The organism is Serratia sp. CY27727 (assembly GCF_052169275.1).
Classification (GTDB): Bacteria; Pseudomonadota; Gammaproteobacteria; order Enterobacterales; family Enterobacteriaceae; genus Serratia; species Serratia sarumanii.
In genome coordinates this window covers 227895-281381 of the sequence record NZ_JBJNLB010000006.1, presented here as the reverse complement: position 1 = coordinate 281381, position 53487 = coordinate 227895, and the positions used below count along the sequence as shown (strand labels likewise).

Below are 53487 nucleotides of genomic sequence, written 5' to 3'. Positions count from 1 at the left end.
GTCCGGCTGACGGTGCGCGCTCGGGCCGCACCGGTCAAGACAAGGCGCGCGGCGGCAACGATCGCCGCGGCGCCGACTCCCGCCGCAGTGAAAGCGATCGTCCTCGCCGTCCGGCGCGCTCTGAAGATCGCGGCGGCAACGAGTCGCCGTGGAGAACCGTCTCGCGCGCGCCGAATGAAGAGCCGGCATTCGATCACGGCGGCATCAGCGGCAAAAGCTTTATCGATCCTGAGCAACTGCGCCGCCAGCGCGCGGAAGAAACCCGCGTTTACGGTGAAAACGCCTGTCAGGCGCTGTTCGCCAGCCGCCCGGAAGCGATCGTGCGCGCCTGGTTCGTGCAGTCGGTCACCCCGCGCTTCCGCGAAGCGCTGCGCTGGATGGCGGCCAACCGCAAGGCTTACCACGTGGTGGATGAGGAAGAGCTGGCCAAGGCTTCCGGCACCGAGCACCACGGCGGCGTGTGCTTCCTGATCAAAAAACGTCAGGGGCTGGACGCGCAGACCTACCTGAAAACCGCCCCGGCGACCGACTGCGTGCTGGCGCTGGAAGAAGTAGGCAACCCGCATAACCTGGGCGCCATCGTCCGTTCGTGCGCCCACTTCGGCGTCAACGGCGTGCTGCTGCAGGATCCGGCGCTGCTGGAGTCCGGCGCGGCGGTGCGTACCGCAGAAGGCGGCGCTGAGCACATCAAGGCGATCAACGCCGATGATTTCCTGTCGGTGCTGGATACCTTCCGCAAGGCGGGTTACACCATCGTTACCACCTCCAGCCATAAAGGCACCGCGCTGGCGCAGGCCAAGCTGCCGGCCAAGATGGTACTGGTGCTGGGCCAGGAACGTGACGGTCTGAGCGACAGTGCCTGGCAGCAGGGCGACATGAACGTGTCTATCGGCGGCACCGGCAAGGTGGAAAGCCTGAACGTTTCCGTGGCGACCGGCATTCTGCTGGCGGACTGGTGGCGTCAGAATCAGGCGTAATCTGTTCTACGTCGGATAAAAAACGGGCGCCCCAGGGCGCCCGTTTCGTTTATTGAAGCTTAGTGAGCGCCGCCGCCCCCACCGCCGCCGGAGCTGAATGGCGGTTTCGCCACCCACACCAGCACCAGCAGCACCAGGAACACCCCGGCCGACAGCCAGAAGATCTCGTTGGCGGAGATGATCAGGCCCTGCGCGGTGATCTCGTTGGCGATATATGCCGACGCCTGTTGTTTGCTCATGCCGAGCTGCTCCAGCTGCCGGTACATCTCCTGCGACTGCGGGTTGTACGGATTGACGAACTCCGTCAGCTGCGAATGGTGCTGTGATTCGCGCTGCGTCCACAGGGTGGTGGTGATCGAGGTACCGATCGAACCCGCCAGCGTTCGCGTAAAGTTCGACAGGCTCGACGCCGCCGCCATGCGTTCCGGCGGCAGGCCGGACAGCGTGATGGTGGTCAACGGCATGAAGAAGCAGGCGATGGCGAAACCCTGGACGAACTGCGGCCAGGCCGAAGCGCCGAAGTCCATGCCTGGCTCAAACGTATAGGCGCGCCAGTAGAAGCACACGGCATACATGATGAAGCTGAAGGTCACCAGCTTGCGCATGTCGAGCCGGTTGCCGAACTTACCGATGATCGGCGACAGCAGCACCGGGATCAGCCCGACCGGCGCCGACGCCAGCCCCGCCCAAGTGGCGGTATAGCCGTATACCTCTTGCAGCAGCTGCGGCAACAGCACGATGGCGCCGAAGTACAGCATGTAGGCCAGGCTGATGCACAGGCAGCCGATGGTGAAGTTGCGTGACTTGAACAGTGACAGATCCACCACCGGGTGGTCGTCCGTCAGCTCCCAGACCACCAGGAACAGCAACGCCACCACCGCCACGACGGTCAGGGTGATGATCTCGGTCGAGTTGAACCAGTCCAGCTCCTTGCCCTGATCGAGCATCACCTGCAGCGAACCGATGCCGACGATCAGCAGCACCAGGCCAACCGTATCGATCGGTTTGATCTCGGTTTTGGTTTCTCGCCCCTTCAGCGTCGCCATCGCCGCCATAATAACAAAGGCGCCGATCGGGATGTTGATGAAGAAGATCCAACCCCAATGATAGTTGTCGCTGATGTAACCGCCGAGGATCGGCCCGAAGATCGGCGCGACGATAACGGTCATCGACCAGAGCGCCAGGGCCATCGCTCGCTTGGCGGGCGGGTAGTTGTTCAGCAACAGGCTCTGCGACAGCGGGATCAGCGGCCCGGCCACCACACCCTGGATCACGCGGAAGAAGATCAGCATGCCGAGGCTGTTGGAGATGCCGCACAGCCAGGAGGCGAGGACGAACAGCGCGGTGGACCAGAGGAACAGCCGCACTTCGCCGATGCGCTTCGCCAGCCAGCCGGTGATCGGGATCGAGATGGCGTTCGCCACGCCGAACGAGGTGATCACCCAGGTGCCCTGGGAGTTGGAAGACCCGAGGTTACCGGCAATGGTGGGGATCGCCACGTTGGCGATGGTGGAGTCCAGCACCTGCATGAAGGTCGCCATGGCGAGCGCGACCGTCATCCAGGCGAGCTGGGCGCCTTCAAGCGGTTTCTGTGGCAAGATGGCCTCCCGCGCGCTTAGCCGGCGTTCGCATGGATCACGTCGGCGATCAGCTGATTAACCGGCGCCAAGTTCAAGGCCAGCGCGTCGCTCTGGTACAGCGGTTTGTCGCGCACCACGTCGGCCAGCACGCGGCCGTCCAGGTTGGCGGTGTCGACGGTCACCAGCGTAGAAAGACCGATGCGCAGCGGATGGTCGGCCACCTGCTTGGCGTCGAGCTCAATACGCACCGGCAGACGTTGCACCACTTTGATCCAGTTACCGGTCGCGTTCTGGGCCGGCAGCAGCGAGAAGGCGCTGCCGGTGCCCATGTCGATACCGGCCACTTTGCCCTGATACACCACGTCGTCGCCGTAGACGTCGCTGACCACCGTCGCCGGCTGGCCGATGCGCATGTTGGCGATCTGGGTTTCCTTGAAGTTGGCGTCAACCCAAATGTGATCGGCCGGCACCACCGCCATCAGCGGCGAACCGGCGGCGATCTGCGCGCCGACCTGCACGCTGCGGCGCGAGACATAGCCGGTAATGGGGCTGATCACTTTGGTACGCTGCAGCGCCAGCCAGGCGTCGCGCATTTGCGCAGCGGCCTGTTGGATCGCCGGCTGCTGTTCCAGCGGGGTGTTCAGCACCATCGCCTGATTGGCGTTGTATTGCTGCACCGCCACTTCCAGCGCGGCCTTGGCGCTGTCGACCGCATCGCGAGCGTGTTGCAGCTCTTCGCGGCCGATGGCGTCAACGCTGCCCAGCACCACGCGGCGCTTCAGATCGTTCTCGGCCTTGCTCAGATCGGTCTTGCGCAGGGCGATGTTGGCCTGATACTGCTTGCTGTTGATGATCAGCTGGTGGGTCTGGCGCACGCTGTTGGCCAGGCCGGTCTTGGCGCGTTCAAATGCCTGCTCGGCATCGGTCGGATCGAGCGTCAGCAGCACGTCGCCCTGCTTGACGTAGTCGGTGTTGTCGAAATTGACGCTGTTCACGCTGCCGGACACCTGGGCCATGATCTGCACCTGGTTGCCGGAGACGTAGGCGTCGTCGGTTTCCTGATGATGACGCAGCACCAGGAACCAATACACTAAGTAAGCCACCCCTATAACAATGAAAATAACCGTCAGCAACAGCAGCCAAAATTTACGCTGCTTCTTTTTGCCGCTCGGCTGCTGCGGGTTTTGGATTTCCGCGCTTGCGCTCATGGTGTTCTCCAAGCCTTATATTATTATGCTTTCGAATCCGCTGCGGCCGGGGCCTGATAGCCACCGCCCAGCGCACGGATCAGTCCTATCTTCGCCTGCAGTAAGTTGCTGCTGGCATTCAACTCCGCCTGTTGCTGCTGCAATAGCTGCGTCTGGCTGGTCAACAGATCGTCGCGCCCGATAATCCCTGCCTGGTAACGGGCGTTGGCGACCTGATACACCTGTTGCATCGACTGGGCCGCGGACGCCGCCTGCAGCTGCTGTTGCGCAGAACTCTGCTGGATGGTGATGGCGTCGGCGGTTTCCTGTACCGCATTCAGGATGGTTTGGTTGTAGGATTCCACCGCTTCGTCATACAGCGCGGATTCCTCGCCCAGCTTGCTGCGCAGCGCCCCGGCGTGGAAGATCGGCAGCGAAATCGCCGGCATCACGTTCCAGGCCTGGCTGGCCGCTTCAAACAGATTCGGGCTGGTGCCACTGGTATTGGTGGTCATCAGGCCGGCGAAGGCTGAAATGGTCAGGCTGGGGTAAAACTCTTTACGTGCGGCGCTGACGCGCTGGCTGTAAGACTCCACCAGCTGGCGTTGCGCGGCGATGTCCGGGCGTTTGCCCAGCAGATCCGCCGTCAGCTCGCCCTGCGGCGCCATCAGGTTGTCTGCAGGCAAAGGCACCTGACGCAGGTGCTGCATGGCGTTCGGCCCCTGGCCCGCCAGCGCGGCGAGTTGGTGCCGGAGCTGCTCGATCTGCGACTGCAGCTGCAGGATCTGCTGCTTGGCGACGTCGGACTGCGCCTGGGTTTGTTGCGGCACGTCGACGCCGGTCAGGCCGGCCTGATAGCGCTGTTGGCGCAGCGCGGTCAGGCGCTCATTGTTGTTCACTTCCTGTTGCAGCAGCTTCTCGAGCGCCAGATTGCTCTGCAGCTGATAGTAGGCGGACGCCACCGAGCTGGTCAGCGTCAGCGCCGCCTGTTCCTGCTCGGCGCGCGCGGCGTTGACCTGCGCTTTGGCGGCGTTCACCTGGTTGCGGTATTTGCCCCACCAGTCGAACTCGTACGCCAGGTTCAACCCCAGCGAGTTGGAGCTTGAATAGATCGGCTTATGCGGATACCCCAACCCCATATTGACGTTTTGCGGCACGCGCTGGCGCTGGGTGCTGGCGTTCAGATCCAGGTTCGGCCCGTTGGCGGCGCTGGCTTCGCCCACCACGCTTTGCGCTTCGCGCACGCGGGCGGCGGCCTGCCGCAGGGTCGGCGAGCTTTGCAGCGTTTGCGTCATCAGGGTATCCAACTGCGGATCCTTGAGGGCGCGCCACCACTGCGGGCTGACGGCCAGCGAACTGACTTTTGGCTGAGCCAACTGCAGGCTCTGCGGATCCATCAGCGTGGATTGCGGGGCAATATTATCGGTCGAAGCACACCCGGCCAGCAGCAACACGGCGAACAGCGGGGTGAATCTCCAGTTAAATGGGGATCGCATAATAGGTACCTGAACAGAAATTGTGAATTAGGGTAACTGTTCTGTGATTTCCATTTGATCCAGACGTGCCAGCAATTTGCGCGTCAGCTGTTCCAGCTGTTTTTGCTCATCGTCGGTCAACGTGGACCACAGGAAATGCAGACATTGGTGCTGCGGCGGCAGCAGTTGACTGAGAAACTCTTCCCCCTGCGGTGTCAGATGCAGATGCAGGCAGCGGCGATCGTTGTCGCTTTCCCGGCGCTCGATCCAGCCGCGTTTCTCCAGCTCATCGGCGATGCGGGTCGCATTGGTGCGCGAGGAGCCCAAGGCAGAGCTTAGCTCAGAAGGTTGGATGCTGTGGCTCTCCTGCGCATCCAGGGTAATCAGCGCCATAAACAGTGTTTCGTTAATCCCCTGCGCCTTGAGCATCTTATTGCGGTTTTCCAGCAGCTTGCCTTGCATGTGCATGCACAGGCGGGTCAGCAGGATTTCCTGATAAGGGAAATCTTTCTGCCGCGTGGCGCGGAAATTCAGCATTTGTTCTATGGGGGCAAACGAGCTTTCCATAATTTAGGGCCTCATTAATTTCGTTCGAGATAGTAACGACGGTGACTAATAATGTAAATGTTCAGCCGTGCGGATAATTTAGCAATTCGTGTCATTTGTCAGTGTTTGTAAAGATGTGGCGCCTGAAAACGCCAAAGTGAAGCCAAACGATCGGAGCGGCGTCAGCCCGGACCGAAAAGCATTAACAGCTTTAATGTGACGCCAAAGGCCGTCGCGCCGAGCAGCGTCGACAGAATGATGCTTTTGCTGCGGTAGAAGCACAGCGCCAGCGCGGCGAACCCCACCAACGTCGGCAGCAGCTTGTCCGGTTCGCGCATCACCACCGGCGTGCTGGAGACCACCAGCAGGGCGCAGATCGAGGCGATGCCGATGCTGTCGAGCAGCAGGGCGGCTTTACCGCGTTTGAGGCCGGGCTGGGCGCGCGCCGGCGCCAGCCGCAGCGGCAGATAACGGAACAGGTAATTGGCGCAGCCCACCACCAGACCGATCGCCAGCACATCAGTGTTCATGGGGGGCCTCCGCAGGGGCTGGCTGGAACAGGGCGGCGATGCAGCCGGCGCCGATGCCGGCCAAAATGGCAACCGGAATGGAGAACAGCACTACGCCGAGCAGCGCGCCGGCCAGCGCGGCGGCGATAGTCAGGCTCTGCGGGCGGCGGAAGGCGGCCAGCAGGAAGCTGAGAAACAGCGCCGGCAGCATGAAGGCCAGCGAGGCTTCGATCACCGGGAACTGCTCCAGCGGGCCGTTGCCGAACAGCGCGCCGAGCGCGGTGCCGGCGACCCAGGAGAGCCAGGAACAGAGCGCGATGCCCAGCATCCAGCTTTCGCTCCAGCTGCGGTTATTGCGCATCAGCCTGGCGGTCGCGGCGGCGAAAACTTCATCGGTCAGGCCAAAGGCCCACATCGCCGTTTTGCCGGGCGACATGCGCGAGACGATGCGGTGACGCAGCGCCGGGCCGTACAGCAGGTGGCGCACGTCCATCGCCATCACCGTCAACGCGGAGACCCACAGCGACATTCCGGCGCTCAGCAGGGCGGTGATCACGAACTGGCTGGCGCCGGCGTAGATGATGCAGGAGAAGAAAATGCTTTCCAGCGGGGAAAAGCCCAGTTTGACGGCGCTGAGGCCGAAGGCGAACGCCACCGGGACATACCCGATGACGATCGGCAAACTGTCGACGACGCCGTTGGCGAAGGTGGCGCTGACGGCGGGCGGATTGAGGCTGTCTGCAGCTTGGCTTTGCATGGTTGTGGGTCGCAGGGTAGATAGGACTTCAATAGTTTATGGCCAGAACATTACCAGAGAGTAAGTAATGTTTATACCCTGCACCGCTAATAAATTTCTCAAGTTACTATTTGCACGATAATCAGATTGCCGCCGGCCCCTGCGGATCGTGGTGCTTGCCGAGCCACCAGGTCAGCAGGTTGAGCAGGCATAACACCCCGCCGGCGGCGGCCACGCCGTACCAGCCGGCATGCTGATACGCCGAGGCGGAGAGCAGTGAACCGAGGGCGCCGCCGATAAAGTAGCTGGTCATGTAGCCGGCGGTCAGGCGGTTGCGCGCGTCCGGCATGATGCGGTACAACACGCTCTGGTTGGTGACATGTACTGCCTGCACCGCCAGATCGAGGATCAGGATGCCGGCGATCAGCGCCCACAGCGATTGTTTAGCCAACGCAATGGGTATCCAGGACAGCAGCAACAACACCAGGCCGACGGTGGTGGTCAGCCCGGCCTTGCCCTTGTCCGCCAGATGCCCGGCGCGCGAAGCGGCCAGCGCCCCGGCGGCGCCCACCAGGCCGAACAGCCCGATTACCCCCTCGGAGTAGTTGAACGGCGGCGCGGCGAGCAGAAAGGCCATGGAGGTCCAGAGCACGCTGAAGTTGGCGAACGACAGGGCGCCGAGGATGGCGCGGGTGCGCAGCAGCGGCGTGCGGCAGAACAGGCTGAAGATCGAGGCCAGCAGCTGCGGGTAGTTCAGCCCGGAGTGCTGCTTATAGCGCGGCAGCGCGCGCCACAGGATCAGCGCCATCAGGATCATCAGCACGCTGGCGACCCAGTAGATGGTGCGCCAGCCGCCGAACGACGCCAGTGCGCCCGCGACGGTGCGCGCCAGCAGGATGCCGAGCAGCAGGCCGCTCATGATGATGCCGACGGTCTTGCCGCGCTTTTCCGGGTGAGCCAGCGTGGCGGCCAGCGGCACCAGGATCTGTGCCACCACCGAGAACAGCCCGGTGAGCGCGGTGCCGAGAATCATCATCGGCAGCGTGGCGGAGGTGGCAGTGATCAGCATGCCCCCGGCGGCCAGCAGCGTCATGAAAACGATCAGCCCGCGGCGCTCGAACATATCGCCGAGCGGCACCAGCAGCAGCAGGCCGGTGGCGTAACCGAGCTGCGCAGCGGTGACGATAAAGCCGGCCTGGTTGACCGACAGATTGAAGCCGGTGGCGATGGTTTCCAGCAGCGGCTGCGCGTAATAGTTGCTGGCGACCGCCAGGCCGGTAGCGATGGCGATCAGCACGGTCAGCGCCGGGCTGAGGCCCGGGTGGACGTTTTGTTGGTTCATGATTTTTTCATCACGGGAAGAAGATAGCGCGCAGTATCCGGCAATGCGTCTGCGGAAACCAATGTATAATTTTCATTTGATTTATCTCATTTCAAGATAGATGCCATGAACCTGAAACAGATCCGCTATGCGCTGGCGGTGGCGGAGGAACAGAGCTTCACCCGGGCGGCGCAGCGCTGCCATACGGTGCAGTCGGCGCTCAGCCACCAGATCGCCAAACTGGAAGAAGAGCTGGGCTGTACGCTGTTTGAGCGCACCTCGCGTCGGGTACGATTGACCCCCGCCGGCCAGGCTTTCATTCCCTCGGCGCAGCGGCTGCTGGCGGCGCAGCAGGCGCTGGTGGAAGAGGTGACTGCCGCCGGGGATGCGGTGTCCGGCACCTTGACCATCGGCACCATTTCAACCATAAACGCGATTGATCTGACCGAAAAGCTCGACAAGTTTCATCGCCACTATCCGGCGGTGAACATCCGCCTGTACGTCGGCATGAGCGAAGCCCTGCTGGAGGACGTGCGTCAGCAGAAGTGCGATATGGCGTTCGTCGGCATCTGGCCCGGCGACGTCGATTTGCTGCCGATGTCGCACCGGCAGTTGACCGATGAGCCGCTGGTGGCGTTGGTGGCGCCGCAGCATCCGCTGGCCAACCGCGAGCGGGTGAACCTGCAGGCGCTGGCGGAAGTGCCGCTGGTGGATTTCTACAGCGGCACCGGCGCGCGGCGCCAAACCGATCGCGCCTTCCAGGCGGCGGGCATCCGCCGGCACGTCAGTTTTGAAATCGATCATATCGAATGGTTGGAGAATCTGGTGCGGCGCGGATTGGCGGCGGGCATCGTACCGATCTCGACCGCGCAACGCCTAAGCACGCTGGTGTCGATTCCGATTGAAGACGGGCCGCGACGCCAGGTGTATTGCATCTGGCCGCAGCCCTTGTCAAACGCCGCCGCACGTTTTTTACAGTTCAGCGGCATCGATATGGCGGGGTAGGGGGCGGCGGATGCGGCGCCCCCGATCGGTTACGGCTTCGCCGCCTCGGCGGCGGTTTTCACCCAGCCGTCGAAGGTCGCCTGGTGCGCCTTGATCCAGCCGTTGACGTGGTTCTGGATGTCGGCTTCCGAAGCCTGGCCTTCATGCATACGCAGGTTTTGCGCGTTGATGTCGGCGATCGGCAGCTTCATGATGGCGAACAGCTTGGCGGCCGCCGGATTGGCTTCGGCCCACTGCTTGTTGGCGGCGATGCGCATGGTGTTGACCGGGAAGCCGTAGTTGGCGCCGTTAGGCAGCTTGGTGTCGACGTTCTTCTGCTCGCCCGGCAGGGAGGAGAACGGCACCTGCAGCCAGACCACGTCGCGGCCCGGCACCATCACATCGCTGACCCAGTACGGCGTCCAGGTGTAATACAGCACCGGTTTGCCCTCTTTGTAGCGGGTGATGGTGTCGGCGATCATCGCCGCGTAGTTGCCCTGGTTGTGCTCGACGGTGTTGCTCAGGCCGTAGGCCTTGATGTGGTGGTTGATCACCGCTTCGCAGCCCCAGCCCGGGGTGCAGCCGGTCAGATCGGCCTTGCCGTCGCCGTTGGTGTCGAACAGCTTGGCGATCTTGGGATCCTTGAGCTGCTCGACGTTGGTGATGTGATATTGCTCGGCGGTCTTCTTGTCGATCAGGTAGCCCTGCGCGGCGCCGTTGACGTAGACGCCTTCGCGGTAGAACTTGGCGTCGCCGCCGGCGGCCTTGTACTGATCGGCGTGCAGCGGATCCCAGTTGACCGCGATAAAGGTCGCGTCGCCGGAGGCGATCGAGGTGTAGGCGACGTTGTAATCCACTTCACGCGGTTCTTTCACGTCGTAACCCAGTTTTTCCAGCGCCTTGCTGACCAGCAGCGTCTGGAAGGTCTCTTCGGAAATGGTGCTTTGCACCGGCTGTACCGCGATCCCCTTGCCGGGTAAATCTGCCGCGCTCACGCTCTGTGAGCCAATCAGCGTCGTCAGGGCGAGAGCCCAGATGCCCGTAGTGCGCATAGTGTTTCCCCTTTTTTCGATGTGGTGGTGTCATAGCCCGCCGGGGCCGCAGCCGCCGGCGGGAAAAGCGTCAGGCTTGTTTGATGAACGGGCGAGTCAGCAGCCCGATGGGGCCGCGGCGATACCAGCGGCCGATGCCTTTGCTGCGGCGATCGCGCCCCAGCGATTGGGTGAGGCGATCGAGAATGATCGCCAGGATCACGATGCCGACCCCGCCGACGGCGGCCAGACCCATGTCCAGCCGGCCGATGCCGCGCAGCACCATCTGGCCCAGACCGCCGACGGCGATCATCGAGGCGATGACCACCATCGACAGCGCCAACATCAGCGTCTGGTTCACGCCGGCCATGATGGTCGGCATCGCCAGCGGCAGCTGCACCTTGAACAGCAGCTGGCGCGGGCTGGCGCCGAAGGACTCGGCGGCCTCGATCAGATCTTCCGGCACCTGCTTGATGCCGAGAATGGTCAGGCGCACGATCGGCGGCAGCGCGAAGATAATGGTCACGACCACGCCCGGCACGTTGCCGATGCCGAACAGCATGACGATCGGCACCAGATAGACGAAGGCCGGGGTGGTCTGCATTGCGTCGAGCAGCGGTCTAATCACCTTGGCGGCGTGCTTGCTGCGCGCCAGCCAGATGCCGAGCGGCAGGCCGATAAGGATGCAGAAGAACAGTGCGGTCAGCACCAGCGCCAGCGTGACCATCGCCTGCGACCAGGCGCCGATGGCGCCGATGGCGACCAGGGAGAGCAGCGTCGCGGCGCCCATGCCGAGGCCCGAGACCTGCCAGGCGAGCAGCGAGAACACCAGAATGGCGATCGGCGCCGGCATGCCCAGCAGCAGTTGCTGGAAGCCGCTCAGGATCATGTCGACCGGCACGCGGATGCCCTGGAACAGCGGGCGGAAGTGCAGCACCAGCCAGTCGATGCCCTGCGTGACCCAGGTATCGAACGGCACCCAGGCCTTGTGGAACGGATCGAGCAGGCTGAAGTGTTCCGGCTGCGCCGGGGCGCTGCTGAGCCAATCGGCACCTGACGCGGCGGCGTCATGGGTGGCCGGCGGCGGCGCGCTGGACCAGGCGTCGCCGGCGTTGGCGGCGGCATCGTTTGCGGGTGCGGCGCCGGTATCGGCCGGTGCGGTAGCCCAGGGATCTTGGGTTTGCGTAGTGTCACTCATTGGCGGAGCCCTCCTTGTCCAACGCCTGCAGCAGCATGGCCTTGGAGATGATGCCGAGATAGTTATGTTCTTCGCACACTACCGGCACCGCGCACGGTGCCTGGGCGACCAGGGAAATCAGATCGCTGAGCGGCGTGTCGGCCGGCACGGCGGCAGGGGCCTCGAGCAGGGCATCGTCCAGCGTTTGATTGGCGGACAGCGCCTTTTTCAGCGACTCTATCGACACTACGCCGATAAATTTCTTTCCGCGTTCAACAACATAACCATAATCACGGTCCTCATCGCGCAGCAGCTGCAGCGCCGATCGGGGGCCAAAGCCGGGGGTTTTGCGGATCAGCGTCACCGGGCGCCGTTGGGCGATATCCTTGGCGCTGAATACATGACTGATGTCCACGCCGCGGAAGAAGGTGCGCACATAGTCGTTGGCCGGGTTGTTCAGGATCTCGTCCGGCGTGCCGACCTGGATCACCTCACCGCCCTGCATGATGGCGATGCGATCGCCGATGCGCATCGCTTCATCCAGATCGTGGGAAATAAACACGATGGTGCGCTGATGCTGGGCCTGTAATTTCACCAGCTCATCCTGCATTTCGGTACGAATTAACGGATCGAGCGCCGAGAAGGCTTCGTCCATCAATAATATATCCGGGTTATTGGCCAGGGCGCGGGCTAATCCCACGCGCTGGCGCATGCCGCCGGATAATTCATCTGGATAAGATAGCGCATAATTCTCCAGCCCGACCTGGCGCAGGGCATCCAGCGCTTTTTCCTGGCGTTCCTGCAGCGGTATGCCGGCTAATTCCATACCGAATGCAGTATTATTCAGGACATTCATGTGCGGCATCAGCGCGAATGACTGAAATACCATGCTGATCTTATTTCGCCGCACGGTGCGCAGCGCGGTGTCGGATATTTTGGCGATGTCCTCACCGTCGATCAGCACCTGGCCGCGGGTGGGTTCTATCAGACGATTGAGAAGGCGTACCAGGGTGGACTTGCCGGAACCGGAGAGCCCCATGATGACAAATATCTCGCCTTCTTCAATGGCCAGAGTGGCGTCTTTTACGCCGAGCGATAAGCCGGTTTTTTCAAACAGCCGATCTTTTGTCAGACCTTTATCCAGCAGTTTGAATGCGCGTTCCGGGTGTTCGCCAAATATCTTATACAGGTTCTTTACTTCGAGTTTAATTGCCATGCAATTTGCTGTTTCCTCTGGTTTAATTAACGCGTTATGGGCTGTCCTTAGCAAAATAAAAGAGCTTTTTACCCTAACACAGTGAATATCTGAGACAACCCTCAATGTCATTTAAATGGGATATTAGTGGTTTACATCAAGGTTTTAATTAGTTATGGTAATTTTGCCCATGACTCGAAATTGACGGCCGCTATTCGCCATAATGGTTTGGTTTTTAGGGAAATAACGCGGCGTGAAGCAATGGGATATTTCGCTTTTGCGCCAGCCGTTTCGGATAATAAAAAACCCGACCAGAGGCCGGGTAAAAGTCATCAGTATTTCATCAGTTTTAACGACAGGTGCCGATATCGAGGGGGATATCGTCGAGCGCTATGTTATCGCCGTAATATGACAGCCAGATGGCAGCCTCAGGCCTTGCGATACAGCCGCCGCGGATGGCCGATATTGCCGTACAGCATCTCCACCCGCACGAACTGGGTGGCGACGCAATATTCCAGATAACGGCGGGCGGTAGTCTTGCTGATGCCGACCTGCTCCACCACGTCTTCCACCGCATGCGCCACCGCCGGCTGGGCGATAAACAGCGCCTGCACCAGCTCGAGGGTATTGGTTTCGATGCCTTTGGCGCTTGGCTCGCTGGAGAACTGCTTCGACTGCAGGTTGTACAGCGCATCGACGTTGTCCTGATCGATGATCTTGAAGGTGCGCTGGGTTTGCACGAACTGCATGAAGCGTTCGAGCGAATTGCGCAGCCGCTTGTAGGATACCGGCTTGATGATGTAGTCGAAGGCGCCGTTGCGGATCGCCTGGCTGCAGGTGTGCATGTCGCTAGCGGCGGTGATGAAGATCACCGAACAGGCGGGGTTCTTCACCGCCGGCTCTTCCATCAGCTCGATGCCTTGGCCGTCCGGCAGAAAGTTATCCAGCAGGATCAGCCGCGGCTGATGCGCATTGGCTTTGGCCCGCGCTTCGGCCAGCGTGGCGGCGTAAGCCACCACCCGCAGGTTGAAATTTTTCTCGATGAACTCCGCGTGCAGCGTCGCCAGTTGCGGCTCGTCTTCCACGATCAGAACGTCCAGTGTTTGGTGTGACATAATCGGGTGCTCAAAAAATCGGGTTATGGGTTTTATTTAGGGATAAATATAGAGAATATCGCGCCGTGCGGCTCGTTGTCCGACACTTCTATGCTGCCGTGCGCCTGCGCCACGTGGCTGGCGACCAGATGCAGGCCGATGCCGTGGTCGCTTTTATCCGCTTTGGTGGTGACGCCCTGTTCAAACAGCGTATCACGAATCTCCTCGGCGATGCCGGTGCCGCGATCCGCCACCTCGATCACCAGCTCGTCGCTGCCGTCGCTGATATAAAGCTCGATCGCGTCGTGCGGGGCCGGGCAGTGCAGCGTCGCCTCCACCGCATTATCCAGCAGGTTGCCGACGATCGACATCAGTTCGGTCTCATTCAGCGCCGCCGGGATCTGCCGCAGCTGGCAGGCCGGATCGAAGCGCAGCTCGATGCCTTTTTCTCTGGCGCTGGAGTATTTGCCCAGCAGCAGGCCGCACAGCGCCGCCGAACTGAAGCGCTGCGAGATGAAATCGAGGATTTCCTGCGCCCCCTCCGACTGGGCTTCCACATAGCGAATGGCCTCGTCGTAGCGCTGCATATGCAGCAGCCCGGCCAGCGTGGCGGTCCAGTTCAGCTGTTCGTGGCGCATGATGCGCAGGTTATCGGCATAGCGTTTCACCTGGCTAAGCTGGCTGCTCAGGGTATTGATGTCGTTCTTGTCGCGGAAGCTGATCACCCAGCCTTGCAGCTCCTGCTCCTGCATGATGCGCACCCGGCTGGCGATCACCCGCACGTGATTGAAGCGGCACACCTCATCGTGCGTATCCTGGCCCAGCTGCGCGGCGGCGAAGAAGTTCGGCTGCGCCTGAATGACGTCGCCGATCGGCCGGCCCAGCAAACCGGCGGCGGGCTGGTGCAGATCCAATAGCTCGCGCGCCGCATGGTTGATGGTGATGATCCGCATCTGCGGATCGATGGCGATCACCCCTTCATAGATGGCTTCCAGCAGCGCTTTTTGCTGGCGCACCAGCAGCGCGATCTCTTTCGGCTCCAGCCAGAACATCTGGCGCTTGAGGTTTTTCGACAGCAGCCAGGAAAAGACGAACAGGGCGATCAGCAGCAGGACGATGGAGCCGATAATTTGCGTCAGCGTCCTGGCATTTAAATTATCGATGTGCGATTTCAAATAGCCGACAGAAACGATGCCGATCACGTGATTATTTTCATCCAGGATCGGCGCCTTGCTGCGCAATGAAACGCCGATGCCGCCCTTGCGAATGGAAATAATGCTTTTCCCTTCCAGCACCTCTTTATTATCGCCGCCGATCATCGGCGTGCCCAGGCGGCCTTCATATTCGGAATGATAAAGATGGCGGGCGTGATTATCGCCGATGACGATATAACTGGCGTCGCTGCTGGCGCGGATTTTTTTCATCAGCGCAGTGATTCGGGCGGCGTCGTTGTTTTCCACCGCGTCGACCAGCGAAGGAATGAGGGCGATTTCCCGCGCCTGCACCTGCGCGCGGGCGCCGAGATCGCGGTGCAGCTGCGCATCCAGCTGGTAATAGGTGTAGGCGCCGATGCAGGTCAACAGCAGGCAGGAGAAGGCCACCAGGCACAGAAACAGCTTGATTTGAAATGAGAGTTTGAGCCGCATGGCGGAGCTCCACCGTAAAGAGATCCTGAAGCCTTACCCTATCACGAGAAGCGGGGTCTGTAATATTGCGCCCGATCAACTTGTGATCCCTCACACGGGATTAGAGTGAACCGGACGAGAATTGTTCGTCTGCGATAAAGTTGATAAGCTTTAAAATAAAAACGGCATTAACACCATTAAAACCACGCCGGTTTTTACATAATCTTAATTAACCCCATAGAAACCATAACCACCATTAAAAACCCTTTTTAACTTTGAACATAATCACAGCAGATAATCCGTGCGCTTCTCTATGATGGCTGAACAAACTAATAAGAGGCCAGATTATGAGCACAACAGATGATTCTTACCTCGTAGCCAAAGACAAGGCCGCCGATATTCCTCTGCGCGAGAAATGGTGGCGAATACTGGATAATTATAAAGTAGGGATTATTCCGTTACCGTTCTTTATTCTGGCCGGCGTGTTGATTCTGCTCGACTGCCTGGAAGGCAAGCTGCCGAGCGATATCGTGGTGATGGTGGCCACCCTGGCGTTCTTCGGCTTCGCCTGCGGCGAATTCGGCAAGCGCCTGCCGCTGATCGGCAAAATGGGTGCGGCGGCGATCTGCGCCACCTTCATTCCTTCCGCACTGGTGCACTACGGCCTGCTGCCGGACGTGGTGGTGGAGTCGACCACCAAGTTCTACAAATCGACCAACATTCTTTATCTCTACATCTGTTGCATCATCGTCGGCAGCATCATGAGCATGAACCGCCAGGTGCTGATCCAGGGCTTCCTGCGCATCTTCATTCCGATGCTGTGCGGCGAGATCGTCGGCATGCTGGTGGGGATGGGCGTCGGCATGGCGCTGGGCCTGGAGCCGTTCCAGATCTTCTTCTTCCTGATCCTGCCGATCATGGCCGGCGGCGTGGGTGAAGGGGCGATCCCGCTGTCGATGGGCTACGCGGCGATCCTGCACATGGAGCAGGGCGTGGCGTTGGGGCGCATTCTGCCGATCGTGATGCTCGGCAGCCTGACCGCCATCGTCATCGCCGGCCTGCTCAACCAGTTGGGCAAGCGTTATCCGCACCTGACCGGCGAAGGCAGCCTGATGCCGAGCAAGCAGGGCGACAGCGACATGAACGCGGTGGAAAAAATCAGCGGCAAGGTGGACGTCAGCACCATCGCCTGCGGCGCGCTGCTGGCCATCCTGCTGTATATGGTGGGCATGTTGCTGCACCGCCTGATCGGCCTGCCGGCGCCGGTGGGCATGCTGTTCGCCGCCGTGGCGGTGAAGCTGGCGCACGGGGTGTCGCCGCGCATTCAGGAAGGCTCGCAGGTGGTGTACAAATTCTTCCGCACCGCCGTGACCTATCCGATCCTGTTTGCGGTCGGGGTGGCCATCACGCCGTGGCAGGAGCTGGTGGACGCGTTCACCGTACAGAATCTGATCGTGATCGTCACGACCGTCAGCGCGCTGGTGGCGACCGGTTTCTTCGTCGGCAAGAAAATCGGCATGCATCCTATCGATGTGGCGATTGTCTCCTGCTGCCAGAGCGGGCAGGGCGGCACCGGCGACGTCGCGATCCTCACCGCCGGCAACCGCATGTCGCTGATGCCGTTCGCGCAGATCGCCACCCGGATTGGGGGCGCGATCAACGTCTCGCTGTCGCTGCTGGTGTTGGCCAAATTCTTCGTATAACTCCTAGAAATCCTTAGCGTTACTTTGCCTTTCCCCGCCCCCGCGGGGATTTTTTTGCCCGCGCGCCGGCCGTACGCGCGGGCGGGGTGGATGGGGGTTATGCCGCCTGTTTCATGGCGGCGTCGTACCAGGCGAAGTAGCGCTCTACGCCGCGGCGGCCGGATTCGATCAGCGCGCGTTTCTTCTCCTCGCTGATGCCGAACTCCAGCGTGCCGACGTCAAGCGTGTCGACATACACGGTGCGTTTCCAGTCGTCGCTGTCCAGGTGCACCTTGGTTTGGATGTCCAGCATCACGTTGGCCACCGCCAGGGTGAAATCAAATAGGTTGTTGACCTGCGTGCGCGGACCTGCCTGCCCGGCTGCCTGGGCGATTTCGCCGGCGGAGTCCAGGCGAAGGCCCAGCGTGCGGGTGTTGATGTGCTGGCTTGAAGCGTCGATGTAAGGCGGCGTGGCGGAGAAGTCATAGTCGAACAGCCGCACCGGGTAGTTGTCGATCATGCCGCCGTCGATGCACAGGTCGCCCAGGGTGTTGTTCTTCGCCACGAAGGCGAACGGGAATGACATCGAAATGCGCAGGCCGTCCGCCACTTTCATGCGCGGCGTAGTGCGATGCGAATAGACCTCGCGCTGGCCGCTGTTGAGGTTGGCGCCGATAAAGTAAATCGATTTGAACCCTTTCGCCGCTTTCATCGCTTCGAACTGCTCGAAGGTAATATCCGGCTTGCCGGTATATTGCTTGATAATATCGCGCGACCATTGATAGAAATAATCGCCGGGCGCGATGCCGTATTGATTGAACAGGCGATAGGCATCGTGGAGCGTACCGAAAAAGCCGCCGTTATAATCGAGGAATTTTTTAAAATCCATCGCCGACAGAATTTTGGTTACGTCCGCCGAGCTGCAGCCCAAGCCGACCAGCAGCGCGGCGATAGCGCCCGCCGAGGCGCCGGAGGTTTGCTTGATCTGTGGCATGATGCCTTTGGCTTCCAGCAATTCCAGCGCGCCGCCATAGGCGATGCCTTTTACGCCGCCGCCTTCAAAGACCAGATTTTCGAATTGATAGTTCATGATATTTCCTCACTCTTGGTTTAGGGAGTAAGAAAAATAACCAAGTGGCGAGCGAGAAAATATTGATTGGGGTTGTGTGAGTCGGCAAACAAAACTATTCATAATAAATATATTATTTATATATTTATTAAAGGAATTTATTAAACAGGCGCATCGGGATTTTTGCGTCAATACTTAGCGCTGTTCAATTCTCGCAAGGAGTCATCATGTTCTGGAAACGTTGTCTGCTGGGCGCGGCGCTGGCCGTTATGTCATTACAGGCCGGCGCCGCCGCGCCGCAGGCCAAAACCCCGACGCCGGGAGTTTACCGCATCATGCTGGGCAGTTTTGAAGTGACCGCGTTGTCCGACGGCGTCATTCGCCTGCCGGCGGACAAACTGCTGCTCAACACCACGCCGCAGCAGATCGCCGCCGGGTTGGCCGAGCGGCATCAAAGCCTGCCGGTGGTCACCTCGGTCAATGCCTATCTGATCAATACCGGCGACAAGCTGGTGATGATCGACAGCGGCGCCGGCCAGCTGCTGGGCGACGGCCTGGGCAAGCTGGTGGATAATCTGCGCGCGGCGGGCTATCAGCCTGAGCAGGTGGATGAGATCTACCTGACTCATATGCACCCGGATCACCTCGGCGGCCTGACGCACGACGGCAAGGCGGTATTCCCCAATGCGGTGGTGCGCGCCGCCAGCCAGGATGCGGACTTCTGGCTGAGCGCCGACCGGTTGAAACAGGCCAAGGCGCAGAACAAAGGCAATTTCGAAAAGGCCATGGCGGCGATCAAGCCTTACCAGGCGGCGGGGCACTTTAAGCCGTTCAACGGCGACGGTGAGCTTTCGCCGGGCATCGCCGCCTTTGCCGCTCACGGCCATACGCCAGGCCACAGTGTCTATCAGGTGACCAGCCAGGGCAAAAAGCTGCTGTTGCTGGGGGATCTGATCCACGTGGCGGCGGTGCAGATGCCGCATCCGAAGGTGGCTATCAGCTTTGACAGCGACGCCAAGGCGGCGGTCGCTCAACGGCTGCGGATGTTCAGCGACAGCGCGCGGCAGAACGAGCTGGTGGGCGGCGCGCACCTGTCGTTCCCAGGGTTGGGCTACCTGAACCGCCAGGGAGAAGGGTACAGCTGGGTGCCGCTGAATTACGGCGCGTTGTAACGGGGATGGCCGCCCGTTGGGCGACCATCGAACGAGTCCAGACGCATTGTTCGATAATTTGGGATGATGATGCCAGAGAATCGGGGCTTATTCGCCGCGATAAAGAGTGCATGATTAACGTTACCCTCGTCGTTTTCTTTAAGGATCTCCGATGCACCAGAAAACTCCCCCCGTCGCCATCGTCACCGGCGCATCGCGCGGCATCGGCGCCGCCATCGCCGAGCGTCTGGCCGCCGACGGCTTTACCGTCATCATTAACTATTCAGGCAACCCGGCGCCGGCCGATGAGCTGGTGCGCAAGATAGAACAGCGCGGCGGCCGCGCGCTCGGCGCCAAAGCCGACGTCAGCGATGCAGCCGCGGTCGCCCGGCTGTTCGACAGCGCCGAACAGGCATTTGGCGGCATCGACGTGCTGGTCAATAACGCGGGGGTAATTGCGTTGGCGCCGGTGGCGGACATGCGCGATGAAGACGCGGATCGCCTGATCGACATCAACCTGAAAGGCAGCTTCAACACGATGCGTGAAGCGGCGAAGCGCCTGCGTGACAACGGCCGCATCATCAACTTCTCCTCCAGCGTGGTGGGGCTGCTGCAGCCGGGGTACGGCATGTATGCCGCCAGCAAGGCGGCGATCGAGGCGCTGACCAGCGTGCTGGCGAAAGAGCTGCGCGGCCGCAATATCACGGTAAACGCCGTCGCGCCGGGGCCGACCGCCACCGGCTTGTTCCTCGACGGCAAAACGCCGGAGCTTATCGATCGGCTGGCGAAGATGGCGCCGCTGGAGCGGCTGGGCACGCCGGAAGATATCGCCGCGGCGGTGGCCTTCCTGGCCGGCGCCGACGGCGGCTGGATCAACGGCCAAACCCTGCGCGCCAACGGCGGCATCATCTGATTGACGACGCGCCGCCGCCGGATCGGGTATCCTGTGGCGGCACACATCACATCAAGGGCGGTTTATGGCGGGCGACAATCAGCAATCCCAGCACGGCGTAAGATCGCCCTGCGTCAGCCTGTGCCGCATCGACGACGAAACCCAGCAGTGCCGGGGATGTCGGCGCACGCGGGCGGAGATCGCTGCCTGGCCGACCGCCGGCGACGCGGAGAAACGCGCCATCTGGCGGCGGCTTGAGCTGCGTGCGGCCTTCAAGCAAAACACATAGTCGCGGGAGCACGACACGTCGCACTCCCGCGAAAGCCTTTTCCTGATACGGCCAGCCAGTCCTCAGAAATCCCAGTCCTCATCTTCGGTGTTGACCGCCTTGCCGATAACGTAAGACGAACCGGAGCCGGAGAAGAAGTCGTGGTTTTCATCGGCGTTTGGCGACAATGCCGACAGGATAGCCGGGTTGACCTCCGCCATCGCCGGCGGGAACAGCGCCTCATACCCGAGGTTCATCAACGCCTTGTTGGCGTTGTAGTGCAGGAAGGTTTTCACGTCTTCCGTCCAGCCGACGCCGTCGTACAGCTCCTCGGTGTAACGCACCTCGTTGTCGTACAGATCCTGCAGCAGATCGAAGGCAAAGTTTTTCACCTGCCGGCGCCGTGCGGCGTCCACTTTCTCCAGCCCTTTCTGGAATTTATAGCCGATATAGTAGCCATGCACCGCCTCGTCGCGAATGATCAGGCGGATCAGATCGGCGGTGTTGGTCAGCTTGGCGCGGCTTGACCAGTACATCGGCAGGTAAAAGCCCGAATAGAACAGGAACGACTCGAGGAACACGCTGGCAACCTTCTTCAGCAGCGGATCGTCGCTGCGATAGTGCGCCAGAATGATGCTGGCCTTCTTCTGCAGCGCGCGGTTTTCCTCGCTCCAGCGGTAGGCGTCATCCACGTCCGGCGTTTGGCACAGGGTGGAGAAGATTGAGCTGTACGAGCGGGCGTGCACCGCCTCCATAAAGCTGATGTTGGAGTACACCGCCTCTTCGTGCGGCGTTAGCGCATCGGCGATCAGGGCCGGCGCGCCGACGGTGTTCTGGATGGTGTCCAGCAACGTCAGCCCGGTGAACACCCGAATGGTCAGCTGCTGCTCCTTCGGCGTCAGCGTGGCCCAGGAGGGGATATCGTTGGACAGCGGCACCTTCTCCGGCAGCCAGAAGTTGGAGGTCAGGCGGTTCCACACCTCCAGATCCTTGTCGTCTTCGATGATGTTCCAGTTGATGGCGCGCACCAGCGGCGCCGATGTTACGGTCGTCATAAGTTGCCTCACAGCGCGCAGGACACGCAGCCCTGCACCTCGGTGCCTTCCAGCGCCATTTGGCGCAGGCGGATGTAGTAAATGGTCTTGATGCCTTTGCGCCAGGCGTAGATCTGCGCGCGGTTGATATCGCGGGTGGTGGCGGTATCGCGGAAGAACAGCGTCAGCGACAGCCCCTGATCGACGTGTTGCGTGGCGGCGGCGTAGGTATCGATGATCTTTTCCGGGCCAATCTCATAGGCATCCTGGTAATACGCCAGGTTGTCGTTGGTCATGTAGGGCGCCGGATAGTAAACGCGGCCGATCTTGCCTTCCTTGCGGATCTCGATGCGCGAAACGATCGGGTGGATGCTGGAGGTGGCGTTATTGATGTACGAGATGGAACCGGTCGGCGGCACCGCCTGCAGGTTCTGGTTGTACAGCCCGTGCAGCATCACCGACTGGCGCAGCGCGCGCCAGTCGTCGCGGTTCGGAATGGCGATGCCGGCGGCGGCGAACAGCTCGCGCACCCGCTCGGTCTGCGGCAGCCAGTCGCGCTCGGTGTACTTATCGAAGTACTCGCCGCTGGCATAGCGGGAATGCTCAAAGCCGTCGAAGGCGCCGCCGCGCTCGATCGCCAGCCGGTTAGAGGCGCGGATGGCGTGATAGGCCACGGTATAGAAATAGAGGTTGGTGAAGTCGATGCCTTCTTCCGAGCCGTAGAAAATGCGCTCGCGCGCCAGGTAGCCGTGCAGGTTCATCTGGCCCAAACCGATGGCGCGGGCGCTGCGGTTGCCTTCGGCGATCGACGGCACCGAGCGGATATCGCTCATGTCGGCCACCGCGGTCAGCGCGCGGATCGCGGTCTCGATCGCCTTGCCGAAGTCCGGCGCGTCCATGGTTTTGGCGATGTTCAGCGAGCCGAGGTTGCAGGAGATGTCCTTGCCGATGCGATCGTAGCTCAGATCCTCGTGATACGTGCTGGCGCGGTTGACCTGCAGGATCTCCGAACACAGGTTGCTCATGTTGATCCGCCCGGCGATCGGGTTCTCCCGGTTAACCGTGTCCTCGAACATCACATAGGGGTAGCCGGATTCGAACTGGATCTCCGCCAGCACCTGGAAGAACTCGCGCGCGTTGATGCGCGACTTGCGGATGCGCTTGTCGTCCACCATCTCGCGGTACTTCTCGCTGACGGCAATCTCCGAAAACGGCACGCCATACACCCGTTCGACGTCGTAGGGCGAAAACAGGTACATCTCTTCGTTGTTCTTCGCCAGCTCGAAGGTGATATCCGGGATCACCACCCCCAGCGACAGCGTTTTGATGCGGATCTTCTCGTCGGCGTTTTCGCGCTTGGTGTCGAGAAAACGCAGAATGTCCGGGTGGTGGGCGTTGAGGTAAACCGCGCCGGCCCCCTGGCGCGCGCCGAGCTGGTTAGCGTAGGAGAAGGCGTCTTCGAGCATTTTCATGATCGGAATGACGCCGGAGGACTGGTTCTCGATGCGCTTGATCGGCGCGCCCACCTCGCGAATATTGCTCAGCAGGAAGGCCACGCCGCCGCCGCGTTTCGACAGCTGCAGCGCGGAGTTCACCGCCCGCCCGATCGATTCCATATTGTCTTCGATGCGCAGCAGGAAGCAGGAGACCAGCTCGCCGCGCTGGCGTTTACCGCAGTTGAGGAAGGTCGGGGTGGCCGGCTGGAAGCGGCCGGAAATCATCTCCTCCACCAAATCCTGCGCCAGTCCGGTGTCGCCCGCCGCCAGCGTCAACGCCACCATGCACACCCGATCTTCGTAGCGCTCCAGATAGCGTTTGCCGTCGAAGGTTTTCAGCGTATAGCTGGTGTAGTACTTGAAGGCGCCGAGGAAGGTCTCGAAGCGGAATTTTTTGGCGTAGGCCTGCTGGAACAGCTGCTTGATAAACGGGAATTCGTACTGCGCCAGCACCTGCGGCTCGTAGTAGCCTTCCTCCACCAGATAGCGCAGCTTTTCCTCCAGGTTGTGGAAAAACACGGTGTTTTGGTTGACGTGCTGCAGGAAGTAGTGCCGCGCCGCCAGCCGATCTTTATCGAACTGGATCCGGCCTTCCGCATCGTAAAGATTGAGCATCGCGTTGAGCGAATGGTAATCCAGCGCGCCCGTTTCGGGCCTGGTCAGTTCTGTCGTTGCCAAAATGCGGTTACTCCCTGTCTAACGTTTTCAACGTCTTGCGTAGTGCCGAGCAGCTCAAAGCGGTATAAAAAAGGCACCTGGCATTTTTTGGCGATGATGTCGCCGGCGATGCCGTACGCCGCGCCGAAGTTGGTGTTCCCGGCGGCGATGACGCCGCGCAGGTATGAACGGTTTTGCGGAACGTTGAGAAAGCGGATCACCTGGATCGGCACCGCGCCGACGGCGCTGCCGCCGCCATAGCTGGGCACGATCAAGATAAAGGGGTGTTCCATCAGCAGCTTGCTGCGGGCGCCGGCGATCGGAATGCGGATCGCCGGCAGGCCCAGTTTCTCAACGAACCGATGGGTGTTCTCCGAGCTGCTGGAGAAATAAACCAGCGGATTCATCGGCGGGCCTCAGCAGGTGAGCGCCAGCGCGCCGATCTTGTCCGGCCGGAATCCGGACCAGTGATCGTCTCCGGCGATAATTACCGGAACTTGCTGATAACCTAAGGATTTAACGTGGTTCAGCGCCTGCTGATCCTGGGTGAGATCGACCACCTGATAATCAATCCCCTGTTTATCAAATGCGCGATAGGTGGCGTTGCACTGGACACAGTCCGGCTTACTGTAAATAATAATGCTCATGATTCGCATTTACCTTTAGACTGAAGGAAAGGCGGACAAGTCAGATAACGGAGCATTGTTCCTGGCGTTTCTGACGGCGTTATCAACCGAACGACATTCCCTGCGGCTGACCTATAAAATACTATATGTTGATATTTATTTTATCAACCACGCCATATATGGTGTTTTGTCAGGTTGGGTGCGCAGACCGCGCCGGGGCTGGAAAAGGCGAGGGAAAAAATTTTTGCGGGCGAGAAATTCCCCCTCTCAGTGCAGAGGGGGGAAGCGAACGCATTACTGGCGCATGCTGACCGCCAGCCGGTTGAAGGCGTTCATGATGCTGATGGCGAAGGTCAGATCGGCGATCTCGGCATCGCTGAAGTGCGCCTTCAGCGCCTCGAAAGCGCTGTCCGGCGCGCCGGTGGCGGCGATCAGCGTCACCGACTCGGCCCATTCCAGCGCGGCGCGCTCGCGCTCGTTGAACTCATGGCTGACGCGCCAGCCTGCCAGCGTATCCAGCTTGGCATGGCTGAAGCCGCTTTCGCGCAGCGCTTTGCCGTGCATATCCAGGCAGTAGGCGCAGCCGTTGATCTGCGAAACGCGCATAAACATCAACTCGATGGTCGCCTTGTCCAGGGCGCCTTTCTCCAGCGCCATCAGCGCGCTCAGCATATTTTTGTACGGGGCGGGCGCCAGCTCGGCATAGTTCAAACGTTGCTTAATCATGGTCAACCTCAATCGGTAGTAACGAAATCATGGCGCTACTTTAGCGGCCTTATGGTCTATGCTATAGGGCCATAAAATGATTATTTAACCGGGCCATAATGCCATCTTTCCTGACCTCGCTGCGGCTGGACAACCGGCTCACCGAGCCGCTGTACCGGCAGATTTACCTGCGGATTAAAGACGCCATCGCCCAGGGCAGCCTGGCGGCGGGCAGCCGGTTGCCCTCGGTGCGCGGGTTGGCGAGCGATCTGGGCGTGGCGCGCGCCACGGTGGAAAGCGCCTACGCGCAACTTATTGCCGAAGGTTTCTTGCAGAGCCGCGGGCAGGCGGGCACCTATGTTTCACCGCAGCTGCCGCACGTGCCGCCGGGCGCGGTATCCGCCGCGCCGCCGCTGGCGGCGATAGCGCCGGATCCGCTGCAGCCGCAGGGCATGCTGCAGCCTTTCCAGCTGGGCGTGCCGGCGCTGGATGCGTTTCCGCGGGCGCTGTGGCAGCGCATTGTCGCCCGCCGGCTGCGCGCTTCCACGGTGGCTTCCCTGGCGCTGCCGCCGGCCGGCGGCCTGCCTGAACTGCGTGAGGCGATCGCCCATTATCTGCATTTGTCGCGCGGCATCAGCTGTCGGCCGGAGCAAATTTTCCTCTGCGCCGGTTATCCGGCGCTGTTGGACTGGGTGGTGGAGACGCTGTTGCACGCCGGCGACGCGGTATGGATAGAAGATCCCGGCTATCCGGTTACGCGCCCGCTGCTGCGGGCCGCCGGCGTCAGGCCGGTCGCCGTGCCGGTGGATGAACAAGGCATGGACGTGGCCGCCGGTATGCTCACGGCGCCTGAGGCGCGGCTGGCGGTGGTGACGCCGACCCATCAAAGCCCGCTCGGCGTCTCGCTCAGCCTGGCGCGGCGGATGGCGCTGCTCGACTGGGCGCAGCAGCGCGGGGCCTGGATCCTGGAAGATGACTACGACAGCGAGTTTCGCTATCACGGGCGGCCACTGCCGCCGCTGAAGAGCCTCGATGTTCAGGGGCGGGTGCTGTACGCCGGCACCTTCAGCAAAACGCTGTTCCCGGCGCTGCGCATGGCTTATCTGGTGGTGCCCGTCGGTCTGACGGAGACATTCGCGCGCAGCAGTCGGCTGCGTGGCTGCGGTTGCCCGCCGCTGCTGCAGGCCGGCGTGGCGGATTTTATCCGGCAAGGGCATTTCTACCGCCACCTGAAACGCATGCGGCCGCTGTACCGCCAGCGGCGCGAGTGGCTGACGCAGGCGTTGGAGCGGCAGCTGGGGGCGTGGCTGACGGCGGTGCCGCAACAGGGCGGCATTCAGCTGTTGGCCCGGCTGCGCGACGGCTTGGCGGATGCGCCGTTGGCGGCGCAAGCCTGGCAGCAGGGGCTGGCGGTACAGGCGTTGTCGGACTGGCGAATCGACCATCCGGCGGGGCAGGGGTTACTGCTGGGGTTCGCCAATTTCACCCGGCGAGAGGAGGCGGAGCGGGCGGTGCAGGGGCTGGCGCAGCTGTTTCGCGCAAATTAAACGGCCCGCGATTTCCGCGGGCCAGACGCACATCTGTTTTATCTTTATGACTGCAGGGGTGTTAACGCCGGGCCAGCAGCACGCCGAGCACGATGCCGACGGCGGCACCGATCCCTACGCCCTGCCAAGGTTTGTCACGCACATAGCTATCGGCTTGATCAACCGCATCGCGCGCATGCTGTGTCAGACTGGTGGAGCCATTGAACCGCGCTCGCGCGTCGCGCAGCACGCCTTTCGCCTTGCTGTGCAGCTCTTTCAGTTCCTCTTTGGTCTTGTCACCGGACTCGCGCAACACTTCATCCAGCGTATCGGCCAACAGAGTGACGTCCTGATCGATATCGCGTTCTGTTCTTTCCGCTTTCTTAAACATTCAGCTCTCCATTTCGACACATGTCTCTTAAGTGTAGACCATGGCGCGATTTGCGTGGCCGATCACGGAAAAAAACCGCCGTCGCCCGCGTGTTTATCGGCGCCTGGGCTTTGTACATTTGGTTACTCGGCGAAACCAATCACTCACGGAAGCGGCAGTTTGATTCCACTAGTATCTGTTTCAACGGCTCCACCGGAGCTTACCGAAACAACACTCTGAGGATGTAAAGATGAAAAAAGTATTAGCGCTGATCGTTGCTGCCACTATGGGTCTGTCTTCTGTTGCTTTCGCTGCTGATACCGCAGCTTCTGCTCCGGCTACCACCACCGCGCCAGCTGCGACCACCACTACCGCTGCGCCAGCGGCTGCTGCTGAAAAAGCGCCAGCTAAAGCAACGCACCACAAGAAAGCCAAGCATCACAAAAAAGCGCCAGCCCAGAAAGCGCAGGCCGCTAAAAAGCACCACAAAAAAGCGCCGGCTCAGAAAGCCCAGGCAGCTAAAAAACACCACAAAAAAGCGCCAGTGCAGAAAGCTCAGGCCGCTAAAAAACACCACAAAAAAGCCGGTAAAAAAGCTTAATTAAGTGATGTTTGCGGAACCGAAAGGTTCCGCACTCTCCAGCCCGTACTCCAGACACCCGGTTATCCCGGGTGTCTTCTTTTGAGGCGACGAACGATGATCAATCGCTATCTGTTTGAAGTCATTTTCAGCGCGGTAACCCTGTGCGGAGCGATCGTCGGTTGGGAACTGTTTTTGGCCGGCAGCTTTCTGTAATTATTGCGCCGCGGCGGTTTCGTGCAAATGCCGCCAGCCGAGCGCGTTGGGCTGACGTTCAAAGACCACCGTGGAATAGCGCAGCGTGGCGCTTTGCCCCGGCAGGCTTTGCTTTTCCCGGTAGCTGACTACCGCGCCCGTCGGCCATTCGGCCACCAGCTTCATCTCTTCTATCTCGATTTCCAATCCCGGTTTGGCGGCGCGATGCGCGCGGAAAAAGGCGCACAGCGCGGCAAAATCCAGCGGAGCGCCGCTCAGCGCGATCATGCTGAAATCCGGCGTAAAGCGCGCCAGCAGCGCCTGCTCTTCTCCAGCCCCTTTGCCCAGCCAGCGTTCAATGGCGATGTGGGCGTCGATCACTTCGGTAAAATACGGGTTCATAAAGCATCCTGTTGAGCGTTGAGTTGGCGCACGATGGCGCGGTTGGCGAGGCGCAGGCACAGCAGCAGCGGGATAAATACGCTGGCGCCCGCCAGAATGAAGCAGGTTCGGTAGGCCGCTGCGGGCGGCAACACGGTCAGCAGCAGATTCAGCAGCAGGCTGAGCAGCGCCACGCCGAGGCAAAAACTGAGCTGGCGATTGATGTTCCACAGCGCGCTGGCGTCCGCCAGCTGAGCGTCGGGGATCTGCAGGAACGCGCTGCTCTGCGCGGTGCTGCTGCACAGGCTGCCGCCAAATCCCATCAGGGCGAAGGCGGCGATCTGCAACGCGTGTTGCCCGGCCTGGTCGATCTGCGCCAGCGTCAGCATGCCGGCGCCTTGCAACAGGCAGCCGGCGATCAGCAGCGGCCGCGGGCCGAGGCGGTTAAAGGTTTTGCCGGTCAGCGTGATGGCCAGGAACGACGCCAGCGCCCAGGGCAGCATCAGGCCGCCGACCTGTGCGGCGGGCATCCCCAGCTGGTTTTGCAGATACAGCATCGCCACCAGGCTGACGCCGATGAACAGGCCGGGAATGCACAAATAAACCGCCATGGCGTTGCGCAGCAGCGGATCGCCGACCAGCCGCAGGTTCAGCAACGGTTGCGGGGTGCGCAGGCTATGGCGCAGATAGTACGCCAGCACTAGCAGGCCAGCGGCCAACAGCGCCGCACCGGAAACCTGATGGCCGGCCTCGCTCAGCCGGGTCAGGCCGAGCAGCAGCAGCGTCAGCGCCGCGCAGGCGCTCAGCAATCCTTTGCCGTCGAGCGGTTTGCGCGCCGTCGCCGACGTTTCCGCGCGCAGCCACAGCGCCGCCAGCGCCAGGGCCAGGGCCGCCAGCGGCAGGTTGGCGAAAAACACCCAGCGCCAGTCCAGCCGATCGACGAGCCAGCCGCCCAGCGCCGGTGACAGCGCCGGCGCCAGCAGCCCCACCAACATGATGGCCGCCGACAGCCCGGCGCGTTCATGGCTGCGGTACAGCTGGTAGGTCAGCGTTTGGCCGATGGGGATCAGCAAGCCGCCGCCCATGCCCTGCAGGGTGCGCCAGCCGATCAGCGCGCCGATGCTGTCGGCGTTGCCGGCGCCGAGGGTAGCCAGCATGAACAGCGCCAGCGACAGCAGGAACACCCGCCGCCCGCCGATGCGCTGCGCCAGCCAGGCGCTGAGCGGGATCACCAGCGTCAGGCCGAGAATATAGCCGTTGCTGACCCACGCCAGTTGGCTGACCGACGCCCGCATCGCCTGGCCGATGGCGGGGTAGGCGACGTTGGCGATAAACATATTGATCAGATCGACGAAAAAGCCGAGCAGATAGACGATTGCCACTTTGCTGCGATAAGACATGGTGCCTCCGGTTGAAGGCGAGCAGTGTATCGGGGGGAAAAGTGCGGATAAATCGGCGGCGGGCGATTACACTGTCAAAATAATTTTGACAATAAGGGCGGCGAAATGCTGAATTTGCAGCGCCTGGCGATCTTTGCGGCGGTAGTGGAAGCGGGCAGCTTTACCGCGGCGGCGGCGGCGCTGGGGCAAACCAAGGCGGTGGTGAGCTTTAACGTCAAGCAGTTGGAGAACGAGCTGGGGGTGTCACTGCTGGCGCGCAGCACCCGGCGGCTGTCGCTGACCGACGCCGGCGAACGCTTTTACCAACGCAGCCTGCAACTGCTGCAGGAGGCGGAAAACGTGCTGGACGACGTGCGCCGCGATCACCACGGGTTGAGCGGCGTGCTGCGCATCACCAGTACGCCGGAGTACGGCGCGCAGGTGGTGGTGCCGGCGCTGGCGGCGTTTTCGCGGCAGCATCCGCGGCTGCGCATCCAGCATGTGTCTTCTTCTTATCATGCCGATCTGATCTCGGAGCGCTTTGACGTGGCGATCCGCCTGGGCCAGCTGGCGGATTCCAGCCACCGCGCGGCGCTGATCGACAGTTTCGCCATTTTTCCGGTGGCGTCGCCGGGTTACCTGGCCGAGCGGCCGATTCATTCGCTGACGGATCTGGCGCAGGCGCAGTGGATCGCCCACAGCCGACTCAGTTCGCCGCTCAGCTGGCAGGTGGCCACGCCGCAGCGCGAAGCGGTGCTGTTCAAGGTGGCGGACGCCGCGACGCTCACCGGCGACAGCGCCGCGGCATTGCTGGCATTCGCCCTGCATGGCGCCGGGGTGGCGCTGCTGCCGGCGTGGCTGGCGCAGCCCGAAATCGACGCCGGCCGGCTGCAGCGGTTGCTGCCGGATCACCGTTTCCCCGAGCAGAGCATCTACGCGCTCTACCCGAATACCCGCCACGTGCCGGAAAAGGTGCGGGCGTTTATCGATTTTCTGCGCGCGCGGGTGGCGGCCAACCGTTAGCGAAATAATAATTCGTTATAACTCTCTCATTTATCATCAGATCCCATCGGGGTATGCTGGCAATCTCTGTCTACCCCGTCCGATGCGAGCCACCTTCGATGACCGCAGAAAATAACCTCCAGCTGAACCGACGCATTCTGTCCGTGGTGATGTTCACCTTCGTCTGCTACCTGACCATCGGCCTGCCGCTGGCGGTGCTGCCGGGATTTGTGCATGACCACCTGGGTTACAATTCGGTGCTTGCGGGCCTTATCATCAGCGCGCAGTACTTCGCCACGCTGTTCAGCCGCCCGCACGCCGGGCGCTATGCCGATCAGCTGGGGCCGAAAAAGGTGGTGCTGTTCGGCCTGGCGTGCTGCGGCGCCAGCGGCCTGTTTTATGCGCTGGCGTTCGGCGTTGACGGTTACCCGTGGCTCAGCCTGCTGTTGCTGTGCGTGGGGCGGGTGTTTCTCGGCGTCGGCGAAAGCTTCGCCAGCACCGGTTCCACGCTGTGGGGCATCGGCCGGGTCGGAGCGATGCACACCGCGCGGGTGATTTCCTGGAACGGCGTCGCCACCTACGGGGCGATGGCGGCCGGGGCGCCGCTCGGCGTGTACCTGAATCAGCAGTGGGGATTGGCCGGGGTGGCGGCGCTGATCGTGCTGGCGGTCGCGGTGGCGCTGCTGTTGGCGAGCGGCAAGCCGGACGTCTCGATCGCCGCCGGGCAGCGCATCGCTTTCCGCGCGGTATTCGGCCGCATCTGGGCCTATGGCCTCGGGCTGGCGATGGGCACCGTCGGCTTCGGCGTGATCGCCACGTTCATCACCCTTTACTACGCCGACAAAGGTTGGAGCGGCGCGGCGTTTTCGCTGACGCTGTTCAGCTGCGCCTTCGTCGGCATCCGTCTGATCTTCAGCAACGTCATCAACCGCCACGGCGGTCTGAAGGTGACGCTGGCGTCGTTTCTGGTCGAGATCGTCGGGCTGCTGTTGATCTGGCAGGCCGGCGAACCCTGGATGGTGCAAACCGGCGCGTTGCTGGCCGGCGCCGGGTTCTCGCTGGTGTTCCCGGCGCTGGGCGTTGAGGCGGTGAAACAGGTGCCGCCGCAGAATCAGGGCACGGCGCTCGGCACCTATTCGGCATTCCTCGACCTGGCGCTGGGCATCACCGGGCCGTTGGCCGGGCTGCTGATTGGGCAAGCGGGCGTGCCGTCGATCTATCTGGCGGCGGCGCTGCTGGTGGCGCTCGGGGTGCTGCTCACCCTTCGTCTGCTGCAGCGCAGCCGAGCCATTCAGGAATAGTCTGAAACCCGGATTCCTCCCCAGAAAATCATTGTTTCGGTGAATGATTACGGTAAGGTCGCTCAGCGGTCCAGAATGAGAGGAGGAATCGATGTATTTACGGCCGGATGAAGTGGCTAAAGTGTTGGAGAATACCGGCTTTGAGCGTGATTATGTCACCGACCAGGCCTATGGCTACCGCAAGGGTACACACTACGTGTATGTGAATCGCGAAGCGCGGATGGGCAGAACCGCATTGGTGATCCACCCGGCTCTGAAAGAGAGAAGCGTGCATTTCGCCACGCCGACCTCTCCGGTGCGCACCAGCGAGCAGTATCTGGAGTTTCCCCTGGATTTAAGCAGCGACGCCCCGAACCAGCGTTACGGCATCGCACACGGCTTCAGCTCGCGCGAAGCGCTGTCGCGCTACCTCTACAGCATGTTCCTGTAATCGGTCCCCCGCCCGGGGGACGCGATCAGCCGTGGGCCAACGCTTCGCGGTTGAAACGCTCATTGTAGGCGCGGCGGAACTGCGCCAGTTCAAACGCATCGATATCCAGCTCGGCGAAGTAAAACAGCGCCGCTTCGGTGTGCTCAGCGTGCAGCTCCGGCGACAGCCCGGCGCGCAGCAGCACGTCGCGCCACAGGGCAATCTGCTCGTCGTCCGCCTGTTTGATGAACGTCAGGTAGATGAACAGCAGATAAGCCGCCTGGTGCATCTCTTCGGTGTAGCCGTTGTTCAGCATGCGGATAAAGGTCTGGCTTTGGCGGCCGCCCATCTCCTGGATCATCGATTCAATCAGCATCGGCTTGACCCTCAGCAGATGGGCCAGCGAATCGATGGCTTTGCGGGTGTCGGACGTCAGGATGCGGTAACCGATGATAAATACGACGATCAGGGCGGCGAGGATGATCCAGGTCATTTAGGCTTTATTACACTCTCAATACGCCAGAAGAGGGGCGGGAGGCGCTGTGCGACAGCGCCCGCTATCAATGCTGTTCGCCGCTGAAATTACCGACCGCGCCCTGTTGGCGCAGGTGGTGATTGAAGGTGGCCGCGTCTTTGGCCAGCGCGTCCAGATGGGCGCCGAGCATTTTGATCTGCTTCACCAGCGCATGCTGCTCCGGCACCGAACTGGCGGTGCTCAGTTTGCGCGCCAGTTGTTCATTCTGCGCCCGCAGCGCGGCTTCGCGCTGTTTGGCTTCTTCCAGCAGTTGCTGCAGCGCCTGGTAGCTCTGCTGCCATTCGCGGTGTTGCCGTTCGAAGCTGCTCTGCAACTCATTCATCGCATTTTGAAACTGGATTTCCAGCTCGCGCATTGTCATGGGCTCGATCCTTTGCGGCACTCAATGATGGCTTAGCAGTATAGCGAAAACTGTTCGCAAGCTCACCCGTTGACGACAAATGAGACAAATGCCGCTGACAATTCCCGGCTTGCAACCATGGCAAGGCGTCTTACAATCGACCCCATTCCCGGCCGTAAAGGCTGCCGTTCAAGAGAGGTGGAAGATGAGCGAGCAGGAAAAAGACTTTTTTGAACAGGCGATGGCGGACGTGGTGCCGCTGGCGAGCGGGCGGCAGACGCTGTACCTCAAGCCGCAGGAGACGCTGGACAAAAGCGCGCGGCGCGAAGCGCAGCGGCTGCGGCAGGAAAACTTCCTCAGCACCGATTTCCTCGAGGTGGTCCCCTGTGAACAGCCGCTGGAATTCAAAGGGGAAGGCATTCAGCAGGGCGTGCTGGACAAGCTGCGCAACGGGCGTTACCCGCCGCAGGCGTCGCTGAACCTGTTGCGCCAGTCGGTCGAAGCCAGCCGGCAGGCGCTGTTTCGCTTCATCTTGCAGGCGGAGGCGCAAAACCTGCGTTCGCTGCTGATCGTGCACGGCCGCGGGCGGCAGAACGAAAGCCATCCGAATATCGTGCGCAGTTACGTCGCCAAATGGCTGGCGCAGTTTGAACAGGTGCAGGCGTTTTGCCGCGCCTTACCGCGCGACGGCGGCGAGGGCGCCTGCTACGTCACGCTGCGTAAATCGGCGCAGGCCAGGGCGGAAAACTTTGAGCGCCACGCCAAGCGCAGCCGTTGAAAGGATAGCGGAAATAAAATGGCCGGCGAGAGTCGCCGGCCATCGATGAATTATTTATTAAATATTTTATAGTCCAGCGAATAACGGCCGGCGCCGGTTACCGCCAGCAACAGCAAGCCGCCAATGATGCTGATGTTTTTAAAGAAGTTGATTTCGTTGCCCATCATTTCCATGCCGGTCATTTTCCAGAACGGATGGCCGATAAACGCGGTGCCCAAAACATACAGGGCGAAAATGACCGCGATAGGGCGAGTAAACAGACCGAGAATAAGCGCGATGCCGAAAATAAACTCCACCAGCACGGCAACGATCGCCGCCAAATAAGGCATCGGTGTGCCATAGCCTTCCATCGCCGTGACGGTCGCACCGAAGTTGACCAATTTCATCCAGCCGAAAATGATAAACAGAATCATCAGTAATATGCGGGACAGCAGAATGACGCCGTCTTTTGAGCTATCACCCATTTCGAACTCCTTAGCCACTGTCGGAATTATGTTGTCTTACTGAATAAAGATTAGAACAATTTACGTTTTTTTCTAGCGGCGACGGGCGGTTGCGCCACTTTTTTCGGTGTGCGAGACGCGTGGTGAAGCCGGCGGCATTGCCTATACTTGAACCCGGAGCAAAAACAATAAAACAGGCAATGTGAGGCCAAGATGGATGAGGAATTGACCGCCGCCGGTTACCGCCGTTATTCCGGTGATAAGATTGACGTTTATTTTAACCGTGCAGTTTGCCGCCATTCCGCCAACTGCGTGCGTGGCAACGCGGCTATTTTTAACCTGAACCGCCGCCCGTGGATTATGCCGGACCATGCCGAGCCGGCCGAAGTGAAACGCGTCATCGACACCTGCCCCAGCGGCGCACTGAAATATAGGGAGAAATAATATGGATCATAAAATACTGGCAGACGAGAAGCGTTTTTATATCAATGACGAACAAGGCAAGCTGATCGCCGAGATCTCTTTCGTGCCGAGCGGCGACAAGCTGACCATTATTGATCACACTTGGGTGGATGAGTCATTGAAGGGGCAGGGCGTCGGTAAAAAGCTGGTGGCGCTGGTGGTGGAGAAAATGCGCGCGGAGCAGCGTAAAATCATTCCGCTATGCCCGTTCGCCAAGCATGAGTTTGATACCACGCCGGCCTATCAGGACATTCGCGCCTGAAGCGATAACGGGGCGCGGCGCGCCCCGGTTATTCAGCAGACGCCGAAATCGCCGTCTTCGTGGTACAGCGCCACGTCGCTGGCCTGCACCTCCGTGCGCTGCTCTTTGCCCAGCTCATTCCAGCTGCAAATCAGGGTTTCGCCGTCGATCGCCACCACGGTCATCTTTGGGCCGCCGGTGGTGCGTTGAACAAAATCACCGATATTGAATGCCATGCGTTCCTCCACAACAGATTAAACCTCACCTATTGATAACACAGAATGGCGCCGCTGTTGGCACGAGTTTCGTTGTGTATTATTTTATATAGCGATTATCACCAAGGAGAGCAGACTAACATGCCGGGATTATTGATGTTTTATGTGGGCGGTACGGCGCCGGGCGCCAATATTGAGTTGCACGACGTGCAGTTCGCGGCGGCGGATCGGCCGGAAGAGGCGTATCCGCTGCTGCGTGAAAAGTGGTTCGGCGATAAGCGCAAGGTGCATGTCGACGGCTATGCGCGCATCGACTGGGCGGACGGTTACGACGTGAGCCTGGAGCCTGCGCCGTTCGCCGGTGAAGAGAAGCTGTTTTTCGTCAACGTGGGCGGCTACCGCAGCGATGAGCTGGCGGAATTGCACCAGTTCGGCCTGTTTGTGGCGCGCTCTGCCGACGAGGCGAAGGGCAAAGCCAAACGGGCGCTGCTGACGGACAGCGCGCAGCAGCACAAGGATGACCTGGCTGAGGTGGACGACTGCCTGCTGCTGCAGGCGCTGCAGGGCTACCACGTGCATCTGCGGGCCAACCCGCACGGCAAACCGGCCCGGCCGCTGTGGCAGGGGTATCTGCCGATCGGCGAACCCGCGTTATAGCGCCGCCAGCGCCTGCAGCTGTTGCTGCAACCAGCGGCAGGCCTCCGGCCGGCCGTTCTTGCGGTGCAGATAGATTTTGATCTGATACGGCGGCACCGGAAACGGCAGGGGATGGATAGCCAGCGCCGCCGCCTGCCGCAATTTTTGCGCGGCGTAGCGCGGCATGCTCATCACCAGTTCGCTGTCGGCGACGATGAACGGCGCTCCCAGCAGCGAAGGCGTGCGGATGGCGATATCGCGCTGCAGCCCCAGCTTATCGAGCTGATAGTCAATGACGCCGCGCTGTTCGTTCCACGGCGTCACCACCAGATGGCGCGCCCGCAGGTAGTTTTCCAGCGTCAGTTCGCCGTATTTGACGCTGAAGGCGGGTGAACAAATCGCCACATACTCATCCTCCAGCCAGCTCACTTCGTCGATCTCCGGGTAGCTTTCGCCGTCGGTTTCGGTAAAGCCCAGCGCGAAGTCGATGCGCCCCGCCAGCAGATCGTTCAGCGCCACTTTGCGCTCGGAATAGCGCAGCTGGAACGACAGCCCTGGCGCCAGGCGCTGCATCTGCGCCATCAGCGCGGGAAATACCGCGAAGGCGGTGTAATCGGTAATGGCGAAGGTGAAGCTCTCCCGGCTTTCGGCGGGAACGAAGCGCGGGCGCGGATGCAGCCCTTTGGCCAGCAGCGCCAGACTTTCGCTGACGGTTGGGGCCAGGCTGTCGGCATACACCGTCGGGTGCATGTCGTTGCCGACCCGGTAAAACAGCTCGTCCGCCAGCGCCTTGCGCAGCCGGATCAGCGCGTGGCTCAGCGCCGACGCGCTGAGAGCCAGCTCCGCCGCGGCGCGCGTTACAGACCGCAGCCGATACACCGCTTCGAACACCAGCAGCAGATTGAGATCGAGGCGTTTCAAATCCAGATGCATGATATTCATTACCTGTTGATGAAAATGCAGTTCATACAGTATTTGAGGCGCGATATGCTGGCAAGCACAGCCATCAACACACTCAGGATTTGCCATGACCATTGAGATTTACCCGGCGCAAAAAAGCGACGCCAAACTGATTCTGGATATGATTATCGAGCTGGCGGTGTACGAAAAGGCGCGCGAGCAGGTGCTGGCCAGCGTGGAAGATATCGAACGCAGCCTGTTTGGGCCGGGCGCCTGTTCCGAAGCGCTGATTTGTACGGTAAACGGCGAGCCGGCGGGTTATGCGGTGTTCTTTATGAGTTACTCCACCTGGCTGGGTAAAAACGGCATCTATCTGGAAGACCTGTACGTGGCGCCGAAGCATCGCGGCGCGGGCGCCGGTAAAAAGCTGCTGCGGCACATCGCCCAGCTGGCGTGCGAACGGCAGTGCGGCCGCCTGGAGTGGAGCGTGCTGGACTGGAACCAACCGGCCATCGATTTCTACCTCAGCATCGGCGCGCAGCCGCAGGGCGAGTGGGTGCGCTATCGTATGGAAGGCGAGGCGCTGACGCACTTCGCGGCGCACGGGGCGGCGCTGCCGGCATGATAGCCGTTGGGGGGAGGCGGCCTCCCCAACTGTGGTGATGTGAACGGTTTACTGCGGATCAATCAGGCGGGTTTGCGGGCGGCGAGAATGAAGATCATCGGGCGCTCCTGCTCTTCGTCCAGCGCCGGGTTAGCGGCAATTTGCTGCGCGCTGGGGCCCCATTCGTTCAAATGCTGGATGATAAAGCCTTGCTGCGCCAGCGGGTTGATATAGCCGCCGAGCGTGCGGTGCTGCTTGATGACACCTTCCGCCAGCCAGTTGGAAACGCGCCGGCCTTCTTGCTGGTAGCCGTTCACCGGCCAGGATTTCTGTCCGTTGCCGTCGGTCAGCCAGCCCTGCTGCGCCGGGGCGGTGTAGATCGGGTGCTCGGCGGTGAAGATGAACTGCCCGCCGGGTTTCAGCGCGGCGTAAACCGTGGCGAACAGCGCGGCCAGATCCTCGAGGTAGTGCAGCGTCAGCGAGCTGTAGACCAGATCGTAACTTTCCGGCGGCAGCTGCAGCTGCGCCAAATCCTGCCGACGATACGCGATGCCCGCGTCGGCGGTCATCTCCCGCGCTTTGGCCAGCATTTTTTCCGAGACGTCCAGCCCCAGCACGCTGGCTGCGCCCTGTTCGCGCGTGCTGCGGCAGAACCAGCCGTAGCCGCAGCCGAGATCGACCACGCTTTTGCCCTGCAAATCCGGCAGGATGCGGCGGATGGCGGGCCATTCCGGCGCGCCGTCCAGGCCGTGCTGCGAGCGGCTGAGCTGCGCATAGCCGTCGAAAAAGGCCTGATTGTCATAGATGTTTTGCGTCATGATGACTCCTTAGTGAATGACGGCGGCGGAATGCCGCTGCCATACCGTGCATATTGCTGCATAATTCTACGCTGACAACATGGATAACAGGAATGACGATGGACATGATTTCGGTGCGGCAAGCGCCCGAGCTGGCGCCGCGCGCCATTGCGTATTTTCAGCGGCACTGGGCCACGGCAGAGACGCTGATGATGTATGAAGACGCCATCAACCGCAGCCTCGGCGCCGCCAACCCGCTGCCGCAGTGGTACCTGCTGATGGAAAATGACCAGATCCTCGGCTGCGCGGGGCTCATCACCAACGACTTTATCAGCCGTGGCGAGCTGTATCCCTGGCTGTGTGCGCTCTACGTAGAGGAAACGCAGCGCGGCCGGGGCTACGGCGCCAAACTGATTGAGCATGTGGCGGCGGAAAGCCGCCGGTTGGGCTTCCCGCAGCTGCACCTGTGCACCGATCTGGAGGGCTACTACGAGCGCAGCGGCTTTGTTTATAACGGGCTCGGCTATCACCCCTGGGGCGAAGCCTCGCGGGTCTATTCGCGGGTGCTGTGATCGCCGCCGCCGGGGGCGCGTAAGACAAACCTGACTTTTCTTTCACCTCATCGCGCATCGCGGGTTACACTGGCCGCTTGTTCGCCACCGACCGGGTTAATTCGCCGCTGCGATGAGAGTGCCACGCCAGCTACAGCAACGCTTTACCGCCTGCATCGCCATTATGGCGGTGCTGTTGCTGTTTGTGGCGCCGGTGGTGTCGAAATCGCTGATGCACCACCCGATGATGGGCGGCATGGCGCAGACGGACGCCGCTATGCCGCACAACATGCACGCGATGACGATGCCCGCCGCCGAGCATGCCGGCCACCACGGCATGGATCCTGCGGAAATGATTTTCTGCGGCTATTGCGAGCTGCTGATCCACGTGCCGCTGCTGCTGTGGACATTCGTCCCGCTGCTGTGGTTGATGGCGCGCATCGCGCGCCTGCCTTGCGCGCCGCGTATCGTTTCTCCGCCCATTCGGCGCCTTGTTCTGCGGCCGAGCCCGCGCGGGCCGCCCGGCCAACCGTTTTTCCCTATTGCTTGATCATGGGTAACGCCGTCCGTATCGCTGCGGACGGTTTGCCTGCGCGCACAGTTTGAAAAACGAGAAAGGCCATGTCTTCAATAACCAAAACTCCACCTGCCGCATCGCCGCGTGGCGCGATGCTGAACCTGATCAGACGGCTGCATTTTTATATCGGCCTGCTGGTCGCTCCTTTTATTCTGGTCGCTGCATTGACCGGCACGCTGTATGTGTTGACCCCGCAGCTTGAAGAGGCGCTGTATCGCGATGCGCTTTTCACCGAACCGCACGGGCAGGCGAGATCGCTGGCTGACCAGATCGCCGCCGCCCGCCGCGCGGTGGGTGACGAGGCGCGCATTTACGCCGTGCGCCCGGCACCCGGCGCAATGGACACCACGCGCGTACAGTTCGCGAGTGCCGATCTGGGCGCTTCCGAGTCGCGCGCGCTGTTTGTCGACCCTTACACTCTGGCGATCAAGGGCGATATGACGGTGTACGGCACCTCCGGCGTGCTGCCGCTGCGCACCTGGCTGGATAAGTTGCACAGCAGCCTGCTGCTCGGCGATCTGGGGCGCAACTACAGCGAGCTGGCGGCCTCCTGGCTGTGGGTGGCCGCGCTGGGCGGCGTAGCGCTGTGGCTGGCGACGCGGCCGAAACGCAAGCTGAAAAGGGCGAAAGGGGGCTTCGCCGCCAGCCGCCATTGGCATATCACGCTGGGTGTAGCGCTGCTGGCCGGGCTGCTGTTCTTCTCGGCTACCGGGCTGACCTGGTCGCAGTGGGCCGGCGGCAACATCGACGCGCTGCGGGCCAACCTGGGCTGGCTGACGCCGCAGGTCAATACCAGCCTGCAGGCCGATGCGCCGCAGACGCCGGCCGATCCGCACGCCGAGCACCGCGGGATGATGCCGGGCATGAAGATGGGCCCTGCCGCGCAGAGCAATGCGCTGAACGGCGACTGGGATCGGGCGCTGTACGCCGCGCGCGCCGCCGGGATCGACGCCGCCAAGATCGAGCTGCGCCAGCCGAAAGGCGAGGGCAAAGCCTGGACGGTGACCGAAGTGGATCGCAGCTGGCCAACGCAGGTGGACGCGGTTGCCATCGCACCGCAAAGCTTCGCCGTCGTCGACCAGGTGCGGTTCGACACTTTCCCACTCATCGCCAAGCTGACCCGCTGGGGCATCGACGCCCACATGGGCATTCTGTTCGGCTTGCCGAATCAGCTGCTGCTGGCGGCGTTCGGCCTTGGGCTGTGCCTGATGGTCGCGCTGGGTTACTGCATGTGGTGGATCCGCCGCCCGGCGGCGGGGGCGCAGCATCCGGTGCATACGCTGGTTGCCGCCTGGCTGGCGCTTTCCCTACCGGCGCGCGCCGGCACGCTGCTGGTGGCAGCCGTACTGGGTTATTGCCTGCCGGTGATGGGCGTGAGCCTCGCGGCGTTGCTGCTGGTGGACGTGTGGCGCTGGCGCGGCCAACGGCAAAGCCACCGGGACGAAACGCCGGAAGCGGCCGCCCGCCGCGCCGAGGTGCGCAAGTTCCGCGCGGCGGTGGCGACGGTGGCGGTGGCGGTCGGCTGCGTGATGGGCCGAGCGATCCTCGGCGGCACCGTCGAGCAATTCCAACTGCCGATCGGCGCCTGGAGTGCCCAGATGGTGATCATGCAGAGCCTGATGGTGCTGCTGTATACGCTGGTGTTCACCCTGCTGCTTTCCATTCCGCTGTGGTATTTCTTCCTGGGGGAGAAAGAGGGGCGGTGAGGCATTTTGCGCCGACATGAAGCGTTCAACCCCGCTGCGGCGGGGTTTTTCTTGTTACATCAGGCGGTGCGCGTGCAGCTTAACGCTCTCCATGATGCTGTCCATCGTCACCTGCACGCGGTGCGGCAACACGCCGCGCCGGCGGTAGATCAGGTAGGCCTGCATATCGATGCCGCGCTCGCGCGCCAGGCAGGGCAGCAGTGTGCCTGCATCCAGCTCGGCGGCGACGGAATAGTACGGGGCGTAGACGATGCCCAGGCCCTGTTTGGCCAGCTCGATCGCCGGCAGAATGTTATCGCAAACGCTGGCGCCGTTGATCTCGACCTGCACCAACTCCTCCTGCGCACTGTAGCCGCTCCAGGTATTGCGAATGCCGCCCAGCATGCGCAAGGTAATGCAGCGATGCTGCGGCAGTTCATCCAGCGCTGTCAGCGGCGAGCGGGCGATGTAATCCGGTGCGGCGAACAGCCCGACGCGAAAACGGGTGAAGGGCCTGGCGATCAGGCTTTCGTTTTGCGGCTGGAAAAAGCTGATCAGCAAATCGCAGTCGCTGTCGAACACTGCGCCGTACTTTTTCTCGCGTTCGTCGGGGTTGCGGGTCACCAGATCGACAGTCAGCGCCGGTGCAGCGTGCAGCAGCGGCGGCAGTAAATAACGGGCCAGGAAAGCGTGGATGCCTATCGGCGCGCCGAGCGTGACCATGCCGTTCAGGCTGCGTTTATAGGTGCCGGACATATCGAGCAGATCGCTGTGTTCGTCCAGCAACTGCGAGGCGCGCCGCAAGAATTGCTCGCCGAATTCAGTCAGCGCCAGGGTACGCGGGCCGCGCAGGAACAGTTCCAACCCGAGCCGCCGTTCCAGCGCGGTGAGGGCGCGCGACACGTTAGACTGCGGCATGTCCAACCGCTGCGCCGCTTTGCTGACGCTCGCCGTTTCGGCAATGACGCGGACAATCCTGAGTTCTTCAATGCGGAAGTCTTTCTCTTTCACTGGCCGGCTCTTGTGAGTTTGTATATCAAAAATGATATACACCTTTGGCGGCATTGTCATATGACTTATCGCGGACGGGTGGGTATCATTCGATTTGATTATTTGCTATTCACCAAAATAAAGAGAAACCCGTCAATGAAAGTGACAAGAGCGGTTATTTTGCCTGCGCTGTTATTACTGGCCGCGTGCTCTTCCGCCGTGACCGAAAAAGAAAAATACTCGACCTTTCTGACCAATTATAACGATATCAATAAAGGTCAATCCGCGTCCGGCAAAGACGTTTTATATTGGAAAGATAAGAACGTCGATTTTTCCCGTTATCAATATTTGGTTTATCAACCGATGATCTATTTCCCGCGGCCGAAACCGAGCGAGATGGTGAGCCAGCGCGCACTCGACAATATTCTGAACTATACCAACCAGCAGTTTAAGCAGGCGATGGGCACCCACTTTACGCTGGTGAACATGCCGCGCGAGCATACCCTGATTTTCCGCGGCGCCATCACGGCGATCGACACGCAGAAGAAGGGGCTGCAGATCTATGAAGTCTTGCCAATCACCCTGCTGATTGCCGCGACGCAAAGCGTGACTGGGCACCGCACCATGGAGAGCGCGGTCTATATGGAAGGCGAGTTTATCGATGCGGCGACTAATCAGCCGGTCATTAAAGTGGTGCGCAAGGCTTCGGGGGAAAATCTCAATAACGAGAAAGCGCAGCTTAAAGTCACCGACGTGAAGAATGCCATCGATACCATCGCCAACGATATCAGACAATATAACACGCTATAAACCTCGTTTATTTCCGTTATTCTCAGCCAGGAATTTACATGTTTCTTAACTATTTCGCTTTAGGCGTACTGATCGCGGTATTCCTGATTTTATTCTACGGCGTCATTATTATTCATGACATTCCCTATTTGCTGGCCAAAAAGCGCCGGCACCCCCATCAAGATGCGATTCACGTTGCCGGTTGGGTTAGCCTGTTTACGCTGCACGCTATTTGGCCACTGCTGTGGATCTGGGCGACGCTCTATCGGCCGGAACGCGGCTGGGGCATGAGTGAGAAGGCAGAACCTTCAACGGATCTGCAGGCGCGCATCGCGCTGCTCGAAGCCGAATTGCAACGCCTGCAGGAAAAGCCGACGGCGGTTCCCGGCCCCACGGTAAGTTGAGCGTAGCCTATGGATTTGCTCATTATTCTCAGCTACGTAGCGCTGAGCTACGGCGTATTTAAACTGTTTCGCATTCCGGTCAACAAATGGACCGTGCCGACCGCCGTGCTTGGCGGGATCGTTATCGTCGGTGCGTTGATTCTGACGATGAACTACAACCATCCGTACAGCGATCGGGCGCAGAAAATTGCCGTTTCTGTGCCGATGGTGCCGCAGGTCTCGGGCATGATCGTTGAGGTAACGGAGAAAACCAACGTGCTGCTGCGCAAAGGTGAGGTGCTGTTCCGTCTCGACGACAGCCGCTACCGTGCGCGGCTCACCAGGCTGGAGGCGGATCTGGCCGGGGCCGAGGCGGAGATCAGAACGCGCCGGGCGGCGCTCAGCGAGTCCGCCGCCAACGTGCAGCGGGCGAACGCGGAGTACGAGCGTGCTCGTAAGGACTACCAGCGCTATGCGAAAGGGGCGGCGATGCCGGTCAACCCGTTCTCGGAGCAGGACGTCAGCCATGCGCAGCAGCAGTACCAGGCGCAATCCGCGGCGCTGCAGGCGGCGAAAGCTCAGTTCCAACAGGAACAGGCGCGGTTGTCCGGGCGCTATGACGGCGAAGACGCCACGATAGCCAGCCTGAAATCGCAGATTGCCGAAGCGCGCTACAACCTGGAACAAACGGTGGTGCGTGCGCCGAGCGACGGGTATGTCACGCAGGTGCTGGCGCGGCCGGGCACGGCGGCAGTTCGCCTGCCGTTCAAACCGGTGATGATCTTTATCCCGCAGCAAAAGCGCCAGGTGGTGGCGGTGTTCCGCCAGAACGCCATCCTGCGTTTGGCGCAGGGGGACCAGGCCGAGGTGGTGTTCAACGGCTTGCCGGGACAGGTTTACGGCGGCACCGTAAGCCGAGTGTTGCCGGCGATACCGGACGGCAGCTACCAGGCCAGCGGCGCACTGCAAGGCTTGAGCGCCACGCCGGGCCGGGAAGGGGTGTACGTGATGATTGACCTGGCGGCCAACCCGGATCTGGCTCACTTGCCCGACGGCGTGAGCGCTCAGGCGGCGGTCTATACCGGGCACTTCGAGCACGTCTCCGTGATGCGTAAAGTGCTGCTGCGCATGACCAGCTGGCTGCATTACCTTTATCTGGATCACTAGCCTGCATTGGCCCGGGGGAGCACGGGCCGTGGGGCGAGCCTTCGGAATACGCCAAACACAAAAAAGCCCGCAACCGAAGTTGTGGGCTTTTTCGCTATTATCGCCGGGTCTATCTGGTTCACTGGCGACGTATTTGGTGGAGCTGGGGGGATTTGAACCCCCGTCCGAAATTACTACACCGTCGGCACTACATGCTTAGTCCAATCTTTACATTCGCCGGCCAGCTGCGGATGGACACGCTACTGACAGACTAGCCTGATTGAGTTTAACGCTTCAGCCCCAGGCAGGACGTCCACGCGATCTCTTTTGGGTTTGACCTCTCTTGATCCCCGTCCTAAGAGCGGAGGCTAGGGAGAGAGGGCTCTAAGCAGGGTATTAAGCTGCTAAAGCGTAGTTTTCGTCGTTTGCGACTATTTTTTTGCGGCTTTTTACGAGGCCAACCGCCCCTCGGCATGCTCCTAGGGCTTCGCAAATCCCGTCGAATCCAGAATCAGCCCCAAGTAACTTTGTGCAGTATACCAGAAGTTTACTTCGATAAGCCAGCGGCTTAACGATTGGCGTGCTTCATGATACGGGCTTTCGCCGTCTGCCATTCGCGATCTTTGATGTCATCGCGTTTGTCGTGCTCTTTCTTGCCTTTGGCTACGCCGATCTTGATCTTGCTCCAGGCATTTTTCCAATACAGGGACAAGGCCACCACGGTGTAGCCATCGCGGTTGACGCGGCCGAGCAGGGTATCCAGCTCGCGTCGTTTCAGCAGCAGTTTACGGGTACGCGTCGGATCGCACACCACATGCGACGAAGCCACGTTGAGCGGGGTGATGGTGGCGCCAAACAGATAGGCTTCACCGTCACGGAACGTCACGTAGCTGTCGCTGAGGTTGGCTTTGCCTGCACGCAGCGATTTAACTTCCCACCCTTGCAGCGACAGGCCCGCCTCGAACTCTTCTTCAATGAAGTATTCGAAACGCGCGCGCTTGTTTTGAGCAATGGTGGCGGAACCGGGTTTGTGTGCTTTTTTCTTTGTCATAGTGCGTTCATTATACTGGATGCTTCAGCGAAAGAAATCCTTTCCCGTTCAGCACCTGCGCAATTTTTCGCATTTTTGGCGCCCCCATCCCTTAGCAGATTTTTTGTTTGCCGCCAGATAAATGGTATTATCTGTACGTTTTATGTCTCACAGGAAATGATATGCCCCAGATCAGTCGGTCTGCATTAGTGCCGTTCAGCGCCGAGCAGATGTATCAGTTGGTTAACGATGTTCATTCTTATCCCGATTTTCTGCCTGGCTGCACCGGCAGCCGGGTGCTTAACGCTACCTCTAACGAAATGACCGCCGCGGTGGACGTCGCCAAGGCCGGTATCAGCAAGACCTTCACCACGCGCAATACGCTGCTGGATAACCAGAGCATCAATATGCAACTGGTCGATGGCCCGTTCCGCAAGCTGATGGGCGGCTGGCAGTTCACGCCGCTGAGCGAAGAGGCCTGCAAGGTGGAGCTGCACCTGGACTTCGAGTTCACCAATAAACTGATTGAGCTGGCGTTCGGCAAGGTGTTCAAAGAGCTGGCGGGCAGCATGGTGCAGGCATTCACCCAGCGGGCGAAAGAGGTCTACAGTGTCTGACATCCAGGTCGAGGTGGTGTACGCCTTGCCGGAGCGTCAGTACCTGCGCAAGGTGAAACTGGCCGAGGGCAGCAGTGTCGAGCAGGCGATCCAGGCTTCGGGCCTGCTGGAGCTGCGCCAGGATATCGATCTCAAGAGCAACAAAATCGGCATCTACAGCCGCCCGGCCAAGCTGGGCGATACGCTGAACGACGGCGACCGGGTGGAGATCTACCGGCCGCTGATAGCCGATCCGAAAGAGCTGCGCCGGCAACGAGCAGAGAAGGCAAAAAAATAAGGCGCTATGAGCGCCTTATTTTTTTATCTGAAACTGATTTTCTCTTCCGCGTTGCAGCCTGCGACTGTCATGAGGAACACCATGCCCCCTCATGGGCCGGAAGAGCGGGCTGCGCCGATTACTTGGTCAGCGCCGGTTTGTTCTGGATATCGGTCAACACGCCTGCGCTGTCGAAGGTCAGCGTCAGCGTCTGCTGGGTGATGTCTTCATGGCCAGGCTGCTGGCGGAACACATAGAACCACGTCTGAGTCCCGAACGGGTCTTGCAGCATTGGGGTGCCCAATGTGTAAGCGACCTGTTGCTGGGTCATCCCTTTCTGAATTTTCGCCACGTCGGTCGACGTCAGGTAGTTCCCCTGGTTGATGTCAGGACGATAAACCACCTTTTCAAAAGTAGAACAGCCTGCAGTCAGCATCACAAGAACTACAGCGGCGGCAGTCAGCGTTTTACAGCGCATAGTAATCACATTCCTTTAGGGCATAGGATGCCGATGATAATAGACCTTGCGGCAGTTGGAAACCTTTATACCCTTCATCTTTCACGTTGCGACGCGTTGGCTTTCTTTCAGCACCTCAAGCGCTTGGCCTGTTTCAGGCCGTTGAGGAGGCTTAGGATCGCCGCCGCGCCGCACTTTAGATATCTTTCGGGTCAACAGCGTCACTGTCAGACCGCAGGAAAGTGAAAAAGTTGAGCTTTTTTATGCCGCCAGCAGTTCTTTGGCGTTCGCCAACGTATTGCGGGTGACTTCACTGCCGCCGAGCAGGCGCGCCAGCTCCTGCAGCCGGGCGCGTTTATCCAGCGGCGCCATCTGGGTTTCGGTGACCGTGCCGTCGGTCTGCTTGCTGACGAACAGGTGCTGATGCCCGCATCCGGCCACCTGTGGCAGGTGGGTCACGCACATCACCTGGGTGGATTCGCCGAGCTGGCGCAGCAGGCGGCCGACGATGGCGGCGGTCGGGCCGCTGATACCCACGTCCACCTCATCGAAGATCAGCGCCGGGGTTTCCATCTTGCGGGCGGTGATCACCTGAATCGCCAGCGCGATGCGTGACAGCTCACCGCCGGAGGCGACCTTCGCCAGCGGCTGCAGCGGCTGCCCCGGGTTGGTGGAGACGCAGAACTCGGTGCGGCTGGCCCCTTCGGCGCTCAGATGCTGCGGCTCGAAACGCACGTCGATGTTGAACTTGCCGTGCGGCATGGAGAGCGCCTGCATACTGTCGGTGATGAGCGTGGTCAGCTCGGCGGCGTAATGCAGGCGTTTCTGATGCAACTGTTCCGCCAGCGCCAGCGCCTGCTGGTGATGCAGGGTGACCGCCTCGTTCAGGTGTTCATGGTCGCTTTCCTGCTGCGACAGCAGCTGCTGTTCATCCAGCAACTGCTGATGCAGCTGCGGTAGCTCTTCCGGCGCAACCTGGTGTTTGCGCGCCAGGCTGATTTGGCGCGACAGGCGCTGTTCCAGCTCGTGCAGGCGGTTGGGATCGAGATCCATGCGATCGGCGTAGTGGCGCAGCTCGTCGCTGGCTTCGCTGATCTGGATAGAAGCCTCTTCCAGCATGTCCAGCAGGCCGCTGAGCTTGTCGTCCAGCCCGGCCAGCTCGAGCAGCAGGTGCTTGGCGCTGTATAGCTGGCTGAGCATGTTGTTCTCGTCGCTGTCGGCCAGCAGCTGCAGCGTCTGCTGGCTGAGGGTCAGCAGCTGGCCGCTGTTGGCCAGGCGCTTGTACTCGGCGTCGGTCTGTTCGAACTCGCCGGCCTGCGGCGCGAATTCGTTCAGCTCTTTCAATTGGTATTGCAGCAGCTGCTTGCGCGCTTCGCGCTCGATGGACTGCTGCTGATGGTGCGCCAGCTCGCGGCAGCTCTGGTGCCAGCGTTGGTAGGCCTGGCTCATCGCCGCCAGCAGGGCGGGTTCGTCGGCGTAGGCGTCGAGCAGCGATTTTTGGTGCTCCGGCTTGAGCAGCAGCTGATGGGCGTGTTGGCCATGGATTTGAATCAGGCGTTGCCCCAGCTCGCGCAGCTGCGACAGCGGCACGGCGGTGCCGTTGATAAAGCCGCGCGAACGGCCGTCGGCGTTGATCACCCGGCGCAGCAGGCATTCGTTGCTGTCGTCCAGCTGGTTCTGCTCCAGCCACTCGCGCGCGGACGGGGTGTCCGCCAGCGAGAAGCGGGCGCAGATGTCGGCGCGGGCGGCTCCCAGGCGCACCACGTTGCCGTCGGCGCGGTTGCCGAGGCACAGCCCCAGCGCATCGATGGCGATGGATTTGCCGGCGCCGGTTTCACCGGTGATCGCCGTCATACCCGGTTGAAAATCGATTTCCAACTCACGAACGATAGCAAAGTTGCTGATGGTTAATTGCGCCAGCATGGGAACCTTCCTGTGTATAAACACATAACTGTAGTTTCATACAGTATAAACTGGTTTTATATACAGTAAAGTGGCCGGCACAGATTTTAGAACAATTTTTTCGACCAGCCCAGTTTGGTGCTTAACGTGTTGAAATAGCTGTAGTCCTTTGGGTGAATCAGGTTCAGGTGGAAATCGCTGCGGCGGATCAGCACTTCTTCGCCTTCCTGGATCGGCAGCGCGATCTGGCTGTCGCAGCTGATCTCCAGATCGCTGCCGATCTGCGAAAACTTCAGGCGGATGGTGCTGTCGCCGTTGATCACCAGCGGCCGGGCGGAGAGGGTATGCGGGAACATCGGCACCAGCGCGATCGCCTCCAGCGACGGGGTGAGGATCGGTCCGCCGGCGGAGAGCGAGTAGGCGGTGGAGCCGGTCGGCGTGGCGATAATCAGGCCGTCGGAGCGCTGTGAGAAGGCGAAGCGATCGTCGATGTACACCTCGAATTCGATCATGTGCGCCACTTTGCCGGGGTGCAGCACCACTTCGTTGATGGCGGTGCTGATGCGGCACTGCTGGTGCTCTTTATGCACGATGGTTTCCAGCAGGAAACGCTGTTCGTCGATGTACTCGCCTTCCAGCACGTCCGCCAGTTGCTGCAGGGCGTTGTCGGGATCGAGATCGGTGAGGAAGCCGAGGTTGCCGCGGTTGACCCCGATCACCTTGATGTCGTAGCGCGCCAGCACGCGCGCGGCGCCGAGCATGTTGCCGTCGCCGCCGACCACCACCGCCAGGTCGGCGCGCTGGCCGATATCCGCCAGGCTGCCGGTCACGGCGTCTTTCAGCCCTAAATCATGAGCGATCTGGCGTTCGACCATCACCGAATAGCCGCGGGCGACCAGCCAGTGGAACAGCATCTCGTGGGTTGCCAGCGCTGAAGGGTGACGCGGGTGGCCAACAATGCCAATACAGGCGAATTTTTTATTCATTTGTTGTGATTTTCCTCACCGGGAGCCGTTTATGCCCCACATTGTGACCGGTTGACTTGAAACCCCGGTTTTGATCCCCATAATAAGCCAAGTTGCGAGATTAATGCTAAAACGCGGAGATATTCATGAGTAGTAAAGAACAGAAGACGCCAAACGAGCAAGTCTCGGAAGAAATGGAACAACACGCTCACCACGAGGATACGCTGCCGGAAGCGGCGGAAGGCGTCGATCTGCGCGATGCGCGTATCGCCGAACTGGAAGCCCAACTGGCGGAAGCTCAGCAGCACGAGCGCGACAGCCTGCTGCGCGCCAAAGCCGAAGCGGAGAACATCCGCCGCCGCGCCGAACTGGACGTCGAGAAAGCGCACAAGTTCGCCCTGGAGAAATTCTCCGGCGATCTGCTGCCGGTGATCGACAACCTGGAGCGTGCGCTGGATCTGGCGGATAAAAACAACCCGGAACTGGCCGCGATGATCGAAGGCATCGAGCTGACGCTGAAATCGCTGCTGGACGTGGTGCGCAAATACGGCATCGAGATCGTCGGCGACGTCAACGTGCCGTTCAACCCGGAAGTGCATCAGGCGATGAGCATGATGGAATCCGCCGATCACCAGCCGAACCACGTGATGATGGTGATGCAGAAAGGCTATACGCTGAACGGCCGCCTGCTGCGTCCGGCGATGGTTGCAGTCTCCAAAGCCAAGGCGTAATCGCCCCGGCAACGGCATAAAGAAAGGCACCCGAGGGTGCCTTTTTTGTTTCGGGGTTACGCCTGCGGCAGGCGCGGCATCCAGTCGATCGGCGTGAGCCCTTGCTGCTCCAGCAGCTGATTGGCCTGCGAGAAGTGGCGGCAGCCGAGGAAGCCGCGGTGCGCGGAGAGCGGCGACGGGTGCGGCGCCTTCAGCACATGGTGGCGGTTGCGATCGATAAAGTTGCCTTTCTTCTGCGCGTGCGAGCCCCACAGCAGGAACACCACGCCTTCGCGGTTCTCGTTCAGGGCGGCGATCACTTTATCGGTAAAGGTTTCCCAGCCCAGGTTGGCGTGCGAGTGCGCGCGGCCGCCTTCTACCGTCAGCACGGTGTTGAGCAGCAGCACCCCCTGTTCGGCCCAGCTTTGCAAATAGCCGTGATCCGGGCGTTCGAAACCGGGAATATCAGTCGCCAGCTCTTTATACATGTTCACCAGCGACGGCGGCGCCGGCACGCCGGGGCGCACCGAGAAAGAGAGGCCGTGCGCCTGATTGGGGCCGTGGTAGGGATCCTGGCCGAGGATGACGACTTTGACGTCCGCCAGCTCGGTATAGCGGAAAGCGTTGAACACGTCCTTCTGCGGTGGATAAATGGTCTTACCGGCCTGGCGTTCAGCGGCAACAAAGGCGAGCGTTTCAACAAAATAGGGCTGCTCTTTCTCTTTGCCGATCACGTCATGCCAGGTGAGGGAGGTGGCCATAAACGCTCTCCTTTGTTTTCTTTAGCAATTCATGGGCTATAGCTTACCGTGTCGGCTCGCGCAGCGAAACCCGCTTTTCATTTCTTGCCGCTGCGTCTTATGCAATTAATTTTGAAAATTTACAAAAATAATTGGTTTTGCCGCAGTAGGAAAATTGATATAAAACATAAATTTGCCCCTTCACGCCTTGTGCCTACCCGGTAAAAATTGACTTTAATCAAGGAACTGGCTTGGTCAGGCTGGTATACAGAACAACAAGACAACAATGGTTTTACCAAATGGCCGAAACCAGAATTGGGTTTTCTCACGACGTGAATTTTTACGCCCTTGTACGGAGGCAACATAATGATTACCGGTATTCAAATTACCAAAGCGAACGACCAGGCGCTGGTGAATTCTTTCTGGCTGCTGGACGATGAAAAAGCGGAAGCTCGCTGCGTGTGCGCCAAGGCCAACTACGCGGAAGATCAGGTTGTCGCGGTGAGCGATCTGGGCCAGATCGAATACCGTGAAGTGCCGCTGGAAATGCAGCCGACCGTGCGCGTGGAAGGCGGCCAGCACCTGAACGTCAACGTGCTGCGTCGCGAAACCCTGGAAGACGCGGTCAAGCATCCGGAAAAATACCCGCAGCTGACCATCCGCGTGTCCGGCTATGCGGTGCGCTTCAACTCCCTGACGCCGGAACAGCAGCGCGACGTTATCGCCCGCACCTTTACCGAAAGCCTGTAATTTGCGGCGCAGTCAATCAGGGAGCTTCGGCTCCCTTTTCTGCGTTTGACGGCCGAAAATCGAACGCGGATCACATTCTGCACAAAGATAAGCATTTCTAATACAGAACTCATCCGACCTGCCGATAGCTAAATCAGTACCTATTCAGGTGCTAAATAAAAAAGTCTATCGACAAGGAGTCGGCATGAGTATGCCTTTAAGTTTTACCTCTGCAGTATCCCCGGTGGCCGCGATCCCTACACCTCGCGCCATCGCTGAGACGGCACCGGCGGCGCAGCCCGCGGCAGCACCGGCAAATCCGGCGCCGGTGGCCTCTCCCTCTCAGAACACGCTCAATGCGCAGAATCTGTTGAATACGCTGGTCGGCGATATCTCAGCGGCGGCGCCGACGGCGGCGGCAGCGCCGGGCGTGACGCGGGGGCAGCAATCGCAGGAGGGGGATTATGCGTTGGCGCTGTTGGCCAAGGACGTTTATTCACTCAATGGCCAGGGTGCCGCCGGGTTCAACCGCCTGAGCGACAGCGCGCTGCTCGGTTTCGGCATCGATCCCGCCAGCCTGCACGACGCGGGCAGCGGTTTCCAGGCTGGGATTTACAGCAACGACAAGCAGTATGTGTTGGCGTTCGCCGGTACCAACGACTGGCGCGACTGGCTGAGCAACGTGCGGCAGGCGACGGGCTATGACGATGTGCAGTACAATCAGGCGGTTGCCGCTGCCAAAAGCGCCAAGGCGGCCTTCGGCGATGCGCTGGTGATCGCCGGCCATTCGCTCGGCGGCGGCCTGGCGGCCACAGCGGCGCTGGCGACCGGCACGGTCGCGGTCACCTTCAACGCGGCCGGGGTCTCGGATTACACCCTGAATCGCCTGGGCATCGATCCGACGGCGGCGAAGAAAGATGCCGAAGCCGGCAGCATTCGCCGCTACAGCGAGCAATATGACATGCTGACCAGCACCCAGGAATCGACCTCGCTGATCCCGGACGCCATTGGCCACAACATCACCCTGGCCAACAACGATACCCTGACCGGCATCGATGACTGGCGGCCGAGCAAGCATCTGGATCGCAGCCTGACGGCGCACGGCATCGACAAGGTGATAAGCTCGATGGCGGAACAAAAGCCGTGGGAGGCGAAGGCCAATGCCTGAAGGGCGTCGCTTGCGGTGGGCGCTGGCGATAGCCTTACTGGCGCTGGTCGCGGTGACCGGTTTACTGATGATGGCTAAGGAGCAACAGATGGGGCAGGAGATTTCGCCGTTTGACGGCCACAGCAATCTGGCGCTGGCTCAGGCGGTGGCGCGCGGCGATACGCAGGACATCCGTGCGCAGGCCACGCAGGATCGTTTGCGCGAGCGGGGCGATCGGCAGGTCACGCTGTTGCAGTGGGCGGTGCTTTCGCAGCAGCCGGGTAGCGTGCAGGCGTTGCTGGATCTCGGCGCCGACCCGGCGGCGGCGGGGCTGGACGGCAACAGCGCGCTGCACACCGCGGCGATGTTGCAAGACGCGCAGTACCTGCGGTTGCTGCTGACCGAAGGGGCGCAGGTGAACGTGCGCAATGCCGTTACCGGCGCCACGCCGCTTGCGGCGGCGGTGCTGGCCGGGCGCGAAGAGCAGCTGCGGCTGTTGCTGGCGGCCGGGGCGGACACCACCTTGAGCGATCGGCTGGGGGATACCCCGCTGCATCTGGCGGCGAAGATTAATGCGCCGCACCTGGCGCTGCTGCTGTTGCAGGCCGGGGCCGATGCCCGGGCGCGCAACCAGCAGGGCGTTGCGTTCCAGTTTTATTTCTCGCAAACGCCGGCGCATTTGCAGAATGACGAGCTGAAGGC

The 53487-nt window shown here is 60.8% G+C and carries 62 protein-coding genes and 1 other RNA gene (2 of these 63 running past the window's edge); 29 read left to right on the top strand and 34 right to left on the bottom strand.

Annotated features, from left to right (window positions below; genetic code table 11):
* Positions 1-977 carry the 3' portion of a tRNA/rRNA methyltransferase gene (locus ACJ8HB_RS16840; RefSeq protein ID WP_004928870.1) on the top strand. It extends 112 nt beyond the left edge of the window, so only the last 977 of its 1089 coding nucleotides appear in the window; its start codon lies off the left edge, out of view; the stop codon is at positions 975-977.
* Between the two features lie 59 nt (positions 978-1036).
* Here ACJ8HB_RS16840 and emrB read toward each other — a convergent pair whose 3' ends face one another.
* The 7 genes from emrB to ACJ8HB_RS16805 form a co-directional block, all read right to left on the bottom strand.
* On the bottom strand, positions 1037-2575 hold the full coding sequence (gene emrB, locus ACJ8HB_RS16835) for a multidrug efflux MFS transporter permease subunit EmrB (RefSeq protein WP_047570763.1): 1539 nt from the start codon (positions 2573-2575) through the stop codon (positions 1037-1039).
* A gap of 17 nt (positions 2576-2592) precedes the next feature.
* Positions 2593-3765, bottom strand: a complete 1173-nt coding sequence (emrA, locus tag ACJ8HB_RS16830) for a multidrug efflux MFS transporter periplasmic adaptor subunit EmrA (protein ID WP_033649764.1) — start codon at positions 3763-3765, stop codon at positions 2593-2595.
* 23 nt (positions 3766-3788) lie between these two features.
* On the bottom strand, positions 3789-5240 hold the full coding sequence (locus tag ACJ8HB_RS16825) for an efflux transporter outer membrane subunit (protein WP_033635706.1): 1452 nt from the start codon (positions 5238-5240) through the stop codon (positions 3789-3791).
* Between the two features lie 27 nt (positions 5241-5267).
* Positions 5268-5786 (bottom strand): transcriptional repressor MprA, encoded by a 519-nt coding sequence (mprA, locus tag ACJ8HB_RS16820; RefSeq protein ID WP_004928879.1) that lies wholly within the window; start codon positions 5784-5786, stop codon positions 5268-5270.
* Between the two features lie 161 nt (positions 5787-5947).
* Positions 5948-6295, bottom strand: a complete 348-nt coding sequence (gene ygaH, locus ACJ8HB_RS16815) for an L-valine transporter subunit YgaH (protein ID WP_033649768.1) — start codon at positions 6293-6295, stop codon at positions 5948-5950.
* Positions 6285-7031 carry an AzlC family ABC transporter permease gene (locus ACJ8HB_RS16810; protein ID WP_047570766.1) on the bottom strand — a complete coding sequence of 249 codons (747 nt, stop codon included), beginning with the start codon at positions 7029-7031 and terminating at the stop codon, positions 6285-6287. The genes ygaH and ACJ8HB_RS16810 overlap by 11 nt, the downstream gene beginning before the upstream one ends.
* Positions 7032-7152: 121 nt before the next feature.
* Positions 7153-8352, bottom strand: coding sequence for an MFS transporter (locus ACJ8HB_RS16805; protein WP_047570768.1), 1200 nt, complete (start codon positions 8350-8352; stop codon positions 7153-7155).
* Between the two features lie 105 nt (positions 8353-8457).
* Here ACJ8HB_RS16805 and ACJ8HB_RS16800 point away from each other — a divergent pair, with 105 nt between their 5' ends.
* Positions 8458-9336 carry a LysR family transcriptional regulator gene (locus tag ACJ8HB_RS16800; protein WP_033649770.1) on the top strand — a complete coding sequence of 293 codons (879 nt, stop codon included), beginning with the start codon at positions 8458-8460 and terminating at the stop codon, positions 9334-9336.
* Between the two features lie 29 nt (positions 9337-9365).
* On the opposite strand, the gene proX is transcribed toward ACJ8HB_RS16800, so the two are convergent.
* The 3 genes from proX to proV all read right to left on the bottom strand — a co-directional run bounded on the left by proX (position 9366) and on the right by proV (position 12739).
* Complete coding sequence (gene proX, locus ACJ8HB_RS16795) at positions 9366-10367, bottom strand: glycine betaine/L-proline ABC transporter substrate-binding protein ProX (RefSeq protein ID WP_033635697.1); 1002 nt, start codon at positions 10365-10367, stop codon at positions 9366-9368.
* 70 nt (positions 10368-10437) lie between these two features.
* Positions 10438-11544, bottom strand: a complete 1107-nt coding sequence (gene proW / locus ACJ8HB_RS16790) for a glycine betaine/L-proline ABC transporter permease ProW (protein WP_033649771.1) — start codon at positions 11542-11544, stop codon at positions 10438-10440.
* Positions 11537-12739, bottom strand: a complete 1203-nt coding sequence (proV, locus tag ACJ8HB_RS16785) for a glycine betaine/L-proline ABC transporter ATP-binding protein ProV (RefSeq protein ID WP_038872840.1) — start codon at positions 12737-12739, stop codon at positions 11537-11539. The genes proW and proV overlap by 8 nt, the downstream gene beginning before the upstream one ends.
* A gap of 232 nt (positions 12740-12971) precedes the next feature.
* Here proV and ACJ8HB_RS16780 point away from each other — a divergent pair, with 232 nt between their 5' ends.
* On the top strand, positions 12972-13130 hold the full coding sequence (locus ACJ8HB_RS16780) for a hypothetical protein (protein ID WP_154610857.1): 159 nt from the start codon (positions 12972-12974) through the stop codon (positions 13128-13130).
* A 16-nt stretch (positions 13131-13146) separates the two neighbouring features.
* Here ACJ8HB_RS16780 and ACJ8HB_RS16775 read toward each other — a convergent pair whose 3' ends face one another.
* Together ACJ8HB_RS16775 and ACJ8HB_RS16770 are read right to left on the bottom strand one after the other, a co-directional pair.
* Positions 13147-13833, bottom strand: a complete 687-nt coding sequence (locus tag ACJ8HB_RS16775) for a response regulator (protein WP_016929845.1) — start codon at positions 13831-13833, stop codon at positions 13147-13149.
* 32 nt (positions 13834-13865) lie between these two features.
* Complete coding sequence (locus ACJ8HB_RS16770; protein ID WP_094860023.1) at positions 13866-15458, bottom strand: ATP-binding protein; 1593 nt, start codon at positions 15456-15458, stop codon at positions 13866-13868.
* A 326-nt stretch (positions 15459-15784) separates the two neighbouring features.
* On the opposite strand from ACJ8HB_RS16770, the gene ACJ8HB_RS16765 reads away from it, so the two are divergent.
* Positions 15785-17140 (top strand): 2-hydroxycarboxylate transporter family protein, encoded by a 1356-nt coding sequence (locus ACJ8HB_RS16765; RefSeq protein WP_033635692.1) that lies wholly within the window; start codon positions 15785-15787, stop codon positions 17138-17140.
* Between the two features lie 97 nt (positions 17141-17237).
* On the opposite strand, the gene ACJ8HB_RS16760 is transcribed toward ACJ8HB_RS16765, so the two are convergent.
* Positions 17238-18209, bottom strand: coding sequence for a patatin-like phospholipase family protein (locus ACJ8HB_RS16760; RefSeq protein WP_047570774.1), 972 nt, complete (start codon positions 18207-18209; stop codon positions 17238-17240).
* A gap of 206 nt (positions 18210-18415) precedes the next feature.
* Between ACJ8HB_RS16760 and ACJ8HB_RS16755 the strand changes: the two genes are divergently transcribed.
* From ACJ8HB_RS16755 to ACJ8HB_RS16745, 3 genes are all read left to right on the top strand, one after another.
* Complete coding sequence (locus ACJ8HB_RS16755) at positions 18416-19360, top strand: MBL fold metallo-hydrolase (protein WP_047570775.1); 945 nt, start codon at positions 18416-18418, stop codon at positions 19358-19360.
* 151 nt (positions 19361-19511) lie between these two features.
* The gene (locus ACJ8HB_RS16750; RefSeq protein ID WP_047570777.1) at positions 19512-20252 is read left to right on the top strand and encodes an SDR family oxidoreductase; all 741 of its coding nucleotides are present in this window, start codon (positions 19512-19514) and stop codon (positions 20250-20252) included.
* Positions 20253-20316: 64 nt separating this feature from the next.
* Positions 20317-20520: a DUF1289 domain-containing protein gene (locus ACJ8HB_RS16745; RefSeq protein ID WP_033654334.1), complete on the top strand. Its 204-nt coding sequence runs from the start codon at positions 20317-20319 to the stop codon at positions 20518-20520.
* Positions 20521-20582: 62 nt separating this feature from the next.
* On the opposite strand, the gene nrdF is transcribed toward ACJ8HB_RS16745, so the two are convergent.
* The 5 genes from nrdF to ACJ8HB_RS16720 all read right to left on the bottom strand — a co-directional run bounded on the left by nrdF (position 20583) and on the right by ACJ8HB_RS16720 (position 25038).
* On the bottom strand, positions 20583-21554 hold the full coding sequence (gene nrdF, locus ACJ8HB_RS16740; RefSeq protein WP_047570778.1) for a class 1b ribonucleoside-diphosphate reductase subunit beta: 972 nt from the start codon (positions 21552-21554) through the stop codon (positions 20583-20585).
* An 8-nt stretch (positions 21555-21562) separates the two neighbouring features.
* The gene (gene nrdE, locus ACJ8HB_RS16735; protein WP_072021607.1) at positions 21563-23707 is read right to left on the bottom strand and encodes a class 1b ribonucleoside-diphosphate reductase subunit alpha; all 2145 of its coding nucleotides are present in this window, start codon (positions 23705-23707) and stop codon (positions 21563-21565) included.
* Positions 23689-24093 (bottom strand): class Ib ribonucleoside-diphosphate reductase assembly flavoprotein NrdI, encoded by a 405-nt coding sequence (gene nrdI / locus ACJ8HB_RS16730; RefSeq protein WP_033649781.1) that lies wholly within the window; start codon positions 24091-24093, stop codon positions 23689-23691. The genes nrdE and nrdI overlap by 19 nt, the downstream gene beginning before the upstream one ends.
* Positions 24094-24102: 9 nt before the next feature.
* Positions 24103-24333, bottom strand: coding sequence for a glutaredoxin-like protein NrdH (gene nrdH / locus ACJ8HB_RS16725; protein ID WP_033635681.1), 231 nt, complete (start codon positions 24331-24333; stop codon positions 24103-24105).
* Between the two features lie 273 nt (positions 24334-24606).
* Entirely contained in the window at positions 24607-25038 is a 432-nt protein-coding gene (locus ACJ8HB_RS16720) for a carboxymuconolactone decarboxylase family protein (protein ID WP_060423811.1), read from the bottom strand.
* 95 nt (positions 25039-25133) lie between these two features.
* On the opposite strand from ACJ8HB_RS16720, the gene pdxR reads away from it, so the two are divergent.
* Positions 25134-26564, top strand: coding sequence for a MocR-like pyridoxine biosynthesis transcription factor PdxR (gene pdxR / locus ACJ8HB_RS16715; protein ID WP_094860022.1), 1431 nt, complete (start codon positions 25134-25136; stop codon positions 26562-26564).
* A gap of 61 nt (positions 26565-26625) precedes the next feature.
* Here pdxR and ACJ8HB_RS16710 read toward each other — a convergent pair whose 3' ends face one another.
* Positions 26626-26934 carry a DUF883 family protein gene (locus ACJ8HB_RS16710; RefSeq protein WP_004928950.1) on the bottom strand — a complete coding sequence of 103 codons (309 nt, stop codon included), beginning with the start codon at positions 26932-26934 and terminating at the stop codon, positions 26626-26628.
* 229 nt (positions 26935-27163) lie between these two features.
* Here ACJ8HB_RS16710 and asr point away from each other — a divergent pair, with 229 nt between their 5' ends.
* Positions 27164-27514: an acid resistance repetitive basic protein Asr gene (gene asr, locus ACJ8HB_RS16705; RefSeq protein WP_047570783.1), complete on the top strand. Its 351-nt coding sequence runs from the start codon at positions 27164-27166 to the stop codon at positions 27512-27514.
* Positions 27515-27709: 195 nt separating this feature from the next.
* On the opposite strand, the gene ACJ8HB_RS16700 is transcribed toward asr, so the two are convergent.
* Positions 27710-28090, bottom strand: coding sequence for a DUF4440 domain-containing protein (locus ACJ8HB_RS16700; RefSeq protein WP_039568646.1), 381 nt, complete (start codon positions 28088-28090; stop codon positions 27710-27712).
* Positions 28087-29469 carry an MFS transporter gene (locus tag ACJ8HB_RS16695; protein WP_060428532.1) on the bottom strand — a complete coding sequence of 461 codons (1383 nt, stop codon included), beginning with the start codon at positions 29467-29469 and terminating at the stop codon, positions 28087-28089. The genes ACJ8HB_RS16700 and ACJ8HB_RS16695 overlap by 4 nt, the downstream gene beginning before the upstream one ends.
* Positions 29470-29574: 105 nt before the next feature.
* On the opposite strand from ACJ8HB_RS16695, the gene ACJ8HB_RS16690 reads away from it, so the two are divergent.
* The 3 genes from ACJ8HB_RS16690 (at position 29575) to ACJ8HB_RS16680 (ending at position 32181) form a co-directional block, all read left to right on the top strand.
* The gene (locus ACJ8HB_RS16690) at positions 29575-30471 is read left to right on the top strand and encodes a LysR family transcriptional regulator (protein WP_060428534.1); all 897 of its coding nucleotides are present in this window, start codon (positions 29575-29577) and stop codon (positions 30469-30471) included.
* 98 nt (positions 30472-30569) lie between these two features.
* Positions 30570-31751, top strand: coding sequence for an MFS transporter (locus ACJ8HB_RS16685; RefSeq protein WP_033635673.1), 1182 nt, complete (start codon positions 30570-30572; stop codon positions 31749-31751).
* Between the two features lie 91 nt (positions 31752-31842).
* Positions 31843-32181 (top strand): DUF2002 family protein, encoded by a 339-nt coding sequence (locus tag ACJ8HB_RS16680; protein ID WP_016929830.1) that lies wholly within the window; start codon positions 31843-31845, stop codon positions 32179-32181.
* Positions 32182-32206: 25 nt separating this feature from the next.
* On the opposite strand, the gene ACJ8HB_RS16675 is transcribed toward ACJ8HB_RS16680, so the two are convergent.
* Both ACJ8HB_RS16675 and ACJ8HB_RS16670 read right to left on the bottom strand, forming a co-directional pair.
* On the bottom strand, positions 32207-32653 hold the full coding sequence (locus tag ACJ8HB_RS16675; protein WP_025303978.1) for a DUF1198 family protein: 447 nt from the start codon (positions 32651-32653) through the stop codon (positions 32207-32209).
* Positions 32654-32720: 67 nt separating this feature from the next.
* Positions 32721-33056 (bottom strand): MbeD/MobD family mobilization/exclusion protein, encoded by a 336-nt coding sequence (locus tag ACJ8HB_RS16670; RefSeq protein WP_033635672.1) that lies wholly within the window; start codon positions 33054-33056, stop codon positions 32721-32723.
* Between the two features lie 184 nt (positions 33057-33240).
* On the opposite strand from ACJ8HB_RS16670, the gene smrA reads away from it, so the two are divergent.
* A complete protein-coding gene (gene smrA, locus ACJ8HB_RS16665) occupies positions 33241-33813 on the top strand; it encodes a DNA endonuclease SmrA (RefSeq protein ID WP_060428536.1) in 573 nt (190 codons plus the stop codon).
* Positions 33814-33863: 50 nt separating this feature from the next.
* Here smrA and ACJ8HB_RS16660 read toward each other — a convergent pair whose 3' ends face one another.
* Positions 33864-34277: a DoxX family protein gene (locus ACJ8HB_RS16660; RefSeq protein WP_033635670.1), complete on the bottom strand. Its 414-nt coding sequence runs from the start codon at positions 34275-34277 to the stop codon at positions 33864-33866.
* Between the two features lie 192 nt (positions 34278-34469).
* Here ACJ8HB_RS16660 and ACJ8HB_RS16655 point away from each other — a divergent pair, with 192 nt between their 5' ends.
* Together ACJ8HB_RS16655 and ACJ8HB_RS16650 are read left to right on the top strand one after the other, a co-directional pair.
* Complete coding sequence (locus ACJ8HB_RS16655; RefSeq protein WP_060428538.1) at positions 34470-34700, top strand: (4Fe-4S)-binding protein; 231 nt, start codon at positions 34470-34472, stop codon at positions 34698-34700.
* A 1-nt stretch (position 34701) separates the two neighbouring features.
* Positions 34702-34980 carry a GNAT family N-acetyltransferase gene (locus ACJ8HB_RS16650; protein ID WP_025303974.1) on the top strand — a complete coding sequence of 93 codons (279 nt, stop codon included), beginning with the start codon at positions 34702-34704 and terminating at the stop codon, positions 34978-34980.
* A gap of 32 nt (positions 34981-35012) precedes the next feature.
* On the opposite strand, the gene ACJ8HB_RS16645 is transcribed toward ACJ8HB_RS16650, so the two are convergent.
* The gene (locus ACJ8HB_RS16645; protein WP_047570793.1) at positions 35013-35195 is read right to left on the bottom strand and encodes a YodC family protein; all 183 of its coding nucleotides are present in this window, start codon (positions 35193-35195) and stop codon (positions 35013-35015) included.
* Between the two features lie 120 nt (positions 35196-35315).
* Between ACJ8HB_RS16645 and ACJ8HB_RS16640 the strand changes: the two genes are divergently transcribed.
* Positions 35316-35831 (top strand): DUF1543 domain-containing protein, encoded by a 516-nt coding sequence (locus ACJ8HB_RS16640; RefSeq protein ID WP_094860021.1) that lies wholly within the window; start codon positions 35316-35318, stop codon positions 35829-35831.
* On the opposite strand, the gene ACJ8HB_RS16635 is transcribed toward ACJ8HB_RS16640, so the two are convergent.
* Positions 35826-36752, bottom strand: a complete 927-nt coding sequence (locus tag ACJ8HB_RS16635; RefSeq protein ID WP_094860020.1) for a LysR substrate-binding domain-containing protein — start codon at positions 36750-36752, stop codon at positions 35826-35828. The genes ACJ8HB_RS16640 and ACJ8HB_RS16635 overlap by 6 nt on opposite strands.
* A gap of 85 nt (positions 36753-36837) precedes the next feature.
* On the opposite strand from ACJ8HB_RS16635, the gene ACJ8HB_RS16630 reads away from it, so the two are divergent.
* A complete protein-coding gene (locus ACJ8HB_RS16630; RefSeq protein ID WP_033649791.1) occupies positions 36838-37335 on the top strand; it encodes a GNAT family N-acetyltransferase in 498 nt (165 codons plus the stop codon).
* A gap of 62 nt (positions 37336-37397) precedes the next feature.
* On the opposite strand, the gene ACJ8HB_RS16625 is transcribed toward ACJ8HB_RS16630, so the two are convergent.
* Entirely contained in the window at positions 37398-38132 is a 735-nt protein-coding gene (locus ACJ8HB_RS16625) for a class I SAM-dependent methyltransferase (protein WP_094860019.1), read from the bottom strand.
* Positions 38133-38230: 98 nt separating this feature from the next.
* Here ACJ8HB_RS16625 and ACJ8HB_RS16620 point away from each other — a divergent pair, with 98 nt between their 5' ends.
* From ACJ8HB_RS16620 to ACJ8HB_RS16610, 3 genes are all read left to right on the top strand, one after another.
* Entirely contained in the window at positions 38231-38683 is a 453-nt protein-coding gene (locus ACJ8HB_RS16620) for a GNAT family N-acetyltransferase (protein WP_079656989.1), read from the top strand.
* 112 nt (positions 38684-38795) lie between these two features.
* On the top strand, positions 38796-39212 hold the full coding sequence (locus ACJ8HB_RS16615; protein WP_202394190.1) for a DUF2946 domain-containing protein: 417 nt from the start codon (positions 38796-38798) through the stop codon (positions 39210-39212).
* 71 nt (positions 39213-39283) lie between these two features.
* A complete protein-coding gene (locus ACJ8HB_RS16610; protein ID WP_170943497.1) occupies positions 39284-40945 on the top strand; it encodes a DUF2534 family protein in 1662 nt (553 codons plus the stop codon).
* Between the two features lie 54 nt (positions 40946-40999).
* Here the strand turns inward: ACJ8HB_RS16610 and ACJ8HB_RS16605 are convergent, their stop codons facing one another.
* A complete protein-coding gene (locus ACJ8HB_RS16605) occupies positions 41000-41935 on the bottom strand; it encodes a LysR family transcriptional regulator (protein ID WP_094860017.1) in 936 nt (311 codons plus the stop codon).
* A 135-nt stretch (positions 41936-42070) separates the two neighbouring features.
* Here ACJ8HB_RS16605 and ACJ8HB_RS16600 point away from each other — a divergent pair, with 135 nt between their 5' ends.
* The 3 genes from ACJ8HB_RS16600 to ACJ8HB_RS16590 are packed head-to-tail and all read left to right on the top strand — an operon-like array spanning position 42071 to position 44253.
* Positions 42071-42724, top strand: coding sequence for a DUF3313 domain-containing protein (locus ACJ8HB_RS16600; RefSeq protein ID WP_060431272.1), 654 nt, complete (start codon positions 42071-42073; stop codon positions 42722-42724).
* A 38-nt stretch (positions 42725-42762) separates the two neighbouring features.
* Positions 42763-43107, top strand: coding sequence for a DUF3302 domain-containing protein (locus ACJ8HB_RS16595; RefSeq protein ID WP_049194963.1), 345 nt, complete (start codon positions 42763-42765; stop codon positions 43105-43107).
* A 9-nt stretch (positions 43108-43116) separates the two neighbouring features.
* A complete protein-coding gene (locus ACJ8HB_RS16590; protein ID WP_041036389.1) occupies positions 43117-44253 on the top strand; it encodes an HlyD family secretion protein in 1137 nt (378 codons plus the stop codon).
* 134 nt (positions 44254-44387) lie between these two features.
* Here ACJ8HB_RS16590 and ssrA read toward each other — a convergent pair.
* Both ssrA and smpB read right to left on the bottom strand, forming a co-directional pair.
* Positions 44388-44751, bottom strand: a transfer-messenger RNA (tmRNA) gene (ssrA, locus tag ACJ8HB_RS16585).
* A 49-nt stretch (positions 44752-44800) separates the two neighbouring features.
* Positions 44801-45283 (bottom strand): SsrA-binding protein SmpB, encoded by a 483-nt coding sequence (gene smpB / locus ACJ8HB_RS16580; protein WP_033654311.1) that lies wholly within the window; start codon positions 45281-45283, stop codon positions 44801-44803.
* A gap of 161 nt (positions 45284-45444) precedes the next feature.
* Between smpB and ACJ8HB_RS16575 the strand changes: the two genes are divergently transcribed.
* Entirely contained in the window at positions 45445-45879 is a 435-nt protein-coding gene (locus tag ACJ8HB_RS16575) for a type II toxin-antitoxin system RatA family toxin (protein ID WP_004929096.1), read from the top strand.
* On the top strand, positions 45872-46156 hold the full coding sequence (locus tag ACJ8HB_RS16570) for an RnfH family protein (RefSeq protein WP_004929098.1): 285 nt from the start codon (positions 45872-45874) through the stop codon (positions 46154-46156). Before ACJ8HB_RS16575 ends, ACJ8HB_RS16570 begins: the two co-directional genes overlap by 8 nt.
* Positions 46157-46274: 118 nt before the next feature.
* On the opposite strand, the gene bamE is transcribed toward ACJ8HB_RS16570, so the two are convergent.
* The 3 genes from bamE to nadK all read right to left on the bottom strand — a co-directional run bounded on the left by bamE (position 46275) and on the right by nadK (position 49480).
* Entirely contained in the window at positions 46275-46613 is a 339-nt protein-coding gene (bamE, locus tag ACJ8HB_RS16565; protein ID WP_004929101.1) for an outer membrane protein assembly factor BamE, read from the bottom strand.
* A 240-nt stretch (positions 46614-46853) separates the two neighbouring features.
* Complete coding sequence (gene recN / locus ACJ8HB_RS16560) at positions 46854-48515, bottom strand: DNA repair protein RecN (protein ID WP_047570813.1); 1662 nt, start codon at positions 48513-48515, stop codon at positions 46854-46856.
* An 86-nt stretch (positions 48516-48601) separates the two neighbouring features.
* Positions 48602-49480, bottom strand: coding sequence for an NAD(+) kinase (nadK, locus tag ACJ8HB_RS16555; protein WP_019452304.1), 879 nt, complete (start codon positions 49478-49480; stop codon positions 48602-48604).
* 125 nt (positions 49481-49605) lie between these two features.
* Between nadK and grpE the strand changes: the two genes are divergently transcribed.
* Positions 49606-50190 carry a nucleotide exchange factor GrpE gene (grpE, locus tag ACJ8HB_RS16550; protein ID WP_025159545.1) on the top strand — a complete coding sequence of 195 codons (585 nt, stop codon included), beginning with the start codon at positions 49606-49608 and terminating at the stop codon, positions 50188-50190.
* 56 nt (positions 50191-50246) lie between these two features.
* On the opposite strand, the gene ung is transcribed toward grpE, so the two are convergent.
* Entirely contained in the window at positions 50247-50930 is a 684-nt protein-coding gene (ung, locus tag ACJ8HB_RS16545) for a uracil-DNA glycosylase (protein WP_033635636.1), read from the bottom strand.
* Between the two features lie 345 nt (positions 50931-51275).
* Here ung and grcA point away from each other — a divergent pair, with 345 nt between their 5' ends.
* From grcA to ACJ8HB_RS16530, 3 genes are all read left to right on the top strand, one after another.
* Positions 51276-51659 carry an autonomous glycyl radical cofactor GrcA gene (gene grcA / locus ACJ8HB_RS16540; protein ID WP_004929114.1) on the top strand — a complete coding sequence of 128 codons (384 nt, stop codon included), beginning with the start codon at positions 51276-51278 and terminating at the stop codon, positions 51657-51659.
* A 184-nt stretch (positions 51660-51843) separates the two neighbouring features.
* Entirely contained in the window at positions 51844-52806 is a 963-nt protein-coding gene (locus ACJ8HB_RS16535; RefSeq protein ID WP_047570815.1) for a DUF2974 domain-containing protein, read from the top strand.
* Positions 52799-53487: the 5' portion of an ankyrin repeat domain-containing protein gene (locus ACJ8HB_RS16530; protein WP_047570817.1), read on the top strand. Its footprint extends 67 nt past the window's final position; only the first 689 of its 756 coding nucleotides appear in the window; the start codon lies at positions 52799-52801; its stop codon lies beyond the right edge, outside the window. Before ACJ8HB_RS16535 ends, ACJ8HB_RS16530 begins: the two co-directional genes overlap by 8 nt.

Coding starts and splice junctions, on each gene's coding strand:
- mprA (WP_004928879.1), bottom strand. CDS start 5,786: ATGGAAAGCTCGTTTGCCCCCATAGAACAAATGCTGAATTTCCGCGCC.
- proV (WP_038872840.1), bottom strand. CDS start 12,739: ATGGCAATTAAACTCGAAGTAAAGAACCTGTATAAGATATTTGGCGAA.
- nadK (WP_019452304.1), bottom strand. CDS start 49,480: ATGAATAAAAAATTCGCCTGTATTGGCATTGTTGGCCACCCGCGTCAC.
- smrA (WP_060428536.1), top strand. CDS start 33,241: ATGAGCGAGCAGGAAAAAGACTTTTTTGAACAGGCGATGGCGGACGTG.
- ACJ8HB_RS16625 (WP_094860019.1), bottom strand. CDS start 38,132: ATGACGCAAAACATCTATGACAATCAGGCCTTTTTCGACGGCTATGCG.
- ACJ8HB_RS16680 (WP_016929830.1), top strand. CDS start 31,843: ATGTATTTACGGCCGGATGAAGTGGCTAAAGTGTTGGAGAATACCGGC.
- ACJ8HB_RS16690 (WP_060428534.1), top strand. CDS start 29,575: ATGCTGAATTTGCAGCGCCTGGCGATCTTTGCGGCGGTAGTGGAAGCG.
- ACJ8HB_RS16620 (WP_079656989.1), top strand. CDS start 38,231: ATGGACATGATTTCGGTGCGGCAAGCGCCCGAGCTGGCGCCGCGCGCC.
- smpB (WP_033654311.1), bottom strand. CDS start 45,283: ATGACAAAGAAAAAAGCACACAAACCCGGTTCCGCCACCATTGCTCAA.
- ACJ8HB_RS16670 (WP_033635672.1), bottom strand. CDS start 33,056: ATGACAATGCGCGAGCTGGAAATCCAGTTTCAAAATGCGATGAATGAG.
- ACJ8HB_RS16750 (WP_047570777.1), top strand. CDS start 19,512: ATGCACCAGAAAACTCCCCCCGTCGCCATCGTCACCGGCGCATCGCGC.
- proX (WP_033635697.1), bottom strand. CDS start 10,367: ATGCGCACTACGGGCATCTGGGCTCTCGCCCTGACGACGCTGATTGGC.
- ACJ8HB_RS16755 (WP_047570775.1), top strand. CDS start 18,416: ATGTTCTGGAAACGTTGTCTGCTGGGCGCGGCGCTGGCCGTTATGTCA.
- ACJ8HB_RS16775 (WP_016929845.1), bottom strand. CDS start 13,833: ATGTCACACCAAACACTGGACGTTCTGATCGTGGAAGACGAGCCGCAA.
- ACJ8HB_RS16710 (WP_004928950.1), bottom strand. CDS start 26,934: ATGTTTAAGAAAGCGGAAAGAACAGAACGCGATATCGATCAGGACGTC.
- ACJ8HB_RS16575 (WP_004929096.1), top strand. CDS start 45,445: ATGCCCCAGATCAGTCGGTCTGCATTAGTGCCGTTCAGCGCCGAGCAG.
- ACJ8HB_RS16590 (WP_041036389.1), top strand. CDS start 43,117: ATGGATTTGCTCATTATTCTCAGCTACGTAGCGCTGAGCTACGGCGTA.
- emrA (WP_033649764.1), bottom strand. CDS start 3,765: ATGAGCGCAAGCGCGGAAATCCAAAACCCGCAGCAGCCGAGCGGCAAA.
- ACJ8HB_RS16745 (WP_033654334.1), top strand. CDS start 20,317: ATGGCGGGCGACAATCAGCAATCCCAGCACGGCGTAAGATCGCCCTGC.
- ACJ8HB_RS16675 (WP_025303978.1), bottom strand. CDS start 32,653: ATGACCTGGATCATCCTCGCCGCCCTGATCGTCGTATTTATCATCGGT.
- grcA (WP_004929114.1), top strand. CDS start 51,276: ATGATTACCGGTATTCAAATTACCAAAGCGAACGACCAGGCGCTGGTG.
- ACJ8HB_RS16645 (WP_047570793.1), bottom strand. CDS start 35,195: ATGGCATTCAATATCGGTGATTTTGTTCAACGCACCACCGGCGGCCCA.
- ACJ8HB_RS16800 (WP_033649770.1), top strand. CDS start 8,458: ATGAACCTGAAACAGATCCGCTATGCGCTGGCGGTGGCGGAGGAACAG.
- ACJ8HB_RS16610 (WP_170943497.1), top strand. CDS start 39,284: ATGTCTTCAATAACCAAAACTCCACCTGCCGCATCGCCGCGTGGCGCG.
- nrdI (WP_033649781.1), bottom strand. CDS start 24,093: ATGAATCCGCTGGTTTATTTCTCCAGCAGCTCGGAGAACACCCATCGG.
- ACJ8HB_RS16630 (WP_033649791.1), top strand. CDS start 36,838: ATGACCATTGAGATTTACCCGGCGCAAAAAAGCGACGCCAAACTGATT.
- ACJ8HB_RS16685 (WP_033635673.1), top strand. CDS start 30,570: ATGACCGCAGAAAATAACCTCCAGCTGAACCGACGCATTCTGTCCGTG.
- ACJ8HB_RS16655 (WP_060428538.1), top strand. CDS start 34,470: ATGGATGAGGAATTGACCGCCGCCGGTTACCGCCGTTATTCCGGTGAT.
- ACJ8HB_RS16825 (WP_033635706.1), bottom strand. CDS start 5,240: ATGCGATCCCCATTTAACTGGAGATTCACCCCGCTGTTCGCCGTGTTG.
- recN (WP_047570813.1), bottom strand. CDS start 48,515: ATGCTGGCGCAATTAACCATCAGCAACTTTGCTATCGTTCGTGAGTTG.
- ACJ8HB_RS16650 (WP_025303974.1), top strand. CDS start 34,702: ATGGATCATAAAATACTGGCAGACGAGAAGCGTTTTTATATCAATGAC.
- asr (WP_047570783.1), top strand. CDS start 27,164: ATGAAAAAAGTATTAGCGCTGATCGTTGCTGCCACTATGGGTCTGTCT.
- nrdF (WP_047570778.1), bottom strand. CDS start 21,554: ATGACGACCGTAACATCGGCGCCGCTGGTGCGCGCCATCAACTGGAAC.
- ACJ8HB_RS16615 (WP_202394190.1), top strand. CDS start 38,796: ATGAGAGTGCCACGCCAGCTACAGCAACGCTTTACCGCCTGCATCGCC.
- ACJ8HB_RS16695 (WP_060428532.1), bottom strand. CDS start 29,469: ATGTCTTATCGCAGCAAAGTGGCAATCGTCTATCTGCTCGGCTTTTTC.
- proW (WP_033649771.1), bottom strand. CDS start 11,544: ATGAGTGACACTACGCAAACCCAAGATCCCTGGGCTACCGCACCGGCC.
- ACJ8HB_RS16660 (WP_033635670.1), bottom strand. CDS start 34,277: ATGGGTGATAGCTCAAAAGACGGCGTCATTCTGCTGTCCCGCATATTA.
- ACJ8HB_RS16770 (WP_094860023.1), bottom strand. CDS start 15,458: ATGCGGCTCAAACTCTCATTTCAAATCAAGCTGTTTCTGTGCCTGGTG.
- ACJ8HB_RS16760 (WP_047570774.1), bottom strand. CDS start 18,209: ATGAACTATCAATTCGAAAATCTGGTCTTTGAAGGCGGCGGCGTAAAA.
- bamE (WP_004929101.1), bottom strand. CDS start 46,613: ATGCGCTGTAAAACGCTGACTGCCGCCGCTGTAGTTCTTGTGATGCTG.
- ung (WP_033635636.1), bottom strand. CDS start 50,930: ATGGCCACCTCCCTCACCTGGCATGACGTGATCGGCAAAGAGAAAGAG.
- ACJ8HB_RS16700 (WP_039568646.1), bottom strand. CDS start 28,090: ATGAACCCGTATTTTACCGAAGTGATCGACGCCCACATCGCCATTGAA.
- ACJ8HB_RS16810 (WP_047570766.1), bottom strand. CDS start 7,031: ATGCAAAGCCAAGCTGCAGACAGCCTCAATCCGCCCGCCGTCAGCGCC.
- ACJ8HB_RS16535 (WP_047570815.1), top strand. CDS start 51,844: ATGAGTATGCCTTTAAGTTTTACCTCTGCAGTATCCCCGGTGGCCGCG.
- ACJ8HB_RS16600 (WP_060431272.1), top strand. CDS start 42,071: ATGAAAGTGACAAGAGCGGTTATTTTGCCTGCGCTGTTATTACTGGCC.
- ACJ8HB_RS16765 (WP_033635692.1), top strand. CDS start 15,785: ATGAGCACAACAGATGATTCTTACCTCGTAGCCAAAGACAAGGCCGCC.
- ACJ8HB_RS16595 (WP_049194963.1), top strand. CDS start 42,763: ATGTTTCTTAACTATTTCGCTTTAGGCGTACTGATCGCGGTATTCCTG.
- grpE (WP_025159545.1), top strand. CDS start 49,606: ATGAGTAGTAAAGAACAGAAGACGCCAAACGAGCAAGTCTCGGAAGAA.
- ACJ8HB_RS16805 (WP_047570768.1), bottom strand. CDS start 8,352: ATGAACCAACAAAACGTCCACCCGGGCCTCAGCCCGGCGCTGACCGTG.
- ACJ8HB_RS16640 (WP_094860021.1), top strand. CDS start 35,316: ATGCCGGGATTATTGATGTTTTATGTGGGCGGTACGGCGCCGGGCGCC.
- ACJ8HB_RS16635 (WP_094860020.1), bottom strand. CDS start 36,752: ATGAATATCATGCATCTGGATTTGAAACGCCTCGATCTCAATCTGCTG.
- ygaH (WP_033649768.1), bottom strand. CDS start 6,295: ATGAACACTGATGTGCTGGCGATCGGTCTGGTGGTGGGCTGCGCCAAT.
- nrdH (WP_033635681.1), bottom strand. CDS start 24,333: ATGAGCATTATTATTTACAGTAAGCCGGACTGTGTCCAGTGCAACGCC.
- ACJ8HB_RS16720 (WP_060423811.1), bottom strand. CDS start 25,038: ATGATTAAGCAACGTTTGAACTATGCCGAGCTGGCGCCCGCCCCGTAC.